Annotated in this window: 40 protein-coding genes and 4 pseudogenes (1 of these 44 running past the window's edge); 17 read left to right on the forward strand and 27 right to left on the reverse strand. The window is 71.5% G+C overall.

The genetic code is table 11. The annotated features are described in order from the left end of the window. Positions 1–432: 432 nt before the first annotated feature. The 5 genes from ACZ4QV_RS38300 (at position 433) to ACZ4QV_RS38320 (ending at position 6163) form a co-directional block, all read left to right on the forward strand. Positions 433–1944, forward strand: coding sequence for an SDR family oxidoreductase (locus tag ACZ4QV_RS38300; protein WP_361155876.1), 1512 nt, complete (start codon positions 433–435; stop codon positions 1942–1944). 293 nt (positions 1945–2237) lie between these two features. Next, a complete protein-coding gene (locus ACZ4QV_RS38305) occupies positions 2238–3053 on the forward strand; it encodes a DNRLRE domain-containing protein (RefSeq protein ID WP_467764099.1) in 816 nt (271 codons plus the stop codon). Between the two features lie 156 nt (positions 3054–3209). Then, positions 3210–3899 carry a DNRLRE domain-containing protein gene (locus ACZ4QV_RS38310; protein WP_361155872.1) on the forward strand — a complete coding sequence of 230 codons (690 nt, stop codon included), beginning with the start codon at positions 3210–3212 and terminating at the stop codon, positions 3897–3899. A gap of 138 nt (positions 3900–4037) precedes the next feature. After that, the gene (locus ACZ4QV_RS38315) at positions 4038–5318 is read left to right on the forward strand and encodes a VWA domain-containing protein (RefSeq protein ID WP_361155869.1); all 1281 of its coding nucleotides are present in this window, start codon (positions 4038–4040) and stop codon (positions 5316–5318) included. Next, entirely contained in the window at positions 5318–6163 is an 846-nt protein-coding gene (locus ACZ4QV_RS38320; RefSeq protein ID WP_467764100.1) for a hypothetical protein, read from the forward strand. The genes ACZ4QV_RS38315 and ACZ4QV_RS38320 overlap by 1 nt, the downstream gene beginning before the upstream one ends. 86 nt (positions 6164–6249) lie before the next feature. Here the strand turns inward: ACZ4QV_RS38320 and ACZ4QV_RS38325 are convergent, their stop codons facing one another. The 5 genes from ACZ4QV_RS38325 to ACZ4QV_RS38345 form a co-directional block, all read right to left on the reverse strand. Next, a complete protein-coding gene (locus ACZ4QV_RS38325; RefSeq protein ID WP_361155865.1) occupies positions 6250–6480 on the reverse strand; it encodes a phosphopantetheine-binding protein in 231 nt (76 codons plus the stop codon). 5 nt (positions 6481–6485) lie between these two features. Next, positions 6486–7118, reverse strand: a complete 633-nt coding sequence (locus ACZ4QV_RS38330; RefSeq protein WP_361155862.1) for an isochorismatase family protein — start codon at positions 7116–7118, stop codon at positions 6486–6488. Between the two features lie 41 nt (positions 7119–7159). Further along, the gene (locus tag ACZ4QV_RS38335; RefSeq protein WP_361619247.1) at positions 7160–8815 is read right to left on the reverse strand and encodes a (2,3-dihydroxybenzoyl)adenylate synthase; all 1656 of its coding nucleotides are present in this window, start codon (positions 8813–8815) and stop codon (positions 7160–7162) included. Then, a complete protein-coding gene (gene dhbC / locus ACZ4QV_RS38340) occupies positions 8812–10017 on the reverse strand; it encodes an isochorismate synthase DhbC (RefSeq protein ID WP_361155860.1) in 1206 nt (401 codons plus the stop codon). The genes ACZ4QV_RS38335 and dhbC overlap by 4 nt, the downstream gene beginning before the upstream one ends. A 132-nt stretch (positions 10018–10149) precedes the next feature. Continuing rightward, positions 10150–10938: a 2,3-dihydro-2,3-dihydroxybenzoate dehydrogenase gene (locus ACZ4QV_RS38345; RefSeq protein ID WP_361155858.1), complete on the reverse strand. Its 789-nt coding sequence runs from the start codon at positions 10936–10938 to the stop codon at positions 10150–10152. A 109-nt stretch (positions 10939–11047) separates the two neighbouring features. On the opposite strand from ACZ4QV_RS38345, the gene fhuB reads away from it, so the two are divergent. Beyond that, positions 11048–13387 (forward strand): Fe(3+)-hydroxamate ABC transporter permease FhuB, encoded by a 2340-nt coding sequence (gene fhuB, locus ACZ4QV_RS38350; protein WP_467764101.1) that lies wholly within the window; start codon positions 11048–11050, stop codon positions 13385–13387. A gap of 69 nt (positions 13388–13456) precedes the next feature. Further along, positions 13457–14677, forward strand: coding sequence for an enterochelin esterase (gene fes, locus ACZ4QV_RS38355; RefSeq protein WP_467764102.1), 1221 nt, complete (start codon positions 13457–13459; stop codon positions 14675–14677). 71 nt (positions 14678–14748) lie between these two features. Here fes and ACZ4QV_RS38360 read toward each other — a convergent pair whose 3' ends face one another. Beyond that, positions 14749–16200, reverse strand: coding sequence for a DHA2 family efflux MFS transporter permease subunit (locus tag ACZ4QV_RS38360; protein WP_361619251.1), 1452 nt, complete (start codon positions 16198–16200; stop codon positions 14749–14751). A 4-nt stretch (positions 16201–16204) separates the two neighbouring features. After that, positions 16205–23824 (reverse strand): amino acid adenylation domain-containing protein, encoded by a 7620-nt coding sequence (locus tag ACZ4QV_RS38365; RefSeq protein ID WP_467764103.1) that lies wholly within the window; start codon positions 23822–23824, stop codon positions 16205–16207. 147 nt (positions 23825–23971) lie between these two features. Between ACZ4QV_RS38365 and ACZ4QV_RS38370 the strand changes: the two genes are divergently transcribed. Further along, positions 23972–25150: an amidohydrolase gene (locus ACZ4QV_RS38370; RefSeq protein ID WP_361155852.1), complete on the forward strand. Its 1179-nt coding sequence runs from the start codon at positions 23972–23974 to the stop codon at positions 25148–25150. A gap of 64 nt (positions 25151–25214) precedes the next feature. On the opposite strand, the gene ACZ4QV_RS38375 is transcribed toward ACZ4QV_RS38370, so the two are convergent. After that, on the reverse strand, positions 25215–26213 hold the full coding sequence (locus ACZ4QV_RS38375; RefSeq protein ID WP_361590519.1) for an ABC transporter substrate-binding protein: 999 nt from the start codon (positions 26211–26213) through the stop codon (positions 25215–25217). A 154-nt stretch (positions 26214–26367) separates the two neighbouring features. Here ACZ4QV_RS38375 and ACZ4QV_RS38380 point away from each other — a divergent pair, with 154 nt between their 5' ends. Beyond that, a complete protein-coding gene (locus tag ACZ4QV_RS38380) occupies positions 26368–27165 on the forward strand; it encodes an ABC transporter ATP-binding protein (RefSeq protein ID WP_467764104.1) in 798 nt (265 codons plus the stop codon). 158 nt (positions 27166–27323) lie between these two features. Here ACZ4QV_RS38380 and ACZ4QV_RS38385 read toward each other — a convergent pair whose 3' ends face one another. Continuing rightward, positions 27324–28523: a glycosyltransferase gene (locus tag ACZ4QV_RS38385; protein WP_361590522.1), complete on the reverse strand. Its 1200-nt coding sequence runs from the start codon at positions 28521–28523 to the stop codon at positions 27324–27326. 275 nt (positions 28524–28798) lie between these two features. Here ACZ4QV_RS38385 and ACZ4QV_RS38390 point away from each other — a divergent pair, with 275 nt between their 5' ends. From ACZ4QV_RS38390 to ACZ4QV_RS38400, 3 genes are all read left to right on the forward strand, one after another. Further along, a complete protein-coding gene (locus ACZ4QV_RS38390; RefSeq protein WP_361155846.1) occupies positions 28799–29569 on the forward strand; it encodes a 2OG-Fe dioxygenase family protein in 771 nt (256 codons plus the stop codon). Positions 29570–29652: 83 nt separating this feature from the next. Beyond that, positions 29653–30315 (forward strand): HemK2/MTQ2 family protein methyltransferase, encoded by a 663-nt coding sequence (locus ACZ4QV_RS38395; RefSeq protein ID WP_361640121.1) that lies wholly within the window; start codon positions 29653–29655, stop codon positions 30313–30315. Next, positions 30296–30589 (forward strand): CDGSH iron-sulfur domain-containing protein, encoded by a 294-nt coding sequence (locus ACZ4QV_RS38400; protein WP_361640119.1) that lies wholly within the window; start codon positions 30296–30298, stop codon positions 30587–30589. The genes ACZ4QV_RS38395 and ACZ4QV_RS38400 overlap by 20 nt, the downstream gene beginning before the upstream one ends. Here the strand turns inward: ACZ4QV_RS38400 and ACZ4QV_RS38405 are convergent. Both ACZ4QV_RS38405 and ACZ4QV_RS38410 read right to left on the reverse strand, forming a co-directional pair. Further along, the gene (locus ACZ4QV_RS38405) at positions 30569–31546 is read right to left on the reverse strand and encodes an iron-containing redox enzyme family protein (RefSeq protein ID WP_361155841.1); all 978 of its coding nucleotides are present in this window, start codon (positions 31544–31546) and stop codon (positions 30569–30571) included. The genes ACZ4QV_RS38400 and ACZ4QV_RS38405 overlap by 21 nt on opposite strands. Before the next feature lie 285 nt (positions 31547–31831). Next, positions 31832–33136 (reverse strand): FUSC family protein, encoded by a 1305-nt coding sequence (locus ACZ4QV_RS38410; RefSeq protein ID WP_467764105.1) that lies wholly within the window; start codon positions 33134–33136, stop codon positions 31832–31834. Between the two features lie 425 nt (positions 33137–33561). On the opposite strand from ACZ4QV_RS38410, the gene ACZ4QV_RS38415 reads away from it, so the two are divergent. Then, on the forward strand, positions 33562–33822 hold the full coding sequence (locus tag ACZ4QV_RS38415; RefSeq protein WP_361640115.1) for a hypothetical protein: 261 nt from the start codon (positions 33562–33564) through the stop codon (positions 33820–33822). Positions 33823–33968: 146 nt separating this feature from the next. Further along, complete coding sequence (locus tag ACZ4QV_RS38420) at positions 33969–34625, forward strand: hypothetical protein (RefSeq protein ID WP_361155837.1); 657 nt, start codon at positions 33969–33971, stop codon at positions 34623–34625. A gap of 93 nt (positions 34626–34718) precedes the next feature. On the opposite strand, the gene ACZ4QV_RS38425 is transcribed toward ACZ4QV_RS38420, so the two are convergent. Next, complete coding sequence (locus tag ACZ4QV_RS38425; RefSeq protein WP_467764106.1) at positions 34719–35909, reverse strand: DUF2637 domain-containing protein; 1191 nt, start codon at positions 35907–35909, stop codon at positions 34719–34721. A gap of 89 nt (positions 35910–35998) precedes the next feature. Continuing rightward, on the reverse strand, positions 35999–36193 hold the full coding sequence (locus ACZ4QV_RS38430; protein ID WP_030024513.1) for a hypothetical protein: 195 nt from the start codon (positions 36191–36193) through the stop codon (positions 35999–36001). Between the two features lie 505 nt (positions 36194–36698). Here ACZ4QV_RS38430 and ACZ4QV_RS38435 point away from each other — a divergent pair. Further along, a pseudogene (locus ACZ4QV_RS38435) lies at positions 36699–37063 on the forward strand (Tn3 family transposase); the annotation flags it as partial. 67 nt (positions 37064–37130) lie between these two features. On the opposite strand, the gene ACZ4QV_RS38440 reads toward ACZ4QV_RS38435, so the two are convergent. Further along, complete coding sequence (locus tag ACZ4QV_RS38440) at positions 37131–38144, reverse strand: NADP-dependent oxidoreductase (protein ID WP_467764107.1); 1014 nt, start codon at positions 38142–38144, stop codon at positions 37131–37133. 115 nt (positions 38145–38259) lie between these two features. Here ACZ4QV_RS38440 and ACZ4QV_RS38445 point away from each other — a divergent pair, with 115 nt between their 5' ends. Beyond that, on the forward strand, positions 38260–38844 hold the full coding sequence (locus ACZ4QV_RS38445) for a TetR/AcrR family transcriptional regulator (RefSeq protein WP_361155833.1): 585 nt from the start codon (positions 38260–38262) through the stop codon (positions 38842–38844). A 128-nt stretch (positions 38845–38972) separates the two neighbouring features. Here the strand turns inward: ACZ4QV_RS38445 and ACZ4QV_RS38450 are convergent. From ACZ4QV_RS38450 to ACZ4QV_RS38500, 11 genes and pseudogenes are all read right to left on the reverse strand, one after another. After that, positions 38973–39947: pseudogene (locus ACZ4QV_RS38450) on the reverse strand (hypothetical protein); the annotation flags it as partial. 111 nt (positions 39948–40058) lie between these two features. Then, positions 40059–40622 (reverse strand): FAD-binding protein, encoded by a 564-nt coding sequence (locus ACZ4QV_RS38455; protein WP_467764108.1) that lies wholly within the window; start codon positions 40620–40622, stop codon positions 40059–40061. A gap of 212 nt (positions 40623–40834) precedes the next feature. Then, positions 40835–41701: a helix-turn-helix transcriptional regulator gene (locus tag ACZ4QV_RS38460; RefSeq protein WP_467764114.1), complete on the reverse strand. Its 867-nt coding sequence runs from the start codon at positions 41699–41701 to the stop codon at positions 40835–40837. Between the two features lie 16 nt (positions 41702–41717). Further along, positions 41718–42883 (reverse strand): annotated as a pseudogene (locus tag ACZ4QV_RS38465) (IS30 family transposase). A 22-nt stretch (positions 42884–42905) separates the two neighbouring features. Beyond that, entirely contained in the window at positions 42906–43196 is a 291-nt protein-coding gene (locus ACZ4QV_RS38470; RefSeq protein ID WP_467764115.1) for a DNA/RNA helicase domain-containing protein, read from the reverse strand. Further along, positions 43096–43428: pseudogene (locus ACZ4QV_RS38475) on the reverse strand (ATP-binding protein); the annotation flags it as partial. The gene ACZ4QV_RS38470 and the pseudogene ACZ4QV_RS38475, both read right to left, overlap by 101 nt. Positions 43429–43951: 523 nt before the next feature. Continuing rightward, a complete protein-coding gene (locus tag ACZ4QV_RS38480; protein ID WP_361155829.1) occupies positions 43952–44302 on the reverse strand; it encodes a hypothetical protein in 351 nt (116 codons plus the stop codon). Then, a complete protein-coding gene (locus tag ACZ4QV_RS38485; RefSeq protein WP_467764109.1) occupies positions 44290–48132 on the reverse strand; it encodes a polymorphic toxin-type HINT domain-containing protein in 3843 nt (1280 codons plus the stop codon). The genes ACZ4QV_RS38480 and ACZ4QV_RS38485 overlap by 13 nt, the downstream gene beginning before the upstream one ends. A 136-nt stretch (positions 48133–48268) precedes the next feature. Further along, the gene (locus ACZ4QV_RS38490; protein WP_467764110.1) at positions 48269–50398 is read right to left on the reverse strand and encodes a glycerophosphodiester phosphodiesterase family protein; all 2130 of its coding nucleotides are present in this window, start codon (positions 50396–50398) and stop codon (positions 48269–48271) included. Between the two features lie 126 nt (positions 50399–50524). Next, a complete protein-coding gene (locus ACZ4QV_RS38495; protein WP_467764111.1) occupies positions 50525–53626 on the reverse strand; it encodes a LamG-like jellyroll fold domain-containing protein in 3102 nt (1033 codons plus the stop codon). A 1427-nt stretch (positions 53627–55053) separates the two neighbouring features. Continuing rightward, entirely contained in the window at positions 55054–55281 is a 228-nt protein-coding gene (locus tag ACZ4QV_RS38500; protein ID WP_361155823.1) for a hypothetical protein, read from the reverse strand. Positions 55282–55353: 72 nt separating this feature from the next. Between ACZ4QV_RS38500 and ACZ4QV_RS38505 the strand changes: the two genes are divergently transcribed. Beyond that, positions 55354–55704 carry an AAA domain-containing protein gene (locus tag ACZ4QV_RS38505; RefSeq protein WP_467764116.1) on the forward strand — a complete coding sequence of 117 codons (351 nt, stop codon included), beginning with the start codon at positions 55354–55356 and terminating at the stop codon, positions 55702–55704. Here ACZ4QV_RS38505 and ACZ4QV_RS38510 read toward each other — a convergent pair. Both ACZ4QV_RS38510 and ACZ4QV_RS38515 read right to left on the reverse strand, forming a co-directional pair. Beyond that, on the reverse strand, positions 55643–55873 hold the full coding sequence (locus ACZ4QV_RS38510; protein WP_467764118.1) for a hypothetical protein: 231 nt from the start codon (positions 55871–55873) through the stop codon (positions 55643–55645). The two genes, ACZ4QV_RS38505 and ACZ4QV_RS38510, sit on opposite strands and share 62 nt — an antisense overlap. A gap of 1050 nt (positions 55874–56923) precedes the next feature. Further along, positions 56924–57671: the 3' portion of a class I SAM-dependent RNA methyltransferase gene (locus ACZ4QV_RS38515; protein ID WP_361155821.1), read on the reverse strand. It continues 575 nt past the right edge of the window; only the last 748 of its 1323 coding nucleotides appear in the window; its start codon lies off the right edge, out of view; its stop codon occupies positions 56924–56926.

Consider the following 57671-nt stretch of genomic DNA (forward strand, 5'->3'; position numbering starts at 1 on the left):
CGGTGCGTTTCGGCCTTTCGGTTTCTTCGCGGTTCCAACCTTACCAGATCCGTTCGGCGTTTCCGCTTTCCGTTTCCGGCCCCTGCTGGAGCGGGTTTTGTTCGCGCCTTCCGGCGTGTTCACCACTTTAGCGGTTTTCCCCGGCGACTCATAATCGAGTCGCTGTTGTTCCGAATTTCGGCAGGCCGAAATTCATCCCGTTGAGGAGCCGTGCAGTGGTGATGGTGCTTGCCGGTGTGGCGTGAAGGCTGTCTCGGCGCCTGACGGCTCCGTGGCAACTCGGAGAACACTACACGACGGGCCGAAGGCCCCGAAGGCACCCCCCTCTCCTGCTGCGCTGCATTCGCGGGCACGTGCCGTGCGGGGTAGTAGGTGACAGAAGGTACGGGCCTGAGTGGCCTGCGGGACCGAACGGCTAGCGGGAGGCGCGGCGTGGAACGGTGTCTGGTGACCGGGGCGAGCGGGTACGTCGGCGGGCGGCTGGTGCCGGAGCTGCTGGCCGCGGGGTACCCGGTGCGGTGTCTGGCGCGCACGCCGGGAAAACTGCGGGATCACCCCTGGTCGGGGCAGGTGGAGACGGTACGGGGCGACGTCACGGACGCGGAGTCGCTCACGGCGGCGCTGGAGGGCGTCGGGGTCGCCTATTACCTGGTGCACGCGCTGGGCTCGGGGAAGGACTTCGAGGACACCGACCGCCGGGCGGCCCGTACGTTCGCGGAGTGCGCGCGGAAGGCCGGCGTGCGGCGGATCGTCTATCTGGGCGGTCCGGTGCCGAAGGGCGTCGACCGGCGAAGACTCTCGCCGCACCTGCGGTCGCGGGACGAGGTGGGGCGCATCCTGCTGGAGTCCGGGGTGCCGACCGTGGTGCTGCGGGCGGCCGTGATCATGGGGTCGGGCTCGGCGTCCTTCGAGATGCTGCGGTACCTGACCGAGCGGCTGCCGGTCATGGTGACGCCGAGCTGGGTGCGTACCCGTATCCAGCCGCTGGCGGTACGGGACGTGCTGCACTACCTGGTGGGCTGCGCCGCGCTGCCGGAGTCGGTGAACCGGGGGTTCGACGTCGGCGGACCCGACGTACTGACCTACCGGCAGATGATGCAGCGCTATGCGCGGGTCGCGGCGCTCCCCCGTCGTCTGATCGTGCCGGTACCGGTGCTGACGCCGGGGCTCTCCAGTCACTGGGTGGGGCTGGTGACGCCCGTACCGGCGGGTATCGCGCGTCCGCTGGCAGAGTCGCTGCGCCACGAGGCCGTGGCCGAGGAGCACGACATCGCGCGGTACGTGCCGGACCCGCCCGGCGGGCTGACCGGCTTCGACCGCGCGGTGGAGCTGGCGCTGCGGCGGGTGCGGGAGGCACGGGTCGCCACCCGCTGGTCGTCGGCCTCGGTGCCCGGGGCCCCCAGCGACCCGTTGCCGACCGACCCGGACTGGGCGGGCGGCAGTCTCTACACCGATCGCAGGGCGCGCCGGGTGGACGCCTCGCCCGAGGCGCTGTGGGACGTCATCGAGGGCATCGGCGGGGAGAACGGCTGGTACTCCTTCCCGCTGGCGTGGGCGTTGCGGGGGTGGCTGGACCGGCTGGCGGGCGGCGTCGGGCTGCGCCGGGGGCGGCGGGACGCGCAGCGGCTGCGGGCCGGTGACTCGCTGGACTTCTGGCGGGTCGAGGAGATCGAGCGGGGGCGGCTGCTGCGGCTGCGCGCCGAGATGCGGCTGCCCGGGCTGGCGTGGCTGGAACTGCGGGTCGGGCGGGACCGGGCGGGCCGTACGGTCTATCTCCAGCGGGCGGTGTTCCATCCGCACGGGCTGGCGGGCCATGCGTACTGGTGGAGTGTCGCGCCGTTCCACTCGGTGGTGTTCGGCGGGATGGCCCGCAACATCGCCGCGGCGGCACGGGACCGGGACAGGCAGGTGGGCCGGGCGCAGGGGGCGGGTGGGGCGGCGTAGGGGCGTCGACGAGGGGCACTGTGCCGGAACGTCGATGTCGGCGCGGGGCAGCGGGCAGCGGGCAGCGGGCAGCGGGCAGCGGGCAGCGGGCAGCGGGCGATGGTGGCGCGGTGTGCCGTCCGAAGGCCGCAGGTGCCACCCGACTGCCGTCACCCTCTGTCCTCATCATTCCGACGGACGAGTGAATCGCGGGGCGGGTGGCTTCCCCCGGACGGCCGCAGGGGCGGCGCGGCGTGCGGGCGGCGGTGGCGGGCCCTTGTACGTTCACCGCTCCCGGCAATGAGAGGTGCGCAATGCCCACATCCCGTTCCCTCACCGGCTGGAAGCCGTCCGGCCCGTGGTATCCCGTACTGGTCTGCGGCGTCGTCGGCGGTCTGGCCGTCCCCACCGCCTGGGCTGCGGGTTCCGACGCTCACGACACGAAGTCGCGGCAGTCCGCGGCTCAGCAGGCCGAGTTCCAGCGGGCCTCCGAGCAGGCCGCCTCCTCCGGCCGGCGGGTGGAGGTGCAGTCGCAGCGCACCGACACCGTGCGCGTGTACGCCGACCCGTCCGGCACGTACACCACCGAGCAGAGCCTGCCCAAGGCGCGCGCTCCCAGGGGGCCGGTGGGCCTGTGGACCAGCGTCAACAAGAAGTACCCCGATGCCTCCTACTGGGCGAAGACCGGGGACGTCGCGCGCGTCGGCCATGAGGACGAGACGGGCGGGACCTGGCGCTCGTTCATCATCATGGGCACCAGGGACCTGCAGCGGACCGGGACGATCAAGCGCGCCTCGTTCGTGATCAGGAACACCTACTCCTGGTCGTGCGCCAAGCGGCCCGTCCAGCTCTGGGACACCGGCCGCGCCTACAAGAGCACGACGTGGAACCAGCAGCCGAAGTGGTACAAGCTGCTGGCCACCGTCACCGACGCCAAGGGCCACAGCGCCAAGGAGTGCCCGGCCGGCGTGCTGGCGTTCGATGTCACGGACAACGCCAAGGCGGCGAAGTCCAACAAGTGGCCGGACATGACCCTGGGACTGCGGGCCGCGAACGAGAACGACACCCACGCGTGGAAGAAGTTCGCCCCGAGCACGGCCAAGCTGGCCGTCACCTGGTCCAAGGGCTGAGTCTCCCGGCGGCCGTCACCCTCCGTTCATCGCCTTCCGTCGGTCGAGTGAATACGCGGCCGCCGCTCTCACGGTCGGACGCGGTGGGAGCGCGGTGCGCGGACGGTGGGGAAAGGCTGGAAACCGTTCAGCCGTTCCCCGCACAGGAGGCAGACCATGCCCACATCCCGTTCACTCACCGGCCGGAGGCGAGCCCGGTCGTCGTACGCCCTGCTGGCCTGCGGTCTCGTCGGCGGCCTCGCCGCCCCGGCCGCCGTCGCCGCGAGCCCCGGCACGCAGGCCGGGCAGGCCGGCGCGTCCGTCAGCGAGCAGCGCCAGCCCGGACCGGCCGCGCCCAGGGGCCGCGTGGGCCTGTGGACGAGCGTCAACCAGGCGCACCCGAACAGGACCTACCACGGTCAGACGGACGACGTCGCGCGCGTCGGCAAGAGGGACCTCAGGAACAACCGTGAGCTGAACGGCGTGTGGCGCTCGTTCATCACGATGGGCAGCCAGGACCTGCACCGGCCCGGAACGATCCGGAAGGCCGAACTCCGCATCCGGAACGCCACGTCCCAGTCGTGCGCCCCCTACAACGTCGAGGCCTGGGACACCGGCCGGATCTACCCGTCCACGACGTGGAACAAGCAGCCGCGGTGGTACCGGATGCTGGGCTGGGTCTCGCCCCCGCAGCGGCCCTGCCAGAACCGCACCCTGTCCTTCGACGTCACGGCGAGCGCCCGGGCGGCCCAGCAGAACAGGTGGCCGAGCATGACCCTGGGGCTGAAGGCGACGAACGAGCGGAGCTCGGACGCGTACAAGACCTTCACCCCGTCCACCGCCAGGCTGGTCGTGACCTGGGGCTAGCCGCACCGGCACGTCTCCCGGCCGCCCCGGTGACCGCACGGTCCACCGGGGCGGCCGCGCACACTCCGGGCACTGATTTCCCGTCAGCGTCGCCCGCCCGTTTTGATCACCGAGCCCGATCGTCCATACGATCCGGCGATGATCACAAGAAAACGGCTGGCGGGTGGGGTCTGCGGCCTGCTCGCCACCCTGGCCGTGGGGCTGCTGCCCACCTCCGCCGCAGCCGCCGACGAACCGGACACGAAGAAGCCCTCCCCCAAGGTCGAGCTGGTACTCGACGTCAGCGGCTCGATGCGGGCGCGGGACATCGACGGGCAGAGCCGGATGTCGGCGGCGAAGCAGGCGTTCAACGAGGTACTGGACGCGGTGCCGGGCGAGGTCCAGCTCGGCATCCGTACCCTCGGCGCGAACTATCCGGGCCCGGACCGGCAGACCGGGTGCAAGGACACCAAGCAGCTCTACCCGGTCGGGCCGCTCGACCGGACCGAGGCGAAGACCGCGGTGGCGACGCTCGCCCCCACCGGCTGGACGCCGATCGGCCCGGCCCTGCTGGGGGCCGCCGACGACCTCAAGGGCGGTGACGCGACCCGCCGGATCGTGCTGATCACCGACGGCGAGGACACCTGTGCCCCGCTCGACCCGTGCGAGGTGGCGCGGGAGATCGCCGCCAAGGGCATCCATCTGACCGTGGACACGCTGGGGCTGCTGCCGGACGCCAAGACCCGCAAGCAGCTGAGCTGCATCGCGGAGGCGACCGGCGGCACGTACACCTCCGTCCAGCACACCAGTGAACTGCGGGACCGGGTGCACCAGTTGGTGGACCGGGCGGCCGATCCGGTGGTGACGCCGGTGGCGACGCAGGGCGCGGACCAGTGTGCCAAGGCACCGGTGCTCAAGCCGGGCCTGTACACCGACCGGGAGAAGTTCGCCGAGCACCGCTGGTACCGGGTGGACGTACGGCCCGGCCAGGAGCTTCGCGCGTCGGCGAGCATCGGCGCCGACCGTGCCGTCAACAACGACTACGGCATGCTGCTGCGCGCCTCGACGGTGCACGGCCGGGAGATCGTGCGCGGCTCGGAGGCGGGCGACGGGCGTACCGACGTCATCTCGTCCGGGCTGCGCTACCCGAAGGCGCCGCTGAAGAACGCCGACGGCGCCGCGAAGGACGCGCCGGAGACGGTCTGCCTCCGGCTGAGCAACTCCTTCGCTGCGCCGGCCGGGGTCAAGACCGAGCCGGGTCTGCCGGTGGAGCTGGCCATCGATGTCGTGGACGGCCCGTCGGACGCCTCGGACGTGGCGTCCTTCGGTCTGGGCCGCGGCTGGTGGTTCCTGGGCGCGCTGGTGCTGGTCGGCCTGGTGGCCGGTCTGCTGTGGGGCTGGCTGTCGCGCTGGCGTGTCGCCGTCTGGAGGACCAACTGATGCGTACGCGTACGTTCGTGACCGCCGCGCTGCTGGCGGGTGCCGCGCTGTTCGGTACGGCGGGCGGTGCCGTGGCGGACAGCCCGTCGCCGTCCGCGAGCGGCGGTGCCGCGGGGCCGACGGAGGCGGGGACGTCGTTCCGTACCGCGACGCCGGTCCAGCCGGGGCAGCGGGCGACGGCCGGGGCGTCCACCGGTGACTACCTGTACTGGGCGGTGCCGGTGGACGCCGGGCAGCGCGCCACGATGAAGGCGAAGGTGACGCTGCCCAAGGCGGCCCGGCACGGCGCGGCGACCTGGCAGCTCGACGTGTACGACGGGCTGCGGCGCCGTCAGGCGTGCACGTACGGCGCGCAGACCAGGGCGGCGGCCGCGGACGCGGCTTCGGTGGAGCTGTCCTGCACGCTGCGGACGGTCCGTTCCTGGGCCGAGCAGTCGTCCAACGATCCGCTGCCGGGCACGTACTTCGTGCGTCTGACGGTCACGGATCTGCCGCAGGAGGACCTGGGGCTGCCGGTGCACGCGGAGTTCGAGCCGACGGTGGCCGGGACGGGCGGTGCGTACGCGGTGGACGGCAAGCTGGCCGCCCCGCTCGTGCCGGGGGCCGCCGCCGCTGGTCCGAAGGACGGGGAGAGTGCTTCCCCGGAGCCGTCGGCGTCGGCTTCGGCGGCGGGCAAGCGGTCCGTCGCCGCGTCCGAGCCGGACGGCGGCTGGTCCTCGGGCCGGTGGTCCGACCGGTGGGTGTGGACGGTGGTGGGCGGTCTGCTGGCGGCGCTCGCCGGGATCGGCGGGTACGCGATGACGCGCGGCAGCGGCCGCCCGTCGCGGGTGCCGCCGGGCGTCTGACGGCACCACGCGGCACACACGGCATACGGAGCGGGGCGGTGCGCGGAGTGTTCCGCGTACCGCCCCGCTGCCGTACGGACGGAAGCTCAGCCGGTGACGCCGAGCAGCACCGCCCACTTCTCCAGGGCGGGCTCCTCCGACAGGTCGGCGACGGCGGCCTCGATGCCGTGGTCGCGGTTCCAGCGGCCGGCCAGGGCCATCAGGCGGACCGAGTCGAGGCCGTAGTCGACGAGGTTCTCGTCGTCGGGGATGTCGGCGGGGTCCTCGCCGAGGACGTCGGCGACGTCCTTGCGCAGTTGCTCCAGCGTCAGTGCCATGGGGGTCACTTCCCTTCGAAGACGGTGGCGGTGGTGGTGACCACGGCGCACTTGGCGGCCGCCCAGCGCAGCGCCATGGCGTGGTCGTCCGCGGAGAAGTCGGCCACCGCGTCGGCGACGAGGAACGCCTGGAGGTCGCGCATCCACGCGTCGCAGGCGGTCATCAGGACGCCGATGTGGGCGTAGACACCGGTGATGACGAGCTGGTCGCGGCCGAGGTCGCGCAGCCGCTCTTCGAGGTCGGTGCGGACGAAGCCGCTGTACTTCCACTTGGTCAGCACGGTGTCGCCGGGGCCGGGGGCGACCGCGTCGGCGATGGCCGCCGCGTGCTCGTCGGCGGGCAGGCCGGGGCCCCAGAAGTCCTGCTGGAGGCCGCGTTCCTCGGGCGTCTGGCCGCCGGGCTGGGCGGTGTAGAGGACCGGGATGCCGAGGCGGGCTGCCTCCTCCTTCAGCGCCGCCACGTTGCGCAGCAGGTCGGTGGCGGGGGACGCCTGGGTGTCGAAGGCCGACAGGAAGTAGTTCTGCAGGTCGTGGACGAGCAGGACGGCGCGCGACGGGTCGGCCTTCCAGTCCACGCGGTTCGCGGGCAGGTCGCCGGCGGACGGCATGGGGTAGGGGGCGATGGCGGGCAGGGCCATGGTGCGGTGCGGTCCCTTCAGGACGGGTCGGGGTGGGGCGGTCAGGACGTCGTGCCGGTGGCGGCGGACCTGAGGTCCTTCTTGGAGATCTTGCCGACGCCGGTCTGCGGGAAGGCGTCCACGAACACCACGCGGTCGGGCACCTTGTAGGCGGCGAGGCCGCGGGCCCGGACGAACTTCTTCACGGCGACGGGGGTCGGCGCTTCGGCGCCGGAGCGCAGGATCACGTAGGCGAGAGTGCGTTCGCCCAGGTACGGGTCGGGTTCGGCGACCACGTTGGCGTCGTGCACCGCGGGGTGCGCGAGCAGGTGGTTCTCGACCTCCTCGGCGGCGATCTTCTCGCCGCCGCGGTTGATCTGGTCCTTGGCGCGGCCCTCGACCACGAGATGGCCGGTGGGGGTGAGCCGGACGACGTCGCCGGTGCGGTAGAAACCGTCCGCGGTGAAGGAGCGGGCGTTGTGCTCGGGCGCCTTCCAGTAGCCGCGGATGGTGTACGGGCCGCGGGTGAGCAGGTGGCCGGTCTCCCCCACGGGCAGGTCGTTGTCCTCGTCGTCCACGACGCGGATCTCGTCGTCCGGGGAGATGGGCCGCCCCTGGGTGGTGACGATGATCTCCTCGGGGTCGTCCAGCCGGGTGTAGTTCACCAGGCCCTCGGCCATGCCGAAGACCTGCTGGAGGGTGCAGCCGAGGGCGGGCCGTACGCGCCGGGCGGCTTCCTCGCTGAACTTGGCGCCGCCGACCAGCAGGACGTCGAGGCTGCTCAGGTCGGACGAGGTGGCCGGCGCGGCCTCGGTCCAGACGAGGGCGAGCGGCGGGACGAGGCCGGTGAGGGTGACGCGTTCCCGCTCGATGAGGGGGAACGCCACGTCGGGGTTGGGCTGCGGGCACAGTACGACGCGGGCGCCCGCGTACAGGGCGCCGAGCGAACCGGGCGAGGAGAGCGGGAAGTTGTGGGCGGCGGGCAGGACGCACAGGTAGACGCTCTGCTCGTTCACGCCGCACAGCTCGTTGGAGCCCCACAGCGAGTAGATGTAGTCGTCGTGGGTGCGCGGGATGAGCTTGGGGACGCCGGTGCTGCCGCCGGAGAGCTGGAGGAAGGCGAGGTCGTCCGGTGCGGGCTCCTCCCAGGGCACCGCGTCGGAGGCCGGGTCGGCCGGTACGTCCGCGAGGGCCTCGAAGGGGCCCGGGTCGCCGCCGGTGACGAAGACGTGGCGCAGGCCGGGAACGTCGGCCCGTACGGCTGCGGCGAGGGCGCGGTAGTCGTAGCCGCCGTGTTCGGCGGCGATGACGTAGGCGGCGGCCTCGGTGAACTCGCAGAAGTAGCGGATCTCGGTCTCGCGGTGCGCGGGCAGCGCGAAGACCGGGAGGGCGCCGAGGCGGAAGAGCGCGAAGATCACCTCGAAAAACTCGGCGACGTTCGGGAGCTGGACCACGACGCGGTCGCCGCGGACGATGCCGCGGGCGTGGAACCCGGCGGCGAGCCGGGTGGCGCGGCGGTCCAGCTCCGCGTACGTCCAGCGGCGGCCCTCGCCGGCCGGGTCGACGACGGCGACCCGGTCCGGGTGGGCGGCGGCCCGGTCGCGCAGCATCTGCCCGAAGGTCTCGCCGCGCCACCAGCCCGCTTCGCGGTAGCGCTCGGCGAACTCCGCGGGCCAGGTGGGCGCGTGCGAGTGGGCGTAGGCGTACTGATCGGTCACAGTTCGGCTCCGACGGCGCTCAGGAAGGTACGGAACTTGGCGCCGGTCTCGGCGGTCTCGGCGCCGGGGTCGGAGGCGGCGACGATGCCCGCTCCGGCGTACAGGCGCAGGGCGCGCTCCTCGGCCTCGGCGCAGCGGATGGTCACCACCCACTCGCCGTCGCCGGACGCGTCGCCCCAGCCGACCATACCGGTGAAGAAGCCGCGGTCGAACGGTTCGGTGTCGGCTATCACCTGCCGGGCGGTGTCGGTGGGGGTGCCGCAGACCGCCGGGGTGGGGTGCAGGGCGCAGGCCAGCTCCAGGGCGGAGGTTTCCGGCGCGGCGAGGGTGGCGGTGACGGTGGTGGACAGGTGCCACATGGCGGCGGTGCGCAGCAGGGTGGGCCGGACGGGGACGTCGAGGTCGGTGCAGTACGGGGCGAGGGCCCGGTGGACGGCGTCCACGACGACGGCGTGCTCGTGCAGGTCCTTGGCGGACTCCAGCAGGGCGGCGGCCCGGCGGACGTCCTCGGCGAGGTCGTCGCTGCGCGGGATGGACCCGGCCAGCGGGTTGGCGACGATCCGCCGGCCGCGCCGGGTGACCAGCAGTTCGGGGCTGGCGCCCAGGAGGGTGCGCCGGGGCGTGGTGGGCAGCGCGAAGGTGTAGCCGGAGGGGTCGCGGCGGGCCAGGCGCTGGAGCAGCGCGGGGATGTCGAGCGCGTCCGGGGTGGTCAGTTCGAGGGTGCGGGCGAGGACGACCTTGCTGAACTCGCCGCGCCACATGCGCTCGACCACGGCGGCCACACCGGCGCCGTAGACCTCGGGGGCCGGTACGGGTCTGATGTCCCAGCGGGCCGCGGCGGGCGGGTCGGCGGGCAGCGCGATCAGCGGGTCGGCGGTGAGCGGCGGCGCGGTCCGGACGGTGGCGGGCACGGTGAGCGCGGACGGGGCCGTCTGGTCGAAGGGCACGGCGCCGATGACCAGGGGGGCGCTGTGCCCCGCCGCCTGTGCGGCGTCGAGGGTGGCGGCGACCCGCTGGGGCAGGGGGCGTTCGTCGTGCGGGACTTCGCTGTGGGTGCCCTGCGCGAGGATGGTGCGCGTGGGCGTGCCGAGGAAGCGGGCGCCGGGGGTGTAGGCGCCCAGGAGCGAGGTCGCGGCTCCTACGGCGGGGTGGGCCGTCTCGGCGAGGGGGACGTGCGTGGCGACTTCGGGTGCCGTCGGCACGGGAGCTCCAATTCTCGGAAGGCTGCGAGGTTCCGGGGGATGGCTGATACGGGTGGTGGTGCGGAGGGGCGTGCGGTGAGCGGGGGTGCGGTGGTGCGTGCGTCCCGTGCGGGCGGCGGGGCGCGGCGCGGGTCACCGCAGGGTGGCGCCGCCGTCGACGTACAGCTCCTGCATGGTGATGTGCCGGGCGCGGTCGGAGGCGAGGAAGACGACCGCGTCGGCGATGTCGGACGGGTCGGCGATCCGGCCGAGGGGGATGCCGGTGCGGTACGTCTGCGGGTCGCCGGCGATCACGCGGCGGGGTGCGTCGTCGTCGGTCCACAGCGCGCGTTGCATGGCGGTGTCGGTGGAGCCGGGCGCGACGATGTTGCAGCGCACGCCGCTGCGGGCGAGTTCGAGCCCCAGACATTTGGTGTACATGGCCGCCGCGGCCTTGGAGGCGGCGTACGCGGCCATTCCGGTACGGGGCACGCCGGCGGCGTTGGAGCCGACGGTGACGATGCTCCCGGAGCCGCGTTCGACCATGTGCGGGGCGACGGCGCGGGACGTGTGGAAGACGCCGGTGGTGTTCACGGCGAAGGTGTCGGCCCAGTCCGCGTCGGACAGCTCGGCGGCGGCGCCGGGGCGCAGGATGCCGGCCACGTTCACCAGGACGGCGATCGGGCCGAGTTCGCGCTCGACGCGGGCGACGGTGGCGTCGACGGCGGTGCGGTCGGTGACGTCCATGGCTTCGGTGGTGACCGTTCCCGCGGCGCCGTCCTCGGCCGGCGGTGCCGCGGGTGCGGTGCGGTCGGTGGCCACGACGTGGGCGCCCTGTCGCGCCAGGGCGGCGGCGACCGCGGCGCCGATGCCCTGCCCGGCGCCGGTCACCAGCGCGATACGGCCGGTGAATTCGGCACGGCCCGGTATGTGCTCAGGCATGAGCAACCTCCCCATTTGTTAGGCAAGCCTAACCTAATATAGGACAGGTGCCCAGCCACTCCGCCATTCCGCCCGCACGCTGCATAAATGGTTAGGCTAGCCTCACCTTATGCAAAAGCAGCGTACGGGTATAGCCGCCCCGCCCCCCGAACACGGCGCCGAAGGCGTCGCGTTGCCGGGCGTGGTGGCGCAAAAGAATGCCCGACCCCCTGCCGATGACCCGCGCTTTGCCTCCGGGGAGCCCGCTGTGGACCCCGGCGGCGAGCGTCCCGCCGGCACCACGCGCCGCACGGTCGCACTCGCCGTGGCGGGCTTCACCGCCGCCGTCCTCGTCCTGGCCGTCGTGTCCCTGTGCGTCGGCGCCGGCGAGGTCGGCGCGAGCGGCGTCCTGGACTACCTGCTCGACCGCGGCGGCGCGCGCAGCGACCCGCGGCTGGCTCTCGTCGTCGGCGACCTGCGGCTGCCCCGTACGCTCACCGCCCTGCTCGTCGGCGGCGCGCTCGGCGTCGCCGGGTGCCTGCTCCAGGCCGTCACCCGCAACCCGCTCGCCGAGACCGGCCTGCTCGGCGTCAACGCCGGGGCCTCGTTCGGTGTCGTCGCGGGCATCGCGCTGCTGGGCCTGGACAGCGGTTACGCCTACCTGGTGTGCGCGTTCGCCGGCGCGGTGGTCGCCAGTGGCCTGGTGCTGCTCATCGCGGGGCGCAGGGGCGGCGGTTCACCGATGCGGCTGGTGCTGGCCGGGTCCGCGCTGGGCGCCACCTTCGGCGGGCTGACCAGCGTGATCGTGGTGAACTCGGCGGAGACCTACGACCGGTTCCGATTCTGGGTGCTCGGTTCGCTGGCCGGGGTCGAGGGCTTCGGCGAACTCGGCCGGCTCGCGCCCGTGCTCGTCGTCGGGTTCCTGGTGGCGCTGCTGGTCGCCCGGCCGCTGTCGGCGCTGGCGCTCGGCGACGACCTGGCCCGCAGTCTCGGCCACCGGCCGCCGGTGATCCGTACCGTGGTCGCCGTCGGGGTGACGCTGCTGACCGCGGCCGCGGTGGCGCTGGCCGGTCCGATCTCGTTCCTCGGGCTGCTGGCCGGCTTCCTGGCCCGGGCGGTCGCCGGTACCCGGCTCGCCGCCCGGCTGCTGCTGGCCGGGCTGATCGGCGCCGCCGTCCTCGTCCTGGCGGACGTGGCGGCCCGGGTGGTCTCCCGCCCGTTCGAGGCGCCGGTCTCCGTCATCGTGGCGCTGATCGGCGCGCCCGTCCTCATCGGCATCGTCCGGTCCCGGCAGCTCACCGCGATGGGCATGACCGAACCGGCGACCGAGGAGCGCACGCCGGGCAAGGCGGCGCGCGGCGTACTGCACGCGCTGCGGGAGCGCCTGACGCGCCGTGTCCCGAAGCGCCGTGCCGCGGGGTTCGGCCGGGTGTGCCCCGCCGAGACGTTCGTGCTGCGCCGCGGCCCGCTCTCCTTCCTCGTCGCCCGGCGCGCCACGCTCGCGGGGCTGCTGCTGGCCGTGCTGCTCCTGCTGGCGGTGGTGCTGTCCGCGTACGCCGGGCAGAGCGACATGAGCGTGACCCGCACCTTCCAGGCGATCTTCGGTCAGGGCGACCGGTTCGACGTCCTGCTGGTGCAGAAGTTCCGGCTCGGGCGGATCGTGGCGGGGCTGGCGGCGGGTGCCGCGCTGGGGCTGGCCGGCTGCCTCACCCAGACGCTGGCCCGCAACCGTCTCGCCACTCCCGAACTGCTCGGCGTGAACGACGGCGCGACCGCCGCCGTCCTGCTGTCCGTCACGCTCAGCGCGACCGGCACGTTCGGCGCCTGGTGGGCGGGCCCGCTGGGCGCGCTGGTCGCGGCGGTCGTGGTCACGGTCGTCTCCGGGGGCCTCGGGCAGCGCGGTTACCGCGTACTGGTCGTGGGTCTGGCGATGTCCGCGCTGGCCTCCGCCGCCACCCAGGTGGCACTGTCCCGGCGCTCGCTCAGCTCGGCGAGTTCGCTGTACGTGTGGACCTCGGGCAGCCTCAACGGGCGCAGCTACGCGGTCGCCGTGCCCGTCCTCATCGGTCTGGCCGTGCTGGTCCCGCTGAGCCTCGCGGTCGCCCGTCACCTGGGCGTACTGCGCTTCGACGACGCCACGGCCTCCTCGCTGGGCGCCGCTCCGGGCCGTACCCGCGCGGTGTGCCTGCTGCTGGCGGTGGCGCTGGCGGGGCTGGCCGTCGGGATCTGCGGGCCGGTCGGGTTCGTGGCGCTGGCGTCGCCGGTCATCGCGTCGCGGCTGGCGGGACCGCTGCGGGTGCCGCTGGTCGGCACGATGCTGACGGGCGCGCTCCTGGTGGTGGCGGCGGACACGATCGGCAGGATCGTTTTCACGGGTACGGAGGTGCCGGTGGGTGTCGTGACGACGGTGCTGGGCGGGCCCTTCCTGCTGTGGGTACTGCTGGGCCGTTCGGCGGCGACCCGTGTCTGACGAACACGACGGCTCCGGCGAACGCGACCGACACTCCGTGCTGACGACGCTCCTGAGAGGGGTAAGCAAGTGACCGCTGCTGTCCGCAGCCCGCTGCTGCGAGGACTCGCCGCCGATGTGCGGGCCGGGCGGCCCGGCGCCGAGGAGGAGTTCTGGCGCCGCGCCGCGGCGGCCGGGACGCCGCTCGTGGAACCGGACCCGGACGGCGATCCCGGGCACGTCCTCGTCACGTTCCTGTGGCGGGACGACCCGGCGTCCCCGGCCACGGACGTGCTGGCGCTCCTGCACACCGTCACCGACCGGGACCGGCACGCGGGCGACCTGACGCCGAACCTGATGACGCGCGTCGAGGGCACCGCGGTCTGGGCGCTCAGCCACCGGCTGCGCTCCGACCACCGCGCCTCGTACCAGTTCCACCCCGGCACCGGCGCGCGCGAGGACCTGCTGCGTACGGACCGCGAGGCGTGGCTGAAGGTCCTGGACAGCGCCGTACCCGACCCGTTGAACACGTCGCCCGTCCTGCCGTCGCGGGACGGCCGCAACCCGGCCTCCGTCCTGGAGCTGCCCGGCGCTCCGGCGCAGCCGTGCACCGGGCGCAGGCCCGGCGCGGCGCGCGGCACGTCCGTACAGGCCGAGGTGGGCGGCAGGAACGTCACGGTGCACCTGCCGCCCGGGCACCGCGCCGACGGCGGCCCGTACGCGGTCGCGGTACTGCTGGACGGCGAGATGTGGGGGCCGGTCCTCGGCGTCGGCGACCTGCTCGACAACCTGCACGCCGACGCCTCCGTACCGCCCACGGTCGCCCTGCTCGTGGACACGATGGGGCGGCGGATGGAAGACCTGAGCTGCAACGGGGAGTTCGTCGACTGGCTGGCGGACACGCTGCTGCCGTGGGCGGACACCGCGTACGGGACCGATCCGCGCCCGGAGCGTACGGTCGTGGCCGGGCAGAGCGCGGGCGGCCTGACCGCGGTGTTCGCCGCCTTCCGGCGGCCGGACCGGTTCGGCTTGGCGCTCTCGCAGTCCGGCTCCTTCTGGTGGCCGGACGACGAGCGCGGCACCGAGTGGCTGACCGGCCAGTACGCCACCGCCGAACGCCGCCCGGTACGGATACGGCTGGAGGTCGGCCTCCAGGAGTGGATGCTGCTCGCGGAGAACCGCCGCCTGCACGACGTCCTGCGGGCGCGCGGCTACGACGTGACGTACGAGGAGTTCAACGGCGGGCACGACTACGCGTGCTGGCGCGGCGGGCTGGCGACGGGGCTGGGGGCGTTGCTGTCCGGCGCCTGAGCCCGGTCGACAGACCGCGCCCCGGACCCGAGTGCGGGTCCGGGGCGCGGTCGTATCCGGTGCGGCGCGGCTCAGCCGGCCGCCGGAGCCCGGGTCTCCTCCCCCGCTTCCTCGTCGGGGTCGTCGTCGAACGGCGGCGGCTGCGGCGGGTCCTTGGGCAGCCGTACGGCGATCAGCGCGCCCACGGCGACCAGCGCGGCCGTCACCCACACCGCGACCCGGTACGGGCCCGGTCCGGTGCCGCCGGTGCCGTGTCCGCCGATCACGCCCGCGCAGACGGCGATGCCGAGGGCGCCGCCCAGGGTGCGCACGATCTGGAAGAGGCCCATCGCGCGGCCCATGTCGGGCGGCGCGACGTCCTCGAAGCCGGCGAGCTGGACGGTGAGCACGGCCGTGCCGAGGACCAGGCCGATGGTGAACATCAGGCCGCGTACCAGCCAGGCGTTGTCCGCGGCGCCCGGTACGGCGAGGGCCGCGAAGACCACCGCGGCGAGCAGCAGCGCGGGCACCGCGAGGCGCCGCGGGCCGATGCGCGGCAGCAGCCGGTCGACGACCTGGGAGGCGAGCATCAGGCCGACCGCTTCCGGGAAGACGCTCAGGCCCGCGTCCAGCGCCGAGGCGCCCAGCGCCGCCTGGTAGAGCAGCGGGAAGACGAACAGCACGCCCATCAGGCCGGCGGCGGTGAGCACGGCGAGCGCGGAGGCCGTGCCGTATGCCCGTCCGGCCAGCAGCCGGAGTTTCAGCAGCGGCTCCGGGGTGCGGAGCTGGTGGACCACGGCGGCCACCGCCAGCACCGCGCCGAGTACGGCGGCGGCCGCGACGGCGGGCTGCGCCCAGCCGTGCGAGGGCCCGAACCCGAGCGCGTACGTGAGCAGTCCGAGCCCCGGGGTGGCGAGCCAGAACCCGGCCCGGTCGAACGGCCCCGGTACGCCCTCGACGTGCTCGCGCAGCCCGAGGACGCCGAGCAGGACGGCGGCGACGCCGATCGGCACGTTCACGAAGAACAGCCAGTGCCAGGACAGGTGCTGGGTGAGGAAGCCGCCCAGCGGCGGGCCCAGCGCGGGCATCAGGGCCGTCGGCACGATCAGGACCTTGGACAGCTTGGCCCGTTCGTGCGGCGGGAACGCGCGGAACAGCAGGGTCATGCCGACCGGGGTGAGCAGGCCGCCCGCCAGTCCCTGCACCGCCCGCGCGACGACCAGCGTGGACAGGCCGGGAGCCAGACCGCAGGCGGCCGAGGCGGCGGTGAAGACGGCGAGCGCGCCGAGGAAGACGCGTTTGGTGCCGTAGCGGTCGCCGAGCCAGCCGGCGGCCGGCAGGGCCAGTGCGAGGGCGACGAGGAAGGCCGTCTCGACGGTGTTGGCCGCGGAGACGGGCTGTCCGAAGTCGCCCGCGATGGTGAACAGGGCGGGGTTGACGATGGTCGAGTCGAGGCCGTTCATGCACATGGCGGCCGTGTAGACGAGGACGACGGCGGTCCTCGGGTTCAGCCGGGGCCGTGCGGCGGGGGGTGCGGTGGTCATCGGGTCACCCCTCCAGTTCGGTGAGGCGGGCGGCCACCACGCGGGCGATGTGCGCGATCGGTTCGGGCAGGGTCATGTCCTTGTGGGAGCACTCGATGTTGGTGTTGTCGATGCGGCCGGTGACGTAGGGCGTCCAGGTGTCGGGGGTGAGGGTGTCGTCGATGGTGTCCACGACGGCCCGGAAGAAGAGCACGTCGCCCCGGAAGACGCGGTGGTCGTAGGCGCGTACGAGGTCGTTGGTGTTGAGGTAGATGGCACCGAGCGCCTTGATGGTGCCGGTGGACAGGGCGGACAGCGGGCTGCCCTCGCGTTGCAGGACCTCCACCACGTTGGCGGTGGTCAGCGGCTTGCCCTCCAGGCTGTCGGGCCCGTAGCCGCCCATGGTGAGCAGCGATTCGAGCGCTTCGGCCTCGTCGGGTACGGGCAGGCCCCGGAAGCCCTCGGCCGGGTAGGCGTCGAGGATGGCGAGGAGTTCGACCTCGTGGCCCTCGTCCTGGAGGTGGGTGGCCATGGCGTGCGCGATGATGCCGCCGGTGGACCAGCCGAGCAGCCGGTACGGGCCTTCGGGCTGCACCTCGCGGATGCGCGCTGCGTAGTGGGCGGCCAGCTCTTCCAGGGTGGCGGGCAGCGGTTGGTCCGCGGTGGCGGCGCCGACACCCTGGGCCTGGAGTCCGTAGATCGGCACGTCGGCGGGCAGGTGGCGGATGAGTCCGGCGTAGCACCAGCTCAGGCCGCCTGCCGGGTGGACGCAGTGGACGGGGGCACGGCTGCTCTCCGCGCTCCGGGGAGCGGGGCGCAGTGGCAGCAGCACGTCGAGCGGGTCGTCGTGGCGTACGGCGTCCAGGGCGGCGTCGAGCGCCGCGACGGTCGGCGACTGGAAGACCGTGCCGATGGACACCTCGGTGCCGAGCACGGCCTTGACGCGGCCGGCCAGCCGGACCGCGAGCAGCGAGTGCCCGCCGAGGTCGAAGAAGTTGTCCTCGACGCCGACCCGGTCCAGGCCCAGCACCTCGGCGAAGACCGAGCAGAGCAGTTCCTCGCGGGGGGTACGGGGCGGGCGGCCGGTGGCGGCCGGGCGGTCGGGCGCCGGCAGCGCCTTGCGGTCCAGTTTGCCGTTGCCGGTCAGCGGCAGCCGGTCGAGGAGGACGACGGCGGACGGGACCATGTGGACGGGCAGTTCGGCGGCGGCGTGGTCGCGCAGGGCGGCGGGGACGGGCGACTGGCCCGCGGCGGGCACCGCGTAGCCGACGAGCCGCTTGTCGCCCGGGGTGTCCTCCCGTACGACGACGGCCGTGTCCGCGACGGCGGGGTGCGCGGCGAGCACCGCCTCGATCTCGCCCAGCTCGATGCGGAAGCCGCGCAGTTTGACCTGCTGGTCGGCGCGGCCGAAGTACTCCAGGGCGCCGTCGGTGCGGCGCCGGGCGAGGTCGCCGGAGCGGTACATGCGGCTGCCCCGCTCGCCGAAGAGGTGGGCGTACGGGTCGGCGACGAAGCGGGTGGCGGTCAGTTCCTCACGTCCCAGGTAGCCGCGGCCCAGGCCCTCGCCCGCGACGTACATCTCGCCGGTGACACCGGGCGGTACGGGCTGGAGCCGGTCGTCGAGGACGTAGACGCGCAGGTCGGGGATGTTGACGCCGATGGTGCTGGAGGTGGCGCCGGCGGCGGTGGCGCGGTCGAGCGGGAAGTACGAGACGTGCACGGTGGTCTCGGTGATGCCGTACATGTTGACCAGGACCGGCGCGTCGTCGGCGTGCCGCTCGTACCAGTCGCCGAGGCGGCCCAGCTCCAGCGCCTCGCCGCCGAACACCACGTACCGGAGGGCCAGTTCGGAGCCGTCGCTCTCGCGGTCGGCGGCAGCGAGCTGGTAGAAGGCGGACGGGGTCTGGTTGAGGACGGTGACCTGCTCGGTGGCCAGCAACTGCCGGAAGGCGTGCGGGTCGCGGCTGGTCAGGTGCGGTACGACGACGACCTTGCCGCCGTACAGCAGCGCGCCCCACAGTTCCCAGACGGAGAAGTCGAAGGCGTAGGAGTGGAAGAGCGTCCAGACGTCGTCGGGGCCGAAGCCGAACCAGTGGTCGGTGGCGGTGAACAGGCGGGTCACGTTGCGGTGGGTGACGACGACGCCCTTGGGGCGGCCGGTGGAGCCCGAGGTGTAGATGACGTACGCGGCGTCGTCGGGGCGCAGCGGCCGGGTGCGGTCGGCCTGGGTCAGCGGACCGGCGTCGTGTCCGTCGGCCGCGCCGCCGTCCACGGTGATCAGCGGCAGGGTGTGGCCGGGCAGCCGGGGTGCGGTCGCGGTGTCGGTGATCAGGGCGGCCGGGGCGGCGTCGTCGAGCATGTAGGCGAGGCGGTCGGCCGGGTAGTCCGGGTCGAGCGGCAGGTAGGCGGCTCCGGCGAGGGAGACCGCGAGCAGGCCGGTGACCAGGTCGACGGAGCGCGGCAGGGCGAGCGCGACGATGGAGCCGGGGCCGATGCCGCGGGCGGCGAGCAGCCGGGCCAGGCGGTGGGCACGGCCGGAGAGTTCGGCGTAGGTGAGGGACTGCCCTTCGTCACTGACCGCCGTACGCCCGGGGTGGCGGACCGCCGCGGCCTCGTAGACCTCGGGGAGCGTGGCCGCGGGGCGGGCGGCGAGGGGCTCGGCGGGGGTGTTCCACGCGACGAGGGCGCGGTGGCGTTCCTCGTCGCCGAGCAGCGGCAGCAGGCCGAGGGGGGTGTCCGGGGCGTCGGCGGCCGCGGTGAGCAGCCGGGTCAGCCGGTCGGCGAGGCCCTGTACGGTCGCGCGGTCGAAGAGGTCGGTACGGAACTCGAAGAAGCCGCCGATGCCGCCGCCGGGCTGCTCGCCCGCGTTGAGGGTGAGGTCGAACTTGGCCGTACCGGACGGCACGGCCGTCGTCCGGGCGGTGGCCTGCGGGCCCAGCGCGAACGCGGCGTCCGGTACGGACTGCCAGGCCAGCATTGTCTGGAACAGGGGGTGCCGGGCGAGCGAGCGCCGGGGGTTCAGCTCCTCGACGAGGTGGTCGAAGGGCAGCGTGTCGTGCTCGAACGCGGCGAGGGTGGTGGCCCGTACCCGTTCCAGGAGCGTACGGAAGGCGGGGTCGCCGGAGGTGTCGGTGCGCAGCACGACGGTGTTGGTGAAGAAGCCGACGAGGGCGGCGGTGGCGTCGTCGGCGCGGCCGGCGACGGGGGTGCCGAGGGGGATGTCGGTGCCGCAGCCGTGCCGGGTCAGGAGGGCGGCGAGGCCCGCCTGCACGGTCATGAACACGCTGGTGCCGGTGGTCCGGGCGAGGCGCTGGAGGGCGGCGTGGGCCGCGGCGTCGAGGGTGAAGGGGACGGTGTCGCCGGCGTGCGCGGCGACGGCCGGGCGCGGCCGGTCGGTGGGCAGGTCGAGCTGGTCGGGCAGCCCGGCGAGGGCCTGCTTCCAGTGTGCGAGCTGGGCGGCGGCGAGCGGGGTGGGCTCGGCGGGCGTGCCGAGGAGCTGCTGCTGCCGGGCGGCGTGGTCGGCGTACTGGAAGGGCAGCGGCGCGAACTCCGGTGACCGGCCCGCGTGTCTGGCGGTGTAGGCGGTGGCGAGGTCGCGGGCCAGGGGTGTGGTGGAGGCGCCGTCACCGGCTATGTGGTGCAGCAGCAGGAGCAGGGTGTGGCGGTCCGAGCCGTCGCTGAACAGCGTGGTGCGGAGCGGGGGTTCGGTGGCCAGGTCGAAGCAGTGGCGTACGGCCTCGGCGAGGTCGTCACCACCGGGCTCGGCGAGATGCACCTCCGGCCGCGCCAGCGGGTGATCGACGGGGAGAATCCGCTGGTAGGGCTGTTCCTCCCCGCCGTTGTCAGTGGTCGGATATACCGTTCTGAGTGTCTCGTGGCGGGCGGTCAGGTCGCGCAGGGCGAGCTGGAGCGCGCCACGGTCGACCGGTCCGTCGATGCGCAGCACGAGCGGGATGTTGTAGGTGGGGCTGGGGCCTTCGAGCCGGTGGAGGAACCAGAGCCGCTGCTGGGCGGGCGAGAGGGGGAGGTGTCCGGTGCGGGGTACGGGAGACGCGGGCAGGGCCGCGGACGAGGTGCCGTCGGTGTCGCCGTCGGTCGGTGCGGCGGAGTGGACGAGTGCGGCGAGCGCGGCCGGGGTGGGGTTGCGGAAGACGTCCGCGGTGCTCACGGGCGTCTGGAAGATCTCCCGCATACGCGCGGCCAGCCGGGCGGCCAGCAGCGAGTGACCGCCCAGGTCGAAGAACCCGGCGTCCGCCGGGGGGCTGGTGTCCAGGGAGAGGAGGTCGGCCAGCAGGCCACGGATGATGTCGGTGTGCGGGCTGCCGGTGCCGGCGGCGTCCGTACGGCCGGGCCCGGTGCCGGAACCGGTTCCGGTACCGCCCGTACCCGCGCCGGTGCCGTCGGCTCCGCCGTCACCGGAGCCGGGGACGCCCGGCTCGGGGTCCGGCAGGGCGCGGTGGTCCAGCTTGTCGTTGGCGGTGCGCGGCAGCGCGGCGAGCAGCGTCACGGTGGCCGGGACCATGTGCGCGGGCAGGGCGGCGGCGAGGTGTGCGCGGAGGGCGGCGGGGGTGGGTGGGGTGGGGGCCCCGGGGGGAACGGCTTGTACGGCCTCCCCGTCGTCCGTCCGCGGCACCGCGTACGCCAGCAGGCGCTTGCCGTGCGGAGTGTCGCGGGCGATCACCGCGGCCTGGGCGACGGCGGGGTGCTGGGCCAGGGTGGCCTGGATCTCGCCGAGTTCGATGCGGAAGCCGCGGATCTTGACCTGGTCGTCGCTGCGGCCCAGGAACTCGACCGTGCCGTCCGCCCGGCGCCGTACGAGGTCGCCGGTGCGGTACATCCGGCTGCCGGGCGCGCCGTGCAGGGCGCCGTACGGGTCGGCGACGAAGCGTTCGGCGCTCAGGTCGGGCCGTCCGAGGTAGCCGCGGGCCAGGCAGGCGCCCGCCACGTACAGTTCGCCGGTCGCGCCGTCCGGCGTGGGCCGCAGGCAGGCGTCGAGGACGTAGGCCCGGGAGCCGCGCACGGGCCGCCCTTCGGGGGCCGCGGTGCCGGTCGTACTGCCACCTGCCACGGGCGCCGTCCAGTAGTACGCGTCGACGGTGGTCTCCGTCGGCCCGTAGAGGTTGACCGCGTGCAGCCCTCCGGTCGTGGTCAGCCGTTCCCACAGCGGTACGGGTACGGCCTCGCCGCCGACGACGATCACGGCCGGGCGGTGCCGTCCGTCCTCCAGGAGCCCCTCGGCGAGGAGGGCTTCGGCGTAGGACGGGGTGACGTCGAGGTAGTCGACGCGGTGCTCGTCCACGTACCGGGCGAGGGCGGCGGGGTCGCGGTAGGCGGTGTCGTCGAGGAGGTGCAGTTCGTGTCCGTGGACCATCCACAGCACCGGGTCCCAGGACGCGTCGAAGGCGAACGAGGCGCTGTGCGCGACGCGCAGCCGTTCCCGGCCGGTGCGGGCGACGGCGGGGGCGACGTGGTCGCTGCCGTGCCCGGCGTACAGGTTGGCGAGCGAGGCGTGGCTGACGACGACGCCCTTGGGGCGCCCGGTGGAGCCGGAGGTGTGGATGACGTAGGCGGCCTGGCCGGGCGCGATCGGCACGGCGGGCGCGCTCTCGGGCTGCGCGGCGAGCGCGTCGGTGACGGCGGGGTCGTCCAGCGCGAGGACGGGCAGTCCGTGTGCGGGGAGTGCGGCCAGCGTCGCGGTGGTGCCGACGACGCACACCGGGCGGGCGTCTTCGAGGACGGCCAGGGTCCGGGCGGCCGGGTGGCCGAGGTCGAGGGGCTGGCAGACGCCGCCTGCCTTCAGGACGGCGAGCAGCGACGTCATCATGCCGGTGCCGCGCGGCAGGGCGAGGGCGACGGGGCGTTCCGGGCCCGCGCCGCGGTCGGCCAGCAGGTGGGCCAGGCGGTTGGCGGCGGCGTCCAGTTCGGCGAAGGTGAGCGCGGTGGCGCCGGTGCGGACGGCCACGGCGTGCGGGGTGCGGGCGGCCTGCTCGGCGAAGTATGCGGGCAGGGTGCGGTCGGCGGGCGGTTCGTCGCGTCCGGTGGTGGCCCGGCGTACGGCGTCGGCGTCCAGCAGGTCGATGGTGCCGACGGGGCGGTGCGGGTCGGTCAGCAGGAGTTCGGCGAGCCCGTCGAGGTAGCGCAGGAACGATTCCCGGTGCCGGTCGAGTTCGTCCCCGGCGTACCGTCCGGTGTGCGCGTCGAGGCTGATGCGCAGCCCGCCGTCCGCGTCGGGCGAGGCGGTGACGGCGAGGTCCTCGACGGGGCCCGCGGCGAGGTTGTGGACCGTGCCGGGCAGGCCCGCGAAGTCGAGGTCGCCGTCGAACGGCTTGATGTTGACCATGGGCCCGGTCAGCGGCACGGCGGCCGAGGAGAGTGCGAGGTCACGGCGGATGTCGGCCTGCGGGTAGCGCTGGTGGCGGCGTACCGCGCGCATTTCCAGGACGATGCGGCGCAGCAGTACGGCGCCGGTGTCCTGGGGGTGTACGGCGATGCGCAGGGGCAGGACGTTGACGGTCATGGCCGGGGTGCGCAGGGCGGCGGGGCCGCGGCGGTTGGTCAGCGGCAGGCCGAGCACGACGTCCTCGGTGCCGGTGAGACGGTGCAGGTGGCCGGCGGTCGCGGCGATGACCAGTTCCGCCCAGGTCGCCTTGACGGCTTCGGCGGCCCGGGTGAGCCGGTCCAGGGTGGCGGCGGGCAGATCGGTACGGGTGCGGAGGACGTCACCGGCGGCGATGGCGTCGGCGAGCGTCGCGGCGGAGAGGGCCGTACCGGTCACGGCGGCACCAGCGCCACCGGTGACACCTGAGGAACCGGCGGCACCAGCGACGTCCGCGTCCCCAGCAGCATCCTCGTCACCAGCAGAACCAGCAGCACCGAGGCCCCCCGCAGCCCCAGCACCCCGCTCCTCCCGGTCCCCCGCCCCCCGCGCCGGAGTCACCGGTTCCGGCCGCCCGGCCATCCGCGCGGTCCAGAATTCCCGGTCGGCGGTGTACTGCTCGCTCTCCAGGTACCGCGCCTCCTCCTCGACCAGGTCGCGCAGCGGCGCGAACCGGGTGGCCGCGGGCTCCTGCCCGGTGGCGAGGGCGGTGTAGAGCTCGGCGACGCGGCTGCCGACGAGTTGCAGGGCGTAGGCGTCGACCGCGATGTGGTGCACCCGCTGGTACCACCAGTACCGGTCGTCGGCGACACGGAAGAGGGCCTGGGTGGTGAGCTGTCCGGCCTCGCCCAGGTCGGCGGCGCGGGTGAGGTCGGCGTGCATCCAGTCGCGGGCCGCCTCTTCAGCGGGCCGGGCGGCGTCGCGCAGGTCGATGCGGTGCAGCAGCCGTTCCGGGTACGGCGGTACGACGTGCTGCCTCGGCTCGCCGTCCGTCTCGCTCACACACACGCGGAGCGTCTCGGCCTCCGTGACCGTACGCAGCAGGGCGCGCTCGAACAGCGTCTCGTCCAGGGGCCCCTGGATCTCGACGACGTCCGCCGTGTTGAGTGCCGGGCTCTTGGGATTGATTTGACCCGCGTAATGAATGCCGGCCTGCGCGGTGAGCAGAGGGAATTCCGCGGGCCCGGCGGGACGGGATGTTCCCGGCGCGGGAGCGCTGGGGCGCGACAGTGCCGCGGGGACTGCCTGGTCGACCGGACGCTGATGCATGTGTGTGACAACTCCCAGGGAGGAAACCGAGCTTCGCGGGCCGGCCGGCAGCCCGCGCACAAACTTAGGGAAGCCTAAGTTATTTTTACTCTTCTGCGGTGCCGCCGACCGCCATCGGCACCGGTCACCGAGCCCGAAGAGGAGACGATGACGTCCGCCCCCGCCCCCATCCCCGGTCCCGCCGCGCTCACCGCCGTCAAGGACGCCGTGCGCCGGCACATCAAAGGTAAAGACACCGTCCTGACCGACCTCAGCCGCCGTATCCACGGCTGTCCGGAGACAGCCTTTACCGAGCACCGGGCAGCGTCCTGGTGCGCCGGGCTGCTGCGCGAGCACGGCTTCGAGGTGACCGCGCCCGCCCACGGCCTGGACACCGCGTTCACGGCCACCACCGGGACCGGCCCGGTCACGGTGGCCATCGCCTGCGAGTACGACGCCCTGCCGGACCTCGGCCACGCCTGCGGCCACAACCTGATCGCCGCGGCCGGGATCGGCGCGGCGCTGGGCCTGGCTCCGTACGCGGCGGAACTGGGCCTGACGGTCCGGGTCGTGGGCACACCGGCCGAGGAGCGCGGCGCGGGCAAGGCGCTGCTGCTGGAGGCGGGCGCGTTCGAGGGGGTGGACGCGGCGATGATGGTGCACCCGTGCCCGTTCGAAATGTCCGACTTCCGGTCCTTCGCGCTCGGCACACTGTCCGTCACGTACACCGGCCGCACCGCCCACCCCAGCCTGAACCCGCACGAGGGCCGCAACGCGGCCGACGCGCTGACCGTGGCCCAGGTCGCCCTGGGCCTGCTGCGCCAGCAACTGCCGCCGCAGTGGCGGGTGCACGGTGTCACGACCTCGGCCGGCTCGGCGCCGAACGCGATACCCGACCGCGCGACGGCCGAGTACGAGATCCGCGCCGAGGCCGCCGAGGACCTGCGCGAGCTGCGGGAGCGCGTCGAGGCGTGCTTCCGGGCCGGTGCGCTGGCGACCGGCTGCGAGGTGACCCTGGAGCGCCCGGAGCCCGACTACCTGGACTTCCGCGGCGACCCCGGACTGATCGCCCTGTGGGGCGCCAACGCGCGCGCCCTGGGCCGCCCCGAGCCGGTGGAGCGCGGGCCCTTCGCCTGTACGGACATGGGCAATGTGTCCCATGTGGTGCCCGCCATCCACCCCGTGCTGGACATCAGCGGGGGCGTCTGCGGGCCGCACGAGCCGGAGTTCGCGGAGGCTGCGGTGTCACCCCGGGCCATGCAGGCCCTGCTCGACGGGGCGGTGGGCCTGGCCTGGACGGCGGCGGACTTCGCGTACGCCAGGAACGGCGGCGCGGCCGGGGCATGACGGAGTGCCGGTGGCACCCCGAGGGGTGCCACCGGCACCGCAGTGGCCTCCCGGCCGCTCCGGCTCAGGACTTGGACAGCGCCTTGCTGATGTCGTTCATGACGACATCGCTGGCCAGCGGGCCGCCGCGGGTGGACCAGACGGAGCCGTTGACCGTCACCACGTGCCCCTTCTTCACCGCGCCCAGCTCCTTGTAGGCGGGCTTGGTCTGGACGTCCTTGAGGGCCTTCTCGCCGTCGGAGGTGAGGGTGGACAGGAACAGCCAGTCGCCGTCGATCTCGTCGATCTTCTCCAGGCTGAGCGACGGGGCGTGCGCGTTGCCGTCCTTGTTCTGGTTGGCGGGCCGCTGCAGGCCCATCTCCAGGGCGACGCCGCTGGCGAACTGCTTCTTCTCCATCCAGCTCGGCCCGTCCGGGTTCCAGCGGACGATGGAGACGGCGGCGTTCTTGTTCGCGCCCAGCTTCTCGCCCGCGGCCTTGGCGGCGGCCTCGTGGTCGGCGATGACCTTGTTGGCGTCGTTCAGCTTGTTGACGGCGTTGCCGATGCCGCGGAAGGACACCTTCCAGTCGTCGGTGGGCGCCATCGTCACCAGGGTGGCGGGGGTGATCTCGCGCAGCTGCTTGAGCACCTGCTCGTCCTGCATGTCACCGGCGAGGATCAGGTCGGGCTTGGCCGCGACCACCTTGTCCATGACGGGCTTGAGCAGGCCGCCGACGATGTCGATGCCCTTGACCTTGTCCTTCAGGTAGGCGGGCGGCTCGTCCAGGCCCTGGCCGTTGGTGATGCCCACCGGCTTGATCTTCAGGGCGAGGACCGCGTCCAGGTCCTCCTGGGTCAGCGTGACGATCCGCTTGGGGTTCGCGGGCACCTCGACGACCTTGCCGGTGGCGTCCTTGACCGTACGGGTGCCGGACGCCGCCGCGTCCTTGCCGCCCTTGTCCTTGGCGTCCGCGCCGGAGTCCGAGCCGCAGCCGGTCAGCAGCAGCGCCGCGGCGCCGAGGGCGGCGACGGCCGAGGCGGTACGGCGTCGGACGGTGAGAAGTGAGCGGCGGGACACGGTCATCGGGGACTCCGGGTTTCAATAAGCACGACGTGACGAGGCGTGCGTACGGCGGCCGCGGCAGCCGCACGTCCGCCACTTAGCGTTAAGGTTAGCCTTACCTTATGACAAATAGGCAAGAGGTGTGACCTCTCGCCCCGGGGAAAGGCCGGCCACAGTGGAACTCCGCGTCGAGCAGCTCACCGCCGGATACGCCGGGCACCCGGTCGTCGACCGGGTCGACCTGACGGTGGAGTCGGGTCAGGTGGTGGCGGTGGTCGGACCCAACGGCTGCGGCAAGTCCACCCTGCTGCGCTGCATGGCGCGGCTGCACGAACCCGCGTCCGGCCGGGTGTTCGCGGGCGACGCCGACGTGTGGCGGCTCAAGCAGCGGGAGGCGGCCCACCGCATCGCCCTGCTCCCCCAGTCCCCGCAGGCACCCGAGGCGGTCACCGTGGCGGGCCTCGTCCGGTACGGACGCCACCCGCACCAGGGCCTGTTCCGCCAGTGGTCCCGCGAGGACGAACGGGCCGTGACCCGCGCCCTGGAGGCGACCGGCACCACCGGCCTGGCCGACCGCCGCCTCGACCAGCTCTCCGGCGGCCAACGCCAGCGCTGCTGGCTGGCCATGGCGCTCGCCCAGGAGACCCCGGTCGTCCTGCTCGACGAACCGACCAGCGCCCTCGACATCGGCCACGCCGTGGAGGTGCTGGACCTGGTCCGCGAGGTCGCGGCGGCCGGGCGGACCATCGTCATGGTCGTCCACGACCTCGCGGCGGCGGCCCGCTACGCCGACACGGTCGTCGCCATGCGGGCGGGCCGGGTGGTCGCCGCCGGCCCGCCGCGCGAGATCATCGACGCGCCGCTGATGAAGGAGCTGTACGGCGTCGACGCGGAGATCCTCGCCGCCCCGTCCGACGGCTCACCGGTGGTCGTCCCGACGGCCCGCGCGGCGGCGCCGTCCGTGCGCGCCTGAAAGCCCCGCCCCCACCACCAGGAACGCCCCCGGGAGCGCCCCGGAAATGCTCCCGGGAACGCAACGCAGAAGTGCGGCGCCCCGTCCCACGACGGGCCCGCCGCGCTCCCGGCCTGTGCGGTTCCAGGCGACCGGTGCCCCGGACGACCCGCGCCGCCTCAGGCGATGAGCTTCTCCAGGTCGTCCACGACCTGCCCGACGTCCGGCAGCGCGAGGCTGGCGAGCTGCGCCTGCCGGATCCGGGCGGCGATGCCGCGGTTGTCCAGGATCTCTCGGCACACGGCGGCGACGGCCTCCGGCGCGGTGTCGGTCAGGTGCCGGCCGAGGCCCAGTTCCTGTACCCGCTGGGCGTTGGGCAACTGGTCGCCGAAGTTCGGCAGCACCGCCATGGGCGTGCCCGTGCGCACCGCTTCCCTGACGCTGTTGTAACCGCCGTGGGTGACGAACAGATCGGCGCACTCCAGCAGCAGCGGCTGCGCGAGACGGTCCGTCAGGTGCACGTGCGACGCGGGCTCCGCTCCGGCCGGAGTGATGCCGCCCGTCGCCACCACGGCCGTGCAGTCCAGTTGGGACAGGGCCGCGACGATGGTGCCCAGTTGCTCGGACGGGTCGGTCATTCCCACCGGCAGCGGTGCGCCCTCCGGCAGCACCTCGCGGAACATCGGCAGCGCCGTGCCCACCGCGGCGAACACCAAGGGCCGGTCGGTGGGCAGTTCGGCCACCCAGCCGGGCAGTCCGGCGGTGCGGTCCACGACGGTGCTCTGGCGGTAGGCCAGAACCGTCGCGGGGAAGCGGGCGAAGGAGAACGCGGCGGGCAGGTAGTCGAAGCGGCCGTACGGGTAGAGCGATCCGGCCTTCTCCTGTAGGGGCAGTTCCAGTCGCTCGCGCAGCTTGTTGATCCCCGGCAGCAGGAGTTCCGGGTCGAGTATGTTGACCGTGCCCGCGGGGATGGGCAGCTGCGGGATGCCCAGCCGCTCGGCGAGCAGGCACGCGCCGAAGTCCATGCCGTCCCGGATGATGACGTCCGGGCGTACGGTGCGGGCCAGTTCGGCCAGCACGTCGTGGCTCTCGACGGCCATGTCGCCGACGAGCCGGTCGAGCAGCATGCGCAGGTGCCGGTCCTCGTCGGAGACGCCGTCCGCGTCTGCCGGCTCCTCGACCTCCTCCTGCCAGTCGGACCCGAAGTCGATCCGCGGCAGGGAGGGTTCCACCGTGACCGGGTCGGCGGCGAAGACGGGGGCCACTTCGGGCGTCGTGACCACCGTGACGTCGTGGCCGGCCCCGGCCAGCGCGCGGGCCAGCGGGAGCAGGGCTCTGCCGTGCGACGGAGAGCCGGTCGCGGTGCACAGGACGCGCATGGGTTCCTCTTCTCTGGGCGTTCTCTGGCGGAGGCGGTGCGATCACCGTAAGAAGCGCCGAAAAGAGGTGTCAAAGAAAGGTGACGACTTACGACGACATTGAGTCAACCGGCATGAACAGGCCGCCGAGCGGGCAGTGCCCGGCCCATGATCCGCCGCGGCGCTCCCGCTGCCGGGCACCGGGTGCGCGCAAGATGCGATCAGCGGTCGGCCGCCACACGATGGGACCACGCAGGCGCTGCGGCGCACGCCCGGCAGAAAGGCGGACAACCGACGTGGAGCACATCGAGGACCGCTCGGCACCCTCCGGCACCGGCGGCGCGGCCGGGGCCGGCTCCCCGGTCGAGGCCGCACGCTCGTGCCTGACCCACTCCGCCGTCTGCCTGATGTCCCCGGACTCGGTCCGGGCCCTGATGGGCGCGGACGACACGGCTTGGGCGCGCTTCGCGGCGCACTGGGACGAGCTGGGCGAGGACCGGTACGCGGCCGAGCAGGGCACCCGCAGGCTGCGCCGGTACGGCCAGTTCTCCCTCACCCCGGCCACCGGGGAACTCGTCCAGCTCTCCCATACGCCGTTCGTGCAGCCGAAGGACACCAATCCGCTGTACGAGACGGTGGACCGGCACTTCGAGCCGCTGACCGACGCGTTCGTCGCCGACCCGCTGCTGCGGCCGCTGTTCACCCTGCTGGGGCAGGCGGCGGCCGCCCTGGACGACGCCGGGCGGTGGATCGTCAAGGTGCACCCCTTCCGGGTCGTCGCGACGGCCGACGACGCGGGCGACCCCACCCCGGAGGGCCGCCACAAGGACGGCGTCACGCTGGTGTCGTCCCTGCTCGTCTGCCGCGACAACGCCACCGGCGGCCAGAGCAGCGTCTACACCCACGACGGGCGGGAGCTGCTGTCCACCACCCTGTACCGGCCGGGCAGTCTGCTGCTGTCGGACGACCGGGACTCGCTGCACTGTGTCTCGCCGATCCGGCCGATGGACCGGTCGCGGCCGGCGTACCGCGACGTGCTGGTCACCACGCTCACCGCCGTGCGGTGACATCCGGTGGGCCGTTCGGTGTCCTGTCACAGCGTCTTTCGTCCGGCGTGAGATGAACGGGGCTTCCGGGGTACCCGTGGCAGGTGTTCTTCATCAGACCCCCCGGCGTGTACGCGCCCCAGGAAGACACCGGAATGCTGGCCGCGGCCCTCCGGCGCGAGACCCTGAGGCCGGGTGCCGAGGTACTGGACGTGGGCGCGGGCAGCGGTGCCCTGGCGGTCGCCGCGGCCCGGCACGGAGCAGGACGGGTCACCGCGACGGACGCGGCGTTCGCCGCCGTGCTCACCACCCGGTTGAACGCCTGGTTCGCCGGGCACGCGAGCCGGGTGCGCGCACACCGGGGCGATCTGCTGCGCCCCGTGGCCGGGCGCCGCTTCGACCTGGTCATGGCGAACCCGCCGTACGTGCCCTGTCCGGCCCCCGTACTGCCGCGCGGCGGCCGGGCGCGGGCGTGGGACGCCGGGCCGGACGGCCGGGCCCTGCTGGACCGGCTGTGCGCGCAGGTACCGGGGCTGCTCGCCCCGGGCGGTGTGCTGCTGCTCGTGCACTCGCAGCTCTGCGATCCCGACCGGACCGTGGACCTGCTGACGGACGCCGGGCTGGAGACCTCGGTCACCGACCGGAGGTTCATCCCGTTCGGGCCCGTGATGCGGCAGCGCGCCCCGTGGCTGGAGGCCCAGGGGCTGATCGCCCCGGGCCAGGAGAAGGAAGAGCTGGTGGTGGTCCGTGCGCAGCGAGCCGAGTGAGCAGAAACGTGAATCCGTACCGGAGCGGGCGGAGCGGGCGCACAAGGAAGCGCGCCGGGTCGTCCAGGACCCCGGTGGCCCGGTGCTCGTCGAAGGCCCGGTCGAAGTGGAGTCGGACGACGGGACCACGGTCCGTTCGGACCGTCCGTTCGTGGCGCTGTGCATGTGCCGCCGCAGCCGGGCCTACCCGTGGTGCGACACCAGTCACCGCGGTCGCAGGCGCCCCCCGGCCGCGCGTACGGCCGACGGCGCGTCAGAGCGCGGCGAACAGTGAGGACTCGTCCGCCTGCCAGGCGCTGAGCAGGTGCTCGCCCAGCCGGTCCTCCAGCAGTTCGGTGGCCCCGATGCCGAACGCGACGTCCGGGGCGAGCGCGGGCTCCTCCCGCAGCAGTCCCTTCACGACCTGGTGGCGCACCACCTGTTCGTGCACGGCGTCCGCCTCGACGTGCTCGGCGTAGAAGTGCACGGCCGCCGGTCCGGCCTCCAGCCGCTCCAGCGCCTGCGCGAGGCGGCGGGAACCGGGTGACGAGGTGATCTCGACCCAGGCGAAGTGGCCGACGAGGGCGCCCCGGTGCGCGCGGTGCAGCCCGAAGAGCGACATCAGGTTGTTGACGGCGAGCATCTGCCGTGCGCAGACACCCAGGTAACGGCCGTACGTACGGTCCAGGCCGAGGTCGTCCATCAGGTCGGCGAAGAGCCGCGAGTGCACCCGCTCGGCGCGGCCCGCCCCGAACTCGTCGTACTCCACCGCCATCATCCCGGCCTTGGCCTGGCCCCACAGGCGCGGCACCACCCACAGGTGGGGGTCGGCCTCCTTGAGGTGGTAGAGGGACCGCTGGGCCGCGTACTCCCGCAGGTGCCAGTACTCGCCCTTGTCACGCAGGAAGTGCGAGACGCCGTCGCCGTCCGCCGGTTCCACCAGCAAGTCGTCGAGCAGCGCGTCCACGTCCTCACGCTCGGGGACCTCGGCGCGCAGCGCGCCGAGGAAGGCGTGCTCCAGGGCGGCACGGAAACGCAGCAGTTCCGGGTCCCACTCCCAGGTGTCGGGTACGGCGTCGAAGCCGCGGTAGTGCAGCTCGTAACAGAGGGCGAGGGCGAGTTGCAGGTCGTCACCGTACGGGTCCGACGCCGCCGCCGTACGGCTGTCCGGCAGGCGCACGGTGCCGGGCGGCTGCTCCAGTGCGGAGACGACCGCCGCCGACAGGTCTCCGCGAGCCGGGGGGCGTTTCACGTCGCGGTCCTTCCCTTCACCCGTCTCACCCGTCCGGGGGACGGTGTGCCGTGTGGCTCACGAGTGCCCACGGCACCCCAGGGGAAACGTCGTGGCCTGCCGGTACGGGGTCGGGTGGGGGCCGGGCGGGATCCGGGCGGGCGCCCGTCGGCCGGGGCCCGACGGACGGGCGGGGGGCGTCGGCAACGCCTGCGGTACGGGCTGGGCCCCGCCGCTCTCCCGGCTTCGGCGGCGCCTGCGATACGGACTGGACCCCGCGGCTCTCCTGGTTTCGGCCGCCGGGCTTCACCTCCCGCCCGACTGCACCTCCCGCCCCGGCTTCCCCTGCTTCCACGGTTTCCTCCGGCCGTACGGCTTCCCCGTGTCCCCCGCGTTGCGCGCATTTCCCGTCTGTCCCGTGTTTCCCGTGCCCCCGGTGTTCTTCGGTGTGTCCGGTTCCGCGAAGTGGGTCAGCTCGTGCAGCAACTGCTTCATCTCCACCAGCAGCTCACCGCTCGCCGCGGCGGCCGGCGGGTCGCGCTGCTCACGGAAGTCGTCCGCGAGCCCGTCGTACAGCTCCTGCGCCCGCGCACGCGCCCGGCGGTAGCGCTCCCCCGCCTCCGCCCGGTCACTGTCCGCGATCAGGTCCTCCTCGGCCCGGCACAGCGTCGCGGCCTCGTCCGCGAGGTCGGCGTAGCGCCGCAGGAACGCGGCGCCGGGCGCGGTCAGCCGGGCCTTCTCCCCTGCCGTGCCGGCCAGCGTGCGGGCGATGGCCGAGAGGTGGGCGACCGCCCGCTCCCACACCGCGTCGGCCTTCTCCGGCGGTGGCGGAGACGGTCCGGTACGGCGCAGCCGGAAGCCGGGGTTGAAGCGGGAGCTCTCGGCGGTCCACTCACGGGCGCTGGCCAGCGCCCGCAGCACCTGGCCGAGGCGGCGCGCGCGGTCGTGCCAGCCCGCCGCGTCCGTGGCGCTCCACTCCTCGTCCCGCAGCCCCTGGGCCATGATCTGCAACAGTTCGGCGCTCTCCCGGGGCAGCCGCCGCAGTTGGTCGTGGACATTGCGCAGGTGCACCGGCGGGAGGATCAGCGCGTTGACCGTGATGCCGATGACCGCCCCGATCGCGGTCTCCATGAGCCGGTGCCCGACCTCGGTCAGCGAGTAGGCGCCGTAGGTGATGACGAACAAGGCGGTGGTCGCCCCGTAGATGCCCTGGGCGCCCAGTCTGCGGTGGGTGCCGACCAGCGTCATCACCGGCAGCACGATGAGCATGGCGCCCAGCGTGCTGCCGTCGGTCACGGCCATCGCCGCGGAGGCCAGCAGGGCGCCGAGCACGATCACCACGAGCTGCTGGAGTCCGGACCGCAGCGAGCGGTAGACGGTGGCGTCGACCAGCGCCAGCGCGGTCCAGGGGGCCATCAGGGCCAGCGGCGCGTTCAGCCACCAGCCGGTCAGCGCCCAGGCCGTGACCGCGGCACCGGCCGCTTTCAAGGACTGGACGACGGTGTCCCGCTCCGGCCCGGACCCCCGCACCGCGCCCCGCACCGTGCGGCCGACCGCGGCCACTTCCCACCACACCCACCGCCACCCGGCCGTACCCCTAGCCTCCGCCAACTCCGCCTCCCGGCTCACTTTCCCGTGCGGGTCCGGTCCGCCGTGGTCATCGGTGGCCCGGCGCGCTGGGTACCCATGATCGTCCGGGCTAGTCGCGACGGCGCCCACCCGCGGCCACCCGGCGCAGGCCGGCGCGGACGTACGGACCGTTACGGAGCCGGAACAGCGGCCGGAGCCGGAGTATCGCGGGGTGCCGGAACAGCGGCCGGAGCCGGAGCCGGAGCAGCGGCCGGAGTCCGGACGCCGCCGGGCCACCGCGCCGCCTTCGAACACCCCTGCCGTTCCGTCTGCCGCACGGGTGATCCCGGGCACCCGTAGGGGTGGTCGCACGGACCGCGGCGCTTCGTAACCGTCCGTGCCCGCCTTGACTGGATGCGCGCTTTTCGGCGTAGCGCCACCGACCCGCACCACTTCCCCCGACTCCCATGGAAGCCCTCACCCTGATGCGTATCCGTTCCGCAGTCGTCACAGTGCTCGCCGCGGCCGGCGCGGCCGCCCTCGCCCCGCAGTCCGCCGCCGCGAACTCGGCGTCGAGCCCGACGATCTCCTCCCTCACCGAGTCCGAGGTCGTCGGGCTGCTGCGCATTCCGCTGAGCGAGTCCAACGTCGCGGCGGTCCTGGGCCTCGCCGAGACGGCCGCGCGACCGCTGAACATGGAGAAGGGTGCCTCGCTCACCGGGAAGTGATCTCTGCGGGACAGCCACCCCAAGGGCGCACACGCGTACGAGCCGCTGCGCGCATGTGCGCCCCCGTCTGCGCCTGCCCGCCCCCTCACCCCGACGGCACCGTGGAGTGCAGAACCGGTACCCCGGACTCCGACGAGGAGAGCGAAGTGATCCACATCAGCGAGACGCTCATGCTGCAGACGGTCGAGGAGTTCCTCACCGCGGAGGAGATCTCCCGGCTGGTCAAGATCATGGACAGCGAGGCGGCCGGCTGGCAGCCCCGCCACCAGGCAGAGGTCCTCAAGGCCCCGGCCACCGCCCAGGAGGTGCTGGCCGACGCCACCCAGCGGGCGCTGCCCGCGATCCGGCGCAGTATGCCGTCCATCGCCGGGTCCGGCTCCTGGGGTTACACCGAACTCGCCGTGGGTGAGAGCGTGCCCACCCACCTCGACGGGATCAGCAGCCCGCGGACGCCGCCCCGGCGCATCGGCCGGATCGGCGTGACGATCGCGGACGCGGCGGAAGGCGGCCGGTTCTACATCGAGACGACGTCGGACTCCGCTCCCTGGACCGACACGCTGCTGGGCGCGGCCGACGGGTACGAACCGGGCACCCCGCTGAGCCGCAGCCTGCCGCACGGCCCCGCCGTCCACGAGGACACACCGCAGTGGCTGAGCACACCGCGCAAGAGCCGGTGGCTGACCGACGCCGGGCCGGGGGTGGCCGTCGCGTACGGCGCGCAGGTCATCCACGGCGTCACACCGGTGCTCCGCGGCCGGGTACGCAAGTTCGTCACCGACCTCGTGGACACGGCGACGGCCTGACGCCGCACGGCGAGTCCCCCGCCTCTGGCCCCAGCCCCACTTGTCCGGCTCAAGCCCCCAGCCTCATGCCCGCCCACCTCGCCTCACTTCACCTCACCCCGCGGAACGATGGCGGTGCTGGCCCCGGTTGTTCTGCGCGTGCCGGGCGGCGGGCGGCGGTGCGGTGGCGAGGTCGAGCTGGCGTACGAACTGGTGGAAGCAGAGCAGGACGGTCAGCGGCGGGAGGCCCGCCACGGCGATGCCCGCCGGGGACGGGTGCACCCGGGCGACGCAGAGCAGCGTGGCCACGGCGGCGAAGAAGATCACGACGGCCCAGGAGTGCAGCGTACGGCGCCGGTAGGCGCGGGCACGCAGGATGGACAGGGTGGCCACGACCCAGGGGCCGTAGATCAGCAGTGGCCACAGCCCCGCGATGTCCGCCGGAGCGACGCCGTCCGCGATCCCGCGCAGCGACGGGTACGAGGCCACCGCCCCCAGCGCGGCGACGGCGATCGCGATCACCGCCGTCATCAGGACGGACGAGGCGCTCAGCAGGCGCCTCCAGGACCAGCCGGCGGGTTCCGCGTCGCTGTCCGCGAGGAGGCCGGAGACCGGTGCGGCGCGACCGGCGGTACCCGTCGGGCAGAACCCGGCTTCGTCCGCGGGGAATTCGGCCGCGGAGGCGTGGAAGACGGCCTTTCCGGGGTGGTACACGACGCCGTCGAGGTGGTGCGCGACGCGGCCGTCCGAGCGGTACCCGACGCCGTCGTCCGGGCGATACGCGAAGTCGTCGTCCGAGCGGTACCCGATGTCGTCGTCCGAGTGATCCGCCTGATACGCGAAGTCGTCGGTGCGGAAGCCGGTCCCGGGAGGGCGGAACGACTCTTCGGGGTACTGGAAAGAGGTTCCGGGGTGGAAGACGCCCTCGGCGGCCGGGAACACGGAGTCGCTTACCGGGAAGATGCCCTCGGCAACCGGGAAGACGGGATCAGCGGCCGGGAACACCGCGCCGCCGGCGGGGAACACGGTCTCGCCGACCGGGAAAACGGCCGCCGGACCACCTGCCACGGGGGGCTGTTCGGCGGTGTCCCACAGCTCCGCCAGCTCGTGGCCCAGTTCCTCCACGACAGCGGCGTCCCACCCGTCGTCGCCCACCTCCTGCCTCAGGTAACCGTCGTGCGGGTGGTGCGGGTACGGGATGCCGCCGGGGAAGCCGGGGAAGGCGTCGGGCACCTCCGTGCTCTGGCGCGGCAGCCGGTGCCGGCCGGTACCGGGAGGCACGGGGGCCCGCGGGGTGTCGTTCACAACAGCTCTCACAGGAATCGGTGGTGGCCGGTGGGGAAGGGGCCGGCCGACGCGCCGCCCGGCGGGGGCGGCGGGCGCCGGGGGAGCCGCTACCGGCCGTCCTTGATGCCGTCGAGGGCGGCCAGCAGTTGTTCCAGCAGGTCGCCGGTGTACTCCAGCCGCACGCGCTGCCCGGGGCGCAGCAGATGGACGTCGGGACGGACGTCGGGCGCGCTGCGGGGCACGGTCGAGCTCAGCTGCCAGGAGCCGAGCTGGCGCGTGGGGGAAACGATCGTGTCAGTCATACGTCGTCAACGAATGCGCCTCACAGCGGGTGACTGCGGCATACGGGCGAATGAGAATTAAGATAACTAATTCCTCATAACGGTGCTTCGCCGATGGAACCGGGAGCAGCCGCACGGGCACGAGTGGAGCAGACCGGACGCCGCACGGCCGCCTCATCGGACCGCCACCCCGAGGCACGTCACTGACCAGCGGCAACACCATAAAGGGAGAGTCGCGGGCAAAGTGCCAGAACTACCGGCAAAACCGGCATTTTCCCCACTTCGGTCTACGGCACACACCGGACCACCACACCTCCCGTCCCCTGCGCACCCACCACACTTCCCTCACCCTGTGTGCCCGTCAGACCCTCGCCCCGAAGGCGCCACCCGCGGCCGGGCCGACCTCGCCCGTACCGAACGCCATGGGCGAGGACACTCTTCGCCTCATCGACTCCATCGCCACCGGAGCCGTCCGCGCCTACGACGTCATCCGGATACTCTCCCGCGACGGTCGCCCCACCCCGCTCCCGGCTGCCGACGGCAGATCAAGGACCAGGCCAACCTCCAGGAGAACCGCCGTTCTCTCGCCCGGAAGATCTGCCACGGCAGGCACGGGCAGCTCCGCCAGCGCCACCTGGAGGACATGGAGGCCAGATCGGGGCGCTGAGCCCGGTCCTCAACGCCCTCGCGCCGTTCAACACCCGCCACATGGACACCGCCCTCACCCAGCTCCGCGCCGACGGCTTCGCTGCCCGCGACGAGGACGCCGCCCGGCTCTCCCCGCTCGTGTGCCATCACATCAACGCGCTGGGCCGGTACTCCTTCCAGCTCCCCGACCTGCCCGGCGGTCGGCGGCCCCTGCGCGACAGACACGCCACCGACGACGGGTGAACCTCGGGCAGCCGGGGGGCGAGAGAGCCGCACCGGATATTCCTCACCCCCGGCCCACCGGCCAGCCTTAAGGGACCGTGAGCACGATCTTGCCTTGGATGTGCCCCTGGGCGGCGCGCTTGTGTGCCGCCCGGGCGTCTGCGAGCGCGAACGTGCTGTCGATGGCGACGCGGACCGCGCCCGCGTCCACCAGGCGTCCCAATTCCGCGAGCTGAGCACCGTTCGCCCGTACCTGCGTGCCGGACACGGTGATGCCCAGGCTCGCGTTCTCCTCGTCGTCGAACTCTCCGAAGTACACCGGGTACAGTGCGCCGCCGCGCTTGAGAGTGGACAGGAAGCGCCGACTGTCGGGACCCCCGACGGTGTCCAGGACGAGGTCGACGTCGCGGACGATGCCCTCGGGGCGCTGCTTGGTGTAGTCGATGTATTCGTCGGCACCGAGGCCGCGAAGGAAGGTCTCGTGGGCTCCGGAGGCCACGGCGATGACGCGGGCCCCCTTCCACTTGGCCAGTTGCAGAGCGAGGTGGCCGACGCCGCCGCCGGCTCCGTTGACGAGCACCGTGGTGTCGCTGCCCAGCTCCATGGGGCGGTGCCTTGCCTCCTGGAACGGGGAGGGGTGACCGTGCCCGACGTCGATCAGGTATTGCCACGCTGTCAGCCCCGACATGGACAGCGCGGCAGCGTGCGTGTGGTCCACGGTGGCCGGCTTGGGCGCGAGGTCGGAAGCGGGTGCGGTGACGTACTCGGCGTACGCGCCGCTCTGCATCACGACGGGAAAGCGCAGCAGCCCCACCACCTCGTCCCCGACCGTGAAGCCGGGGACATCGGCGGCGACGGCTTCCACGACACCCGAGATGTCGGTCCCCGGGATCAGGGGCAGGTCGAACGGGGGCCGGAACTCGGGAGGGATGCCGGGCATGCCCTCGCGTACGTACCAGTCGGGCGGGTTGAGACCGACCGCCCTCACGCGGACGAGCACCTCGCCCGAGGCCGGTTCGGGAACTGCGACCTCCTCGTGCCGGAGCACCTCGGGACCGCCGAACTCGTGCAGCCGGATCGCTTTCATCATGCGGGTCGGCATCGTGTTCCTCCTGGCTACGGCACGGTATACGCTTATTCGGTTCAGTGGACCACATAAGCGGTTCACTGATCCGAATATATGGATCAGTGAACCACTTGGTCAAGTGAGGAGACCGATGCGAGTCGACGCGCAGAGAAACCGCGACCACCTGCTCACCGTGGCGGGCCCCGTCATAGCCGAGCAGGGCATCGACGTGTCGATGCGCGACATCGCGCGCAGAGCCGATGTCGGCCTCGCGACGCTGCTGCGGCACTTCCCGACGCGCGAGGCGCTCCTGGAGGGCCTGCTCCACGCGAGCTTCGGCGACCTGACGGCCAGAGCGAGCGAGCTGGAGACAGCGCACACGGCCGAGGACGCTCTCGTCTCATGGGTGCGCGACTGCGTCGCCTGGACAACCGAGTACCGAGGGGTGACCGTACTGATGGCGGCGGCCATCGAGGACCCCGAATCCGCCCTGCATGCCTCGTGCGTCACCCTGCGCGCAGCCGGTGCCCGGCTCCTCGCCCGGGCTCAGGCCACAGGCGCGGCCCGGAACGACATCGACGGCGACGACCTCTTCGCCCTGATAGCCATGCTCGCGTGGCTCGGCGATCAACCCGCACTCGCACCCCGCGCCAACCACCTCTTCGACCTCGTCACCAGCGCTGTACTGACGCACGCGGACGGCGACCGGGACACGGGTGCCCCCGGCGAACGGTGAAGCCCTCCCATCACCGGCAGGTCCGGCGCCACGACGGCAGAGCTCTCTGTCCGGATCATCGCCGCCGTTCACGGGACGAAGCGGCTGCCGGGGGCCGGGGCACGCGTCCGGCCCGAACAGGTGACGCGGCGCCGAGCCTCGCCGGGCGCGAGGAGGCTGGTCAGCTCAGAGATCGCCGCGGGGACGGCTTGAAGTAGCGGCGTACGTTCTCCGGCTTCTCGTGCCGGGACTTGGCCATCGGCATCAGCAGGGAGGCACCCTGCTCTCCGAGGTGGGTGAGGGCAGGACGGCGGTACTCGTGCAAGTCCCAGCCGGCCCCCGGTCCGCGTACGGCGGTGTGCTCATCGAGATCGAGCAGGGCGCGGGCCCGGCCGCAGGAGAGGCGGGCCGGCCCGGTGCCCGGGCACACACCCCGCGGGCTGGCCACCTTCCCCGGACCGGGACGGCGACGGCTGACGAACACCGGACCGCGAGTACGGCCGCGCAGCAGGCGGGGCAGGAGCCGGGCGGTTCCAGCGCCCCGATAAACCGTCTCCGGGACGAAGTCCTAGCGTGCCAGTCCCCGGTGGCGGGGCTTGCTACGGGCGTCCTTGGCCTTCACGGGGCAGCGGCGCGCGGCGAGGTCCAGGTCCTCGATTGTTCACGCCGAGGCTCTCCTCCGACCGCCTGGCGGTCCCGTACAGCATCCGCCACGGGTCTTCTCCCTCAAGTGGACCTCGCGCCGGGCGATGAGCCGGTCCACGGCCGTCTTCGAGCGGGCCGGGGTCTCGGAGTCCGACGCCGCCGGCCGCTTCGTCCAATCCGGGACCGCCGGGCCGTCGTAGCCGTACCGCGCGCACCAGCCCAGCCACGACAGCCCCCCGCCCGGCGGGCATTCCAAGTGCTGACGGCCTCCGCCCCCCACAGCAACTCCAGGGCCTCGCCGATCCCGTCGTCCGCGACCGACGCCGGCGGACGGGCCCCCTGATCCGCTCGGCGGTCTTGCCGACCCCGGTCGAGTAGCTGCGGACGGTGTCCGGGTTGCGGAGCGAGTCGAGGAAGGCGTCGGCCGCCGCGCGGACGGTCAACACCTTCCCGGCCGGCAGTTGCACGACGGCGGGCATCGCTTCCCCTGCCACGGATAACAGGGCTGCTTCATGTACGGCCGGGAGAGCGTCACCGCAGGTGACGAACCAAGCTCCCGCAGGTAACAGGGCGTTATCCATGGGACGACTTCAGGCGGGACCGGCAACCGATGGACCGTCAGCCGCCCACCAGGGCCCGACGAGAGCTTGGCGCCGGTTTTCGTTCCGATGTTCCTCAACCCGAGACCGCCGCCGTAGATCCGCTCGACCGGCAGCAGGCCGATCTCCAGCCCGGCGGCGATGCCGAAGTTGTCGCGGCCCGCCCAGCAGGGCCCAGAAGAGGTCCGGGTCGCTGTCCGATGTGACGTGGCGCAGGCGAGTGTCGGCGGTGACGACGTCCATCGCCCGTACGTGGTCGGCGGCGTAGCCGTAGGCAGAGGACAGCAGCCTGAGGCCGCCGCCGAGGGTGTAGGGGACGGCGGCGACATGCGGCGCGGAGCCGTTCAACGGCGCCAGGCCGCTCCGACTCGCCTCGGGTACGACCTGCTCCCACCGCGCGCCCGCCTCCGGGTGGGTGGTGGCCGTGGCCGCGTCGATCCGCACGCCGTCCATGCGGCAAGTGGTGACCAGCACGCCGCCGTCGGCGAGGACGGCCGGCCCGTGACCGGTGGCCTTGACCGTCACCGGCAGACCGTGGACGGCGGCGAACTCCACGGCCAGGCGTACGCCCCCGGGGCAGCGCGCGCGACAATGATGGCGGGCCGGTGGCGGGCGGCGCGCTGGAACCCGGTGCGCTCCTCGTCGTACCTGTCGTGCCCGTCATACCCGTCACCCTCGGGGCGGAAGGTTTCGCCTCTCACCCGCCCGGCGAGGGATCGCAGATCCGCCGCGAGGCCGTGCGCGCGAGAACCCCGCACGTACGCCCCTCATCGCCCGGCCCCTCTCGCCGCCGCATCCGCCAGCAGCTCCCCGGCCCCGAGCGCAACCGAAGCAACGGATGCAACCGAAGCAACCGAAGCAACCGGCGTACCGGACAGCCCCGGACCACCAGCACGCCCCCGCAGCACCCGCTCAGTGTGCTGATCCATGGGAAAGAACAGCTCGATCGCCAGCTCCGAGAGCGTGACGTCGGCCGGCGCGCCGAAGGTGGCGATGCTGCTGAACATCGCCAGTTCCCCGTACGGGGTCCGGAACCGCATCGGCACCACCGCTTCGCGTGGCCCGCGCTCCTGGGGCGGCGCCGGGGCCTCGTGCACAGGCACCTCGTAGGCGCTGACCTCGTCGTACAGAGCCCTCAGGGCGGGATCGCCGGTGGTGTGCGCCTGCTGTGCCAGCCCGCCGAGCAGGTACGCGCGCACCTCCCCGTAGTCGACCGCGTGGGCCGGAAGGCCCTCGGGGTGCAGGGCCAGCCGCATCACGTTCGGTGCGGGCGCCAGCAGTTCCGGCGGGGCGACGTCGAGCATGACGCCCATCGCCCGGTTGGCGCGCACCACGTTCCACAGCCGGTCGACGACGACCGCCGGGTACGGATCGTGCCCCTCCAGCAGCATGTCCACCGCCGACCGCACCGCGCGCATGTCCTCGCTGTCCAGCGGGCGTTCGCGGTAGACGGGCGCGTAGCCCGCGGCCATCAGCAGGCTGTTGCGTTCGCGCAGCGGTACGTCCAGGTGGCGGGCCAGGAGCAGCACCATTTTCTGGCTGGGCCGGGCGCGCCCGGTCTCCACGCAGGACAGGTGCCGCGACGAGGTGTCCGCGCGCAGAGCCAGCTCAAGCTGACTGAGCTTGCGCCGCAGCCGCCACTCGGCGACCTCAAGCGGTCAGCGCATCACTGCTGTTCAGGAGGTCAGCGTAGACCTCTGCCGGAGTGCGGTACCCGTGGGTCTTGCGAGGCCGGTGGTTGAGTTCGTGGGCGATGGCGCCCAGGTCGGCTTGGCTGAACGTGCGGAGGTCCGCTCCCTTGGGGAGGTACTGCCGTAGCAGCCGGTTGGTGTTCTCGTTGATGCCGCGCTGCCATGGGCTCCGTGGCTTGCAGAGGTAGATCGGCATCCCGGTCTCGGCGGTGATGGCCTGGTGCTCAGCGATCTCCCGACCCCGGTCCCAGGTGAGCGTCCGTCGTAGCTGGGGCGGGATGCTGAGGAGACTCCTGATGAGGTGGGGAGTGACCTGCTCGCCTTGATGCCGTCGGGCAGCGCGACGACGGCCGTGTAGCGGCTGGCGCGCTTGACCAGCGTGGCCACTGCGGAGGGCCGGGTGCCCATCACAAGGTCGCCCTCCCAGTGGCCGGGGACCTTACGGTCCTCGACCTCGGCGGGGCGGGCGGTGATGGACACCATGCCTCGGATGATGCCCCGCCCGGTGGGCCGGCGAGCGAGCTTCGGGCGGCGCATGGGCCTGCCTGACCGCAGCCGCTGGGTGAGGCTACGGTCGATGGCCTGGCGCCGGCGGGGGTCGTAGAGCGAGAGGTAGATCGCTTCGTGCGAGATCTGCATGGTGGCGTCACCAGGGAACTGCCGTCGCAGCCATCCTGCGATCTGCTCGGGCGGCCAGCACAGAGCCAACTTGGCTTCCACCAGAGCCCGGAGAGCATGCCGTTGGGCGAGCTTGGCCTGCTTGGGGCGGCGCCCGCGCTGGTAGGCGGATGTATCGGCCGAGGCAGCTCGGTAGCGGTCCCGGCCGCCGTTGCGGGCGATCTCGCGGGAGACGGTCGAAGGAGATCGGCCCAGCCTCTTGGCGAGCTGCCGGGCCGATTCCCCCGCAGCGATACCGCGGGATATCTCCTCACGCTCGCTGCCACTCAGATGCCGCTCCGAACGCGCCTGCGGCACGAGGCGGACGCCGCCGCTCTGGTACAGGAACCGACGGGCGTGCTGCATCGGATCCCCGAGCGCCCGCCCGATCAAGCTGAACGACTGTCCCTCACGCCAGCGCCTCCAGAATTCATCCTGCTGAGCTGGCGAAAACCCGTAGTCACGCACCTGTGCCTCCACGATCACATGATCATCCGTGGGTGGTGCGTTGATCATTTGAGGGTGCCGCGGCGAGCGGCTCACCCGGTTTCGGCTCCTTCGACCAGGGCCAGCAGTAGCCTGCCGACATCCGGGCGCCGTAGCCCTGGGCTCGGCGCCCCTCGAGATGACTCTCCTGTTCCTCCGGACTTTCGACGATGTGCAGCTGCATACGGCCATTCCGGGTCGTCCTCGTCAGGGGCAGCCTGACTCCACTGCTTGAGCTCCACGACGACGTAGGACGGCGCGCCAGTGGCCGGATGCGATCCGGCGAGGACAACATCGGCGCGTTTGCTGTTCAAAGGCAGCTCGTACTCGATCATGACTTCGACAGCCCCCAGCCCCGCCTCGTTGAGTGCGGCTGCGAGCATGGGAAGACTCCGCTCCCAGGAACGCGCCTCGGACGGGCCAGGGCGATGGCCGTGCCGGTGGGCAAATTGCTCGTGCAGATGGACGAAGAGCGAATCGTCGAGCGCCATAGCGGCGACTGTTTCGGCGGACGCACGGAACAACAAGGCAAGCTCCCAGGCAGCACGAAGACACTCGTGCGGGTGGGGGCGTGTCCGTGAGTCTCCATCGAGATGGAGCGGAAGCCCGGCGGGCCGCGATGACGAGGTGATCCAGAATACCTGTGCGAGCGGTTCGACCGGGCCCTTGGTGAGACAGCGCCACTCGCTCTGCGGCCTTCCCAGCCGGCACCGAGCACCTGCGGCAGCGCCTGGACACCGCCATGATCGCGGCGCAGCTCGCGATCGCGCACGCGCATGTGCTTCGTTTGACGCACGGCGACCGCCCTTCTGCAGGCGCTGCCACTCAGCACTCGCCGCTGCGACTACTACTCGGCGACGGTTCCGGGGGCCACTTCGAGAGCAAGACCTCAGTCCATTTGCGCTGGAAACCACGACAGCGGGTGGCCACAGGATCACCTGTGACCACCCGCTGAGAACGTCCAGCCCTTACCAAGAACCTCACTGGAAAAGTGCTGGCCTGGCGATGCATAAGCCCGTCGGCCTACGCTGCCCTCGAGGTTCTAACCCGTCAGCCGGCGGCCAGCCGCTGGAGTTCGACCATCATTCGATCCAGCGTAGCGACGTAGGCATGAAACTTCTCCTTGAGTTGCAATTCTTGATCCGTTGCGGTGCTCACCGAAGCGAATGCGCTCAGGAGGTACTTGACTTCGCGGGCGTGCTCGTCCAAATCCGGGATGTCCGAAGCATTCAGGTCACCGTTGACGACCTGGCCCGCATATCCTGCGATTTGGTAGTCGATGTCGAGCAGATCGGACCCCAGGTCCTGCAGCTTCCCGGGATTCGGGCGGTCAGGGTAGGGCATCGCACGGAAGTCATTGTAGGCGTTCCGGAAGTCGGAGCTGCCTGTCAGTCCCACCATGTCACGATCTTCCCGTCGTCGGTGTAGATTCCTTCACCACTTCTCCAGTCACCCTTGATCTTCCAGCCCGGCTTGCCATGGCCCACCGTGACGCGAATACGGTCCTTGGCCGGTGTCTTGTCCCAGAGAGCCTTGGCTTCCTTCGTGTATTCGGCGAAGGTTCGCCCCTTGCCGTGCTTGTCAATGTGGTACTTGGCGCTCTCTTCCACGCTACCGCTTCGCCCCTTGTCCCACTCTCCCATCGCCTTGAGGTCTTCGTCGCACCAGTTGTTGTCGTTGTGGACGAGAACAGGCTGGTCGCCGGCGACCACGTAGTAGGTGTGCAGATCGGCGACTGTCAGGTTGTGGACCCGCTGGCCGGGCACAGTCCACGTCTTGGTGGCGTTGATCGGCACCGGTGCACCGGAGCTGCTGAGCAGTTTCATTCCGGGCTTGAGCGCTGCGGCGTCGAGCCATGCGCCGTTGCTGCCGGTCTCCCAGAAGCGGTGCTTGTCGGTGGCGACGACGGTGCCGCCGGACTGCGCGCCGGAACGGGGGACAGTGATGCTGACGAGGTTCTTCTTGCCGCCGCCGGTGATGGTGTCCTGGACGGCTTTCGCTTCGGTGCGGCCGGTCTGCGGGTCTGTCGCGATCACCTGGTCGCCGATGCGGACGTCTTCAATCGGCTTGGTCCGGTGATCGGCCATCAGGACGCGGGTGCCCGGGACAAAGCTGTTGGGCCGGCATCTCTTCTTGAGCCCCTTCAGCGCCTTCACCTTGAGAGCGCTCATCGCGAGGCCGGGAAGGCACTTGGCGGACTTCGTCTGGAGGCAGTGCTCGATTTCGTCGGCACCTATGTACCAGGCGATCAAACGGTCCAGATAGGTGGTCGTGATGCAGCCCATGCCACCGGCCCCGTCACCACCGCAGACCAAGACCGTCTCACCCGGCTTCAGTTCACCGTCCCCCCAGGCTTCGCGGCGCCATGTGAACAGCCGCTTTTCCAGGGAAGCGCGAAGTTCCTTGTCCGAGATCGGCTTACTGGGCTTGAGTGCCTCTTCCCGTATCTGGGCCTTGAGCTCCTCGACCAGTTTGTCAGCCGCGATTTTCAATGCCTCGGTGGACGCCTTGGCAGCCGCGAGAGCGTCCTGGTCGGCGGCCGCAGCGGAATTGCGCGCCTGATAGGCGGAGGTGTGTGCTTGCGATGAGTAATGCGAGGCGCGCACCGCGGAATGCTGGGCCTGCTGTGCGGAGAGGTCCGCAGCCCGTGCGTCCTTCTGTGCGGCCGCGGCGGCGTTGCGGGCCGTCTTGGCGGACGCGGCGGCCCGCTCGGACGATTCCTCCGCCTGGTCGGCCGACTTGTCGGCCTGCTGTGCGTACATGGCCGCGTCGTCGGAGGACTTCTTCGCGGCGTTCTTCCACTTGACGGCCTCGGCGGCCTCATTGCGGGCATGCGCGGCCACCCGCTGAGCCTCGGCCGCGTCCTTGTGCGCGAGGGCCGCTGACCGGTCGGCAGCCGCCAGCAGCGTGTCGATCTCGGCGATGTGAGCGGCCGCGTTGGCATCCCGCTGCTGCGCCTTGTACAGGCCGACCTGCAGGAAGGACCGCAGTCCCGACGCAGGCCCCGACAAGGCCGCTTGGGCCGCCGACTTGACCTCGGGCCCGCCGTTGGCCGCGGCCTGCGCGGCGGCGACGCGGTCGTCCGCTTCGCGGGCCTGGTACTGCCCGGCCACCAGGAACTGGTGCAGGTCGCCGGCAGTGCCGTCCAAGGCCTTGTTGGCGGCGTCCTTCACGCCCGGGCCACCCGTGGTCATGATCTGTGAGACCGCGATGCGGTCGTCGTGTTCCTTGCCCGGGTAGGCCCGGGTGCGCAGGAACTCCCGCACCTGGTCGATCGGCTTGTCCACCACGGCCACGGCAGCCTGCCGTTGCTCGGGCTTCTCGGCGGTGGCCGCGATGTGCGCCACGCTGGCGCGGTCGTCCTGCTCCAGGGCGATCGTCAACCCGGTGCGTACGAACTCGGACACATCCGCGTCGGTGCCCTCCAGCGCCATCTCTGCATTGCTCCGGACCCAGTTCCCGCCGGAGTTGAGGAGGTTGACCGCGAGGTGCCGTCCCTTGGCCGCGGCAGCCTTCGGGTCGGTGGCGGCTTCGGCCTCCTTGCGCAGCTCTTGCGTCTCGGCATTGAGCCGGTGGATCCGCCCGGCCTCCCATTCGGCAGCGGCGACCTCGGCGTCATGGGCCTTCTTGGCTTCTTCGGCCGCGAGGATGTTCTCGTCCTCTTGTTCGGCCAGCCGCTCGGCGTCGGCCTTGCGCGCCAGCGCGGCCACGGTCTTCGCCTGCTTCGCGGCAATCTGCGCGTTGTTGGCCGCCGTCGTCGCGGCGTCGGCTGCTTCCTTGGACTGCTTGGCCGCGTTCACCGCTTTGCCGGCCTCGTCCGCGGCTTTCTCCGCTGCCTTGGCCGCGGCCTCGGCATGCTGCGCGGCGTCGTTGGCGGCGTCCCGTGACTGCCGTGCGGCCTTCGCGGCGTCACGGGCGTTGGCCTGCGCGGCGTTGGCCGCACGCGTGGCTTTGTCGGCCAGCCGCTTGGCCCTGGCTGCCGCGGCCCTTGCCTCCTCAGCCTTGCCGCCGGCCTGGCCCGCCCACTGGCCTGCCTCGGCCGCGGCAGCAGCGGCCGCAGCGGCATTGACGCCCGACCGGGCCGCGGCCCCCGCCGCAACCGCGGCGTGCTCCGCCGCTTCGCCGGCATTATCTGCGGCAACGGCTGCCTTCTTGGCTCCCGCCGCTGCTTCTCGGGAGACCTCCGCGGCTTTACGAGCCTCCTTGGCGCGGTTGGCATCGCCGGCGGCCGCCGCAGCGGCCGATCTGGCCGAAGCCGCTGCGTTGCCGGCCCGGCTGGCGGCATAGGCCGCCTGGGCCGCTGCGCTGGAAGCCACCCGTGCTGCCTGGTTGGCACCCGCGGCCGCAGACACCGCGGTACGAGCCGACTGCGCCGCCCGGTCGGCCGCGGCGGCCGCTCTGCGGGCAGCGGCGGCGGCCTCCTGGGCCGAGGACTGGGCCTCCTTGGCCTGACGGGCTGCTTCTTCCGCTGCCGCCTTGGCCCGGGCCGTGGCCTTCTCGGCCTTGGCCGCTTCCTCCTTGGCCTTCTCGGTCAGCTGCTTGGCCCGCTTCTGGGCCTTGTCGGCAAGCTGCGCCAGCTGGGATACGGACAGCTTCTCCTGGTCACGTGCGGCAGCCACCTGCCATCCGTGATCCAGGAACTCCTGGATGTCTTCGGCAGAGCCGTCCAGGGCCTGCTGGGCGAGCTTCTGCACATTCGGGCCGCCCGCGACCATCAGCTGGGAGACCTGGACGCGGTTGTCATCCTCGGCCGGCTTGAGCTGCCCCTGGTTGATGAACTTGAGCCAGTCGTCGGGGGTGCCGTCCAGCGACTTGCCCGCCGCCTCCTGCACGCCCGGCCCGCCGGCGGCCATGATCTGCGAGACGCGGACGCGCAGATCATCGTCGTACGGCTTGACGAGTCCGTCGTCCAGGAAATCCTGGAGCTCCTTGACCCCGCCGTCCAGTGCGATGTTGGCCGCTTCGCTCACGCCCGGGCCGCCGATGACCATGATCTGTGCGACCTGGACGCGCAGATCCTGTTCCTCAAGGGCCGGGAGGTCCTTGGTCATGAAGGTACGGATGTCTTCGTCCGAGCCCTGCAATGCGGTTTCGGCGGCCTGGCGCACGCCGGGCCCACCGACTCTCCATGCCTCCAGGACGTCCGACCGGCCGTACACCGGTGTGTCCTCGGCTGCGGCGGCCGGTGCGTCCACTCCGGCGGCCAGGGTCAGGCCCATGACCGCGGCCACGACGCCACGCCATCTGGACGCGCGTCTGTATCTGGTTGCCAATGTCTTCTCCTTCATCCCATGGGAGGGCTGAAATGTCTTCTGGTCCCGGCAGGCCGACCAAGGATTCCTGCCTGCCGGAGAATGTGCCGAGGGATCACTTGGCGGCGCAGTAGCCCTGCCGCCACTTGAGGAACTCGTCCGGACGGTTGGTGATCATTCCGTCGATCCCCCACGACGTGGCCGTCTTCCAGTCGTTTTCACGGTCGACCGTCCAGACGAATGTCTCGACACCGGCCGCCCTGAGCTGGTTCACCACGCCCGGCCGGGCCGAAAGTCCCTTGAAGCCCACCGCGTACGCGCTGAGATTGAACGCGCGGGCGGTCGCCACGGGATCCGCGTCGAGCTTGGAGCGCAGCAGTGCGACCTTGAATTGGTGGGGAGAGGCGGCTGCGTGGCGCACGATGCCCTCGTCGAACGACTGCACCATGGTGCGCCCGGCCATGCCGGCTTCGGCTACGAGACCGAGTGCCCGGTCAATGTCCGCCGAGGGCTGGGGCCCCTTGAATTCCAGGAGGAGTCGTGCGGACTTGACCTTGGGCGAGGCCAGTACCTGTTCGAGCGTGGGAACACGTCCGCCGCCCTTCACGTTCAACTTGGCGATTTCCGCAGACGTGAGGTGATCGACGCGCCCCGTGCCGTCGGTCATTCTCTCCACGGTGTCGTCGTGCATGATGACGGGCTGGCCGTCCTTGGTGAACTGCACATCGGTTTCCACCCAGTCCGCGCCGTGATCGATCGCCGCATCCAGGGAGGCAACGGTGTTCTCCGGCGCGAGCTGGGGAGCGCCGCGGTGCCCGACCGTTTGTGTCGGAGAGCAGTGGGCTGTGGGGCCTTCTGCCGAGATACTGATGTCATCGATGGTGCCGGCGGCGTGCTCCTGCCAGGAGCTCTTGTAGAAGAGCCGGCCGATCTGCAGACCGCCCTTGGCCTGCCACGGGGTCGTGAACTTCGCTGTCTGCTGAAGCTGGCCGTTCACAGCCAGCGAAACCGTCTGCTGGGAAGCGTCGTACGTACCTGTCAGGTGTGTCCATTCGCCGGCCCTGGCTGCGGTATTGCTCATGGCGCGGACGATTTTGGTGTCGTCCGTGTCGGCGGCGTGACGGTTGAAGACCCACTTGTCGTACGCCTTGGAGTAGTAGATCTGGAATCCGCTGGCATGGTCACCGGCCTGCGACAGAAACGTGTAGTTCCTGTCCTTGTTGTCCAGCTTGACCCACGCCGACACCGAGAACGACTTCGCCGTGTCCACCACCGGACCAGCCGTCGCCGCATAACCCGACGTCCCGTCCAGATGCAGCGCCGTACCGACCTTGCCCGCAACCCCCAGCTCAGCACCGGCCCCGCCAACAGAAGCCACCGCACCAGCACCCATACCGCCACCCGCACGCGCCGCACCCCGACCCTCATCCAGGGCGAAGGACGCCAACTCCTGCACACCCGCAGGCACCACACCCCGCGACATGGCCGCCACATCGGCCTCAGCCACCGGCGACTGCACCACGCGCACATCATCGATCAGACCGTGCGCATACTCCTGCCACGCCCCCTTGTAAAAAAGCCGACCCAACTGCAGACCACCCGCAGCCCGCCACGGCGCCGCAAACGCCACCGACTCCTGCAACTTGCCGTCCACAAACAACGACAACGTCTGCTTGGCCGCATCAAACGAACCCGCCAGATGCGTCCACTCACCCGCCTTCGCCACATCCTTGCTCATCGCACGGACAATCTTCGTGTCATCCGCATCAGAAGCGTGACGATTGAAGACCCACTTGTCATAAGCCTTCGAGTAATACACCTGGATGCCACTGGCACGGTTACCGGCCTGCGACAAGAACGTATAGTTCCTGTCCTTGTCCTCCAGCCTGACCCACGCCGACACCGAGAACGACTTCGTCGTATCCACCACCGGACCAGCCGTCGCCGCAAACCCCGACGCCCCGTCCAGACGCAACCCGGAACCGGACTTCCCCGCGGCACCCAACTCCGCACCGCCACCCAACTCCGCGACAAACTCCCCCGGAACACCCCCCGACACACGCCCCGAACCAACACCCTCATCCAAAGAGAAGGAGGCTTTCTCGACGAGTTCGGGGGATTCCGTTGCGGAGGCCCGTGCTGCGGAGGACACACCGGGAAAGCCGCAGGTTGCGCCGGTCAGCAGGGTCGCCGCGAGGGTCGACTTCAGAAGCAGTGACCGCCTGGGTCTGCCGTGCCGTTTCATTTGTATTCCTCGCTCATCAATGATGACGCACTCAGCGAACTGCTGGCACGTATGAGAATCGGGGTCCTGCCCGGCAGGTCGTGCCGGGCAGGACCCCGATGAGATGGAGAGATGGTTCAGTAACCGCTAGCCGCTGATCCGCAGACCGTCATTGGCGGATTCCTCGGCACTGATGTGACGGTCCCAGACACGGATGTTGTCGACGGTGCCGGCGGCGTGCTCCTGCCAGGAGCTCTTGTAGAAGAGCCGGCCGATCTGCAGACCGCCCTTGGCCTGCCACGGAGATGTGAACTCGACCGATTCCTGCAGCTCGCCGTTCACGTACAGCCGCATCATCTTGGCTGTCTCGTCATACACACCGGTCACATTCGTCCACACACCTGCACGGGCCGTGTTCCTGCTCATGGCGCGGACGATTTTGGTGTCGTCCGTATCGGCGGCGTGACGGTTGAAGACCCACTTGTCGTACGCCTTGGAGTAGTAGATCTGGAACCCGCTGGCATGGTCACCGGCCTGCGACAGAAACGTGTAGTTCCTGTCCTTGTTGTCCAGCTTGACCCACGCCGACACCGAGAACGACTTCGCCGTGTCCACCACCGGACCAGCCGTCGCCGCAAACCCCGACGTCCCGTCCAGATGCAGCGCCGTACCGACCTTGCCCGCAACCCCCAGCTCAGCACCGGCCCCGCCAACAGAAGCCACCGCACCAGCCCCCATACCGCCACCCGCACGCGCCGCACCCCGACCCTCATCCAGGGCGAAGGACGCCAACTCCTGCACACCCGCAGGCACCACACCCCGCGACATGGCCGCCACATCGCCCTCAGCCACCGGCGACTGCACCACGCGCACATCATCGATCAGACCGTGCGCATACTCCTGCCACGCCCCCTTGTAAAAAAGCCGGCCCAACTGCAGACCACCCGCAGCCCGCCACGGCGCCGCAAACGCCACCGACTCCTGCAACTTGCCGTCCACAAACAACGACAACGTCTGCTTGGCCGCATCAAAAGAACCCGCCAGATGCGTCCACTCACCCGCCTTCGCCACATCCTTGCTCATCGCACGGACAATCTTCGTATCATCCGCATCAGAAGCGTGACGATTGAAGACCCACTTGTCATAAGCCTTCGAGTAATACACCTGGAAACCACTGGCACGGTTACCGGCCTGCGACAAGAACGTATAGTTCCTGTCCTTGTCCTCCAGCCTGACCCACGCCGACACCGAGAACGACTTCGTCGTATCCACCACCGGACCAGCCGTCGCCGCAAACCCCGACGCCCCGTCCAGACGCAACCCGGAACCGAACTTCCCCGCGACACCCAACTCGGCACCGCCACCCAACTCCGCGACAAACTCCCCCGGAACACCCCCCGACACACGCCCCGAACCAACACCCTCATCCAAAGAGAAGGAAGCGAGCTCCTTGAGGTATGTGGGCATATCGCCGCGGGACATGGCCGCCACATCGGCCTCGGCCACCGGCGACTGCACCGCGTGCACGCCATCGATCAGACCGTGCGCGTTCTCCTGCCAGGCCCCCTTGTAGAAGAGTCGGCCCAACTGGAGTCCGCCCTTGGCCCGCCACGGTGTCGTGAACTTCACCGACTCCTGGAGCTTGCCGTTCACGAACAGCGACAGCGTCTGGGTGTCCGCATCGTACGAACCCGCCAGATGCGTCCACTCACCCGCCTTCGCCACATCCTTGCTCATCGCACGGACAATCTTCGTATCATCCGCATCAGAAGCGTGACGATTGAAGACCCACTTGTCGTAGTGCTGCGAGTAGTAGATCTGGAATCCGCTGGCGTGGTCACCTGCCTGTGACAGAAACGTGTAGTTCTTGTTCTTGTTGTCCAGCTTGACCCACGCCGACACCGAGAACGACTTCGTCGTATCCACCACCGGACCAGCCGTCGCCGCAAACCCCGACGTCCCGTCCAGACGCAGTGCGGAACCGAACTTCCCGGCGGCACCCAACTCGGCACCGCCACCCAACTCCGCGACGACCCCACTGGAAGCGCCTCCCGACACATGCCGCGAACCAGCTCCCTCATCCAGGCTGAACCGGTCCTTGCGGCTGGAGACACCTGCGTCGAGCCATTCGGTGATGTTGTCGGTGCGAGCCGCGGTCGCGGTCTGGCTCTCGCCGGGCTGACCCAGGCAGCCTGCGTGGTCGGCGCGGCTCTGCACTGCCGTGATGCGACCGCTGCCATCGACGATCGGGCCACCGGCGTCGCCCTTGCACATCCGGCCGCCGGTCAGCTCCACCTCGGCGTCGGTGGCCTTGGCCTGAGTCGTCTTGCTTGCGTGGGGGCCACGGGGCACCCAGACGGTGTCGGAGCGGCCGTACCCGGCGGCCTCCAGCGCCGCCCCGTCAGCGGGAGCACTACTGGTGAGCGTGGCGGGGGTGATGTCGGTGACCGGGGTGGCCAATCGGGCCAGCACGACATCGCGATCGCCGCGCGGCACCAGGTAGTTGACCTTCACCGGAGCCTTACCGGCGAAAGCCGCCGTGACGCTGTCCTTCGGCGCCCCTTCGCCCAGAGCCGGCATCGCGACGGATCCACCGAGGCAGCTGGCTGCAGTGAGAATCCAACTGCTGTCGACCAGGGCCGCGCTGCAGTTCCGTCCGTCCTTGTGTCCCGGCTGGTTCACCGTGACGCGGGCCAGCCACGGGCGTACGGAATCACCGGACAGGACCGGGCCGGGCTTCCCCTGGCCGACGCTGAGTTCCAGCAGGGTGGCGGAGAGTTTGGGATCGAGTCCTTCACCGACGGACTTCCACTTGCCGGGCTCCAGGTCGACCTTCTCGACCTTCGAGCCATTGGTCCGGGGGTCGTCGGTGCGGACAGTCGCCACGACATCGCCGTCATCGGCCTTGGCGAGGTAGGCCCGCTCGATCTCCATGGACAGATATCCCGTGGCTCCGGAGACAGCAAAGCACACGTCCCCGCTGGTACGGCTGTTGATACGCACCAGACTGCCGTCAGTCTTGCAGTCAGCCAGCGTGATATTGCCGTCGCCCGACACCAGCTTCAGGCCCTTCTCGGCCAGCAGCTTGTCCCGGTCAGGGTATGCAAAATCCTCCACGAGCGAACCGGGGCCCTCCACAGGCGCTGCCTGCGCCGTTGCGGCCATCGGCCCGCCGATCCAGGCAGCCATCGCAACCGACGCTGCCAGCGTCACGGTTACCGGCCGGCCAAAGGTGTCACGCCATCTCATACACGAACTCCCAACGGTCAGACATGCCCGCACCACAATGGTTTCGAGCATGCTGAGGCTGGGCTCACGTCACGGCGAACTCATGCCGATCCCCCCTGCCACGGCCCCCAATGCCATCGGCGCGCACCGAACATATATTCCCCCGGGTAATGGAGTGTCAAGTTTTTCTAAAGGTCGCCCCAAGGTGATCTTCGGGCCGGCGCGGGCCTTGGCCGCCCACCGAGGCACTCCATCCGGCGGAGGGGTAAGGCTTGTACGGGTGGGCGACGTCGAGCATCGCCTGACGAGCGCCGTCGCCCGTGGGGTCGTCGCAATGAGCGTCATCAGAACGTGCTCGACTCGGCGAACCGAGGAGGCTTCTCGCGGGGCGTCGTAGCTACGGAGCGCCCAACTTGTAGCCAGAGTAAGGTAATCGCTCGCCAGCTCGGGCGGGCTCCCCGCCGAGCACCACAGCAACACGCCCCGGAATTCGAGAAGAAACCCCGCCTGGCTCCCGCGCACACTCCCGACCGAACTGCATGGGTCAGCCCATCGGGGAACCTGCCGCCGACGACGGCTACGTCGTCGAGGCTCTCAACGCCGGTAGCAGAGTCGCCGGTTGAGCTAAAATCAAGCCTCTCCTAGACGTCAACATCTAGCTGACACCCCGTCAGGTTTTACGTCGAGCGCGTGTCGTTCTTACGTCAAGATCCCGCCCGTAACACCACACCACACACGACGTGCACGCGCATCTCCTCGGGTCAGACGCCCTTACCCGCCCGCTCCAAGATCGCCACGCTCTCCACATGGCACGCGACCGGAAAGTCTCCAACCGGGAGGGGTTCAAGAACACTTCAGGTCCGAAGCTGTTGTGCCTCCGTATGAGCCAATCAGGCGGGCTTTGTGCGTCATACGTGCGTCACCGTCGGCAGCGCAGTTCGCGCGGCCAGGCCGGCCGCGACGCGGGACGACAAGTGCCGACACGAAGCCCCCCACGACGGCGCCACACGAGAGGCTCCGTATCCGTTCACAGCGGAAGGTCGTCCGGCAACCCGCGGAACGCCTTGAAGCGGCCCAGCGGACGCCCCTCCCCCACAAGTCGCAGCCGTCAGGGTGAGCACGGCGTCAGTGTCGTAGTCCGCCGCGAGTGCCACTTCCACCATGTCTGCGGATTGAGGTCCGGGGCGCGGTAGCGGGTGTACCGACTGCGCGGCACCCATGCGGGCCTCCCCGCTCTGTGGGACGATGACGCGGTCCCGCCGGTCGACGACCGCACTGACCGTCGCGTCGCGGCCGAGCTCACGGATGGCCACGTGGTCCAGCTCGGCGAGGAGCAGCGGAGACATCACAAGGAGCCCTGCGGCCAGGATCGCCTCGCTCGTCGCTCGGTGCTCCGGGCGCACGGATCGAGCGCAGCGAGAAGCCGGACGTATCCAGAATGACGATGCTCACGCGACGGTTCCGGCGTCGGACTCATGGTGTACGGCACCGGTGACGGAGTCCTGCGCCTCGTGCTTGCCGAGGGCGCGGCCGGAGCCCTCGCAGGCGCGCGAGAAGAGCAGCTCGTCCCAGACCCGGTTGGCCGTGACCGCGAGCCGTCCATCCCGTCCGTGCCGTCTCTGCTGTTCCGGGCCCGCCGAGCACTGATCATCGGCGACGCCATACAGCTCGAACACATTCCGGGCATCTCCCTCCAGCAGGAACACCCGGACACAGTCCGCGCAGGCTGACTCGACGTGACGGGTGGGGTGTCGGCGCGCGGCCCACACGAGACGTCCCGGTGCAACGAGGCCGAAGCGGTCGCGGCCCGCGGTTCCGTGACCGATCTCCTCGCCGGCCTTCCCGCAGAGGCCGAGATCGGGGCGGTGACGCCTTTCCGGGCCCACAAGGAGGTCCTGGAGCGGATGCTGTCGCGCGAGCGGGTGCGGGTCGGCACCGTGCACGCTTTCCAGGGCGGGCAGCGGCACGTAATGATGCTGAGCCCCGTGGTGACGGACAACTCACCGCAGGAGGCCACGCACCGGATCGCGAGCCAGGTCAATCTCTGGAACGCCGCCATCGCAGGCCCGCCACCGCGCCTACGTCGAACCCGTCGATGACGGCGGCGTCGCCAAATGGCAGGGCGGCGAGGCCCGCGGCCTCTCCTATGCCCTCGCCCGCGCCATGCGCGAGGTCCTCCTCGGCACCGATCCGGAGGTTCGCCTCACCCGCCGCGCCACCGCCACCCTCACCGACCTGCGCACCGATCGGGCTCCCCACGAGATCCATCCGGCCGACCCTCCTGGTCCGCGACACGGATGCCACCCGCTGGTGGACCCGGGCCGGCTATCGCGCCAACGCCACCCTCGCCGACCCCGTTCAGCGCCCCACCGACACCCACATCCGTCTCCGACAAGACCCCTCCCCCGCCGACTGGAAGACCGCCCGTGCCGAACTCCCCGACTCTCTCACCCTCCCCACCGTCGGCCCTCGCGCCGTCCGCGGCCTGAAGTTCTCGACCGCTCTGCCGCCCCGCACAGCCACCGCAACGCTTGCCGAACGCCTCGCCGATCTCGACGGGGCGCTCATCACCGCGCAGGGAGCGGTGCGGGTGGAATGGGGCCTCGGAAGGTGACTCCGGTCGGTGGGGCAGTCCCGCGCGCCTTATCCCGTACGGGCCTCTGGCCAAGATCACATCAGGGAGAAACGCAGACGGTGACGGGGTCAGCTGGAGCTGCCGATGAAAGGAAGCTGCCGACAGCCCTCGTCATCGCACGTCAGTACATGCACCGGAGTCCGGGACCCGCGACTCGCTCGTCGGACTCTCTTTCCGGTACAAGCAGCAGCCGAGGAAGGATGAATCACTCCTCCGCCGCTCCGGCCGTCCGCCGAGACCGCTGCCCCCACGCAGACCGCTCACCGTGTGCGCCTCGTACGAATCGAGACCCGGCGGACAACAGGTCGACGTCCGTCCGACAGACCCCAGTCAGGCCGGGCGGACTCAACTGCTCCCCGCACGGACGAACCGCTTCCGCAACGCCACGCCCCTCCGCCAGCCTCCGTCGCCCCTGAAACCTCCACCACGGCAACCGCTCAGGGATCACCGAAGAGCACGTCCCGAGCACCGGGCGACAACGTCGGCCGCAGTCGACATCCGCGAACCCGACACACCGCACGGTCCCGAACGAGGAGAACCGCGCCAGCTCTCCTCGTCCCTCCGGTCAATCGCCTCCAGGCACCCTTGACGCCCCATTCAGGACGTGCGTCCGACGTGCGTCGGGACGCCTGGAACAGGAGTCCGAAACCTCGCTCACGAATCGCATAACCCCACGCCGGAGGCTATTTTCCAGCCCGCTCCAAAATCACCACACACTCCACATGCTGCGTAACCGGAAACAGATCAAACGCCCGCATCCTCCGCGCCACATACCCCTCCCCCGCGAAGTACTTCAGATCGCGGGCCAGTGCCGCCGGGTCGCACGCCACGTACGCGATGCGTCGGGCGCTCAGGGAAGCGAGATGGGCGACCGTCTGCCGACCCGCACCCGCGCGCGGCGGGTCGAGGACGATCAGGTCCACGTCCGAGATTCCGGTGCGCGGGAGGATCTGCTCGACCTTGCCGTGTTCGATGCGGACGCGGTCGAGGTCCTGGAGGTTGTGGCGGGCGTCTTCCACCGCGCGCTTGCTGGATTCGATGCCGAGGACGGCGCCCTTTTCGCCTACGCGGTCGGCGAGGGCGCCGGCGAAGAGGCCGACGCCGCAGTAGAGGTCGAGGGCCATGTCGCCCTTCTTCGGCATCAGGCCCTGCATGACGGCTTCGACCAGGAGGTCGGCGGCCTTGGGGTGGACCTGCCAGAAGCCGCTGTTGCCGACGCGCCAGGTGCGGTCGGCGGCGCGTTCGCGGACGAAGGGGCGGCCGTGGACGCGGTGGATGCCGCCGTCCTTCTCGTGGACGCGGAGGACCGAGACGGGCTTGTCGAGTTCGACGATGGGGAGGCGGCCGCCGGGGCGGGGGGTCAGGACGACCTGGCGGTCGTTGGAGCCGGTGGCGGCGATGGCCTCGACGGTGGCGATCTGGGGCCAGTCG

The organism is Streptomyces sp. NPDC026394 (genome assembly GCF_055567735.1).

Coding starts and splice junctions, on each gene's coding strand:
- ACZ4QV_RS38305 (WP_467764099.1), top strand. CDS start 2,238: ATGCCCACATCCCGTTCCCTCACCGGCTGGAAGCCGTCCGGCCCGTGG.
- ACZ4QV_RS38310 (WP_361155872.1), top strand. CDS start 3,210: ATGCCCACATCCCGTTCACTCACCGGCCGGAGGCGAGCCCGGTCGTCG.
- ACZ4QV_RS38315 (WP_361155869.1), top strand. CDS start 4,038: ATGATCACAAGAAAACGGCTGGCGGGTGGGGTCTGCGGCCTGCTCGCC.
- ACZ4QV_RS38320 (WP_467764100.1), top strand. CDS start 5,318: ATGCGTACGCGTACGTTCGTGACCGCCGCGCTGCTGGCGGGTGCCGCG.
- ACZ4QV_RS38325 (WP_361155865.1), bottom strand. CDS start 6,480: ATGGCACTGACGCTGGAGCAACTGCGCAAGGACGTCGCCGACGTCCTC.
- ACZ4QV_RS38330 (WP_361155862.1), bottom strand. CDS start 7,118: ATGGCCCTGCCCGCCATCGCCCCCTACCCCATGCCGTCCGCCGGCGAC.
- ACZ4QV_RS38345 (WP_361155858.1), bottom strand. CDS start 10,938: ATGCCTGAGCACATACCGGGCCGTGCCGAATTCACCGGCCGTATCGCG.
- fhuB (WP_467764101.1), top strand. CDS start 11,048: ATGCAAAAGCAGCGTACGGGTATAGCCGCCCCGCCCCCCGAACACGGC.
- ACZ4QV_RS38360 (WP_361619251.1), bottom strand. CDS start 16,200: ATGACCACCGCACCCCCCGCCGCACGGCCCCGGCTGAACCCGAGGACC.
- ACZ4QV_RS38365 (WP_467764103.1), bottom strand. CDS start 23,824: ATGCATCAGCGTCCGGTCGACCAGGCAGTCCCCGCGGCACTGTCGCGC.
- ACZ4QV_RS38370 (WP_361155852.1), top strand. CDS start 23,972: ATGACGTCCGCCCCCGCCCCCATCCCCGGTCCCGCCGCGCTCACCGCC.
- ACZ4QV_RS38375 (WP_361590519.1), bottom strand. CDS start 26,213: ATGACCGTGTCCCGCCGCTCACTTCTCACCGTCCGACGCCGTACCGCC.
- ACZ4QV_RS38385 (WP_361590522.1), bottom strand. CDS start 28,523: ATGCGCGTCCTGTGCACCGCGACCGGCTCTCCGTCGCACGGCAGAGCC.
- ACZ4QV_RS38415 (WP_361640115.1), top strand. CDS start 33,562: ATGGAAGCCCTCACCCTGATGCGTATCCGTTCCGCAGTCGTCACAGTG.
- ACZ4QV_RS38430 (WP_030024513.1), bottom strand. CDS start 36,193: ATGACTGACACGATCGTTTCCCCCACGCGCCAGCTCGGCTCCTGGCAG.
- ACZ4QV_RS38440 (WP_467764107.1), bottom strand. CDS start 38,144: ATGCCGACCCGCATGATGAAAGCGATCCGGCTGCACGAGTTCGGCGGT.
- ACZ4QV_RS38445 (WP_361155833.1), top strand. CDS start 38,260: ATGCGAGTCGACGCGCAGAGAAACCGCGACCACCTGCTCACCGTGGCG.
- ACZ4QV_RS38470 (WP_467764115.1), bottom strand. CDS start 43,196: ATGTTGTCCTCGCCGGATCGCATCCGGCCACTGGCGCGCCGTCCTACG.
- ACZ4QV_RS38480 (WP_361155829.1), bottom strand. CDS start 44,302: ATGGTGGGACTGACAGGCAGCTCCGACTTCCGGAACGCCTACAATGAC.
- ACZ4QV_RS38490 (WP_467764110.1), bottom strand. CDS start 50,398: ATGAAACGGCACGGCAGACCCAGGCGGTCACTGCTTCTGAAGTCGACC.
- ACZ4QV_RS38495 (WP_467764111.1), bottom strand. CDS start 53,626: ATGAGATGGCGTGACACCTTTGGCCGGCCGGTAACCGTGACGCTGGCA.
- ACZ4QV_RS38510 (WP_467764118.1), bottom strand. CDS start 55,873: ATGGATCTCGTGGGGAGCCCGATCGGTGCGCAGGTCGGTGAGGGTGGC.